50 protein-coding genes, 3 tRNA genes, 1 other RNA gene and 1 riboswitch (1 of these 55 cut by a window edge) are annotated in these 56,419 nt (G+C 73.1%); of the genes, 28 read left to right on the top strand and 26 right to left on the bottom strand.

The window, feature by feature from the left end; genetic code table 11:
* Nucleotides 1–277 precede the first annotated feature (277 nt).
* The 3 genes from CCO02nite_RS06640 (at nucleotide 278) to panB (ending at nucleotide 4,898) form a co-directional block, all read left to right on the top strand.
* Nucleotides 278–1,237: a hypothetical protein gene (locus CCO02nite_RS06640; RefSeq protein WP_146842360.1), complete on the top strand. Its 960-nt coding sequence runs from the start codon at nucleotides 278–280 to the stop codon at nucleotides 1,235–1,237.
* 984 nt (nucleotides 1,238–2,221) lie between these two features.
* Nucleotides 2,222–4,024 carry an NAD+ synthase gene (locus CCO02nite_RS06645; protein WP_281284577.1) on the top strand — a complete coding sequence of 601 codons (1,803 nt, stop codon included), beginning with the start codon at nucleotides 2,222–2,224 and terminating at the stop codon, nucleotides 4,022–4,024.
* 61 nt (nucleotides 4,025–4,085) lie between these two features.
* The gene (panB, locus tag CCO02nite_RS06650) at nucleotides 4,086–4,898 is read left to right on the top strand and encodes a 3-methyl-2-oxobutanoate hydroxymethyltransferase (protein WP_146842361.1); all 813 of its coding nucleotides are present in this window, start codon (nucleotides 4,086–4,088) and stop codon (nucleotides 4,896–4,898) included.
* A gap of 39 nt (nucleotides 4,899–4,937) precedes the next feature.
* Here panB and CCO02nite_RS06655 read toward each other — a convergent pair whose 3' ends face one another.
* Nucleotides 4,938–5,108 (bottom strand): SPOR domain-containing protein, encoded by a 171-nt coding sequence (locus tag CCO02nite_RS06655; protein ID WP_146842362.1) that lies wholly within the window; start codon nucleotides 5,106–5,108, stop codon nucleotides 4,938–4,940.
* A gap of 65 nt (nucleotides 5,109–5,173) precedes the next feature.
* Here CCO02nite_RS06655 and map point away from each other — a divergent pair, with 65 nt between their 5' ends.
* The 5 genes from map (at nucleotide 5,174) to CCO02nite_RS06680 (ending at nucleotide 10,224) form a co-directional block, all read left to right on the top strand.
* Nucleotides 5,174–6,037, top strand: a complete 864-nt coding sequence (map, locus tag CCO02nite_RS06660) for a type I methionyl aminopeptidase (RefSeq protein WP_186812602.1) — start codon at nucleotides 5,174–5,176, stop codon at nucleotides 6,035–6,037.
* Entirely contained in the window at nucleotides 6,034–6,822 is a 789-nt protein-coding gene (ppgK, locus tag CCO02nite_RS06665; protein WP_146842364.1) for a polyphosphate--glucose phosphotransferase, read from the top strand. Before map ends, ppgK begins: the two co-directional genes overlap by 4 nt.
* On the top strand, nucleotides 6,779–7,636 hold the full coding sequence (locus CCO02nite_RS06670; protein ID WP_146842365.1) for an MBL fold metallo-hydrolase: 858 nt from the start codon (nucleotides 6,779–6,781) through the stop codon (nucleotides 7,634–7,636). Before ppgK ends, CCO02nite_RS06670 begins: the two co-directional genes overlap by 44 nt.
* Nucleotides 7,637–7,797: 161 nt before the next feature.
* Nucleotides 7,798–8,706 (top strand): DUF817 domain-containing protein, encoded by a 909-nt coding sequence (locus tag CCO02nite_RS06675; protein ID WP_307724038.1) that lies wholly within the window; start codon nucleotides 7,798–7,800, stop codon nucleotides 8,704–8,706.
* A 45-nt stretch (nucleotides 8,707–8,751) separates the two neighbouring features.
* Nucleotides 8,752–10,224, top strand: coding sequence for an NAD-dependent succinate-semialdehyde dehydrogenase (locus CCO02nite_RS06680; RefSeq protein ID WP_146842366.1), 1,473 nt, complete (start codon nucleotides 8,752–8,754; stop codon nucleotides 10,222–10,224).
* A gap of 61 nt (nucleotides 10,225–10,285) precedes the next feature.
* Here the strand turns inward: CCO02nite_RS06680 and rnpB are convergent.
* Nucleotides 10,286–10,674, bottom strand: an RNA gene (gene rnpB / locus CCO02nite_RS06685) — RNase P RNA component class A.
* Nucleotides 10,675–10,817: 143 nt separating this feature from the next.
* Here rnpB and CCO02nite_RS06690 point away from each other — a divergent pair.
* Together CCO02nite_RS06690 and CCO02nite_RS06695 are read left to right on the top strand one after the other, a co-directional pair.
* Complete coding sequence (locus tag CCO02nite_RS06690; protein ID WP_146842367.1) at nucleotides 10,818–11,597, top strand: YaaA family protein; 780 nt, start codon at nucleotides 10,818–10,820, stop codon at nucleotides 11,595–11,597.
* Entirely contained in the window at nucleotides 11,594–12,769 is a 1,176-nt protein-coding gene (locus CCO02nite_RS06695; protein WP_146842368.1) for an SLC13 family permease, read from the top strand. The genes CCO02nite_RS06690 and CCO02nite_RS06695 overlap by 4 nt, the downstream gene beginning before the upstream one ends.
* Nucleotides 12,770–12,772: 3 nt before the next feature.
* Here CCO02nite_RS06695 and CCO02nite_RS06700 read toward each other — a convergent pair whose 3' ends face one another.
* From CCO02nite_RS06700 to CCO02nite_RS06710, 3 genes are all read right to left on the bottom strand, one after another.
* The gene (locus tag CCO02nite_RS06700; RefSeq protein ID WP_146842369.1) at nucleotides 12,773–13,522 is read right to left on the bottom strand and encodes a histidine phosphatase family protein; all 750 of its coding nucleotides are present in this window, start codon (nucleotides 13,520–13,522) and stop codon (nucleotides 12,773–12,775) included.
* A 42-nt stretch (nucleotides 13,523–13,564) separates the two neighbouring features.
* Nucleotides 13,565–14,302: a zinc ribbon domain-containing protein gene (locus CCO02nite_RS06705; RefSeq protein ID WP_146842370.1), complete on the bottom strand. Its 738-nt coding sequence runs from the start codon at nucleotides 14,300–14,302 to the stop codon at nucleotides 13,565–13,567.
* Between the two features lie 75 nt (nucleotides 14,303–14,377).
* Nucleotides 14,378–15,241, bottom strand: a complete 864-nt coding sequence (locus CCO02nite_RS06710; protein ID WP_246117401.1) for a Nif3-like dinuclear metal center hexameric protein — start codon at nucleotides 15,239–15,241, stop codon at nucleotides 14,378–14,380.
* A gap of 121 nt (nucleotides 15,242–15,362) precedes the next feature.
* On the opposite strand from CCO02nite_RS06710, the gene CCO02nite_RS06715 reads away from it, so the two are divergent.
* Entirely contained in the window at nucleotides 15,363–16,250 is an 888-nt protein-coding gene (locus tag CCO02nite_RS06715) for an NAD(P)-dependent oxidoreductase (RefSeq protein ID WP_146842372.1), read from the top strand.
* 28 nt (nucleotides 16,251–16,278) lie between these two features.
* On the opposite strand, the gene CCO02nite_RS06720 is transcribed toward CCO02nite_RS06715, so the two are convergent.
* From CCO02nite_RS06720 to CCO02nite_RS06740, 5 genes are all read right to left on the bottom strand, one after another.
* On the bottom strand, nucleotides 16,279–17,475 hold the full coding sequence (locus CCO02nite_RS06720; protein ID WP_146842373.1) for a hypothetical protein: 1,197 nt from the start codon (nucleotides 17,473–17,475) through the stop codon (nucleotides 16,279–16,281).
* A gap of 57 nt (nucleotides 17,476–17,532) precedes the next feature.
* Nucleotides 17,533–18,348, bottom strand: a complete 816-nt coding sequence (locus tag CCO02nite_RS06725) for an MOSC domain-containing protein (protein ID WP_146842374.1) — start codon at nucleotides 18,346–18,348, stop codon at nucleotides 17,533–17,535.
* Between the two features lie 47 nt (nucleotides 18,349–18,395).
* Nucleotides 18,396–18,469 (bottom strand) — tRNA-Val (locus CCO02nite_RS06730).
* A 61-nt stretch (nucleotides 18,470–18,530) separates the two neighbouring features.
* On the bottom strand, nucleotides 18,531–18,986 hold the full coding sequence (locus CCO02nite_RS06735; protein ID WP_146842375.1) for a peroxiredoxin: 456 nt from the start codon (nucleotides 18,984–18,986) through the stop codon (nucleotides 18,531–18,533).
* Entirely contained in the window at nucleotides 18,983–19,405 is a 423-nt protein-coding gene (locus CCO02nite_RS06740) for a DUF3052 domain-containing protein (RefSeq protein WP_146842376.1), read from the bottom strand. Before CCO02nite_RS06740 ends, CCO02nite_RS06735 begins: the two co-directional genes overlap by 4 nt.
* 347 nt (nucleotides 19,406–19,752) lie before the next feature.
* Here CCO02nite_RS06740 and aceE point away from each other — a divergent pair, with 347 nt between their 5' ends.
* Entirely contained in the window at nucleotides 19,753–22,500 is a 2,748-nt protein-coding gene (gene aceE / locus CCO02nite_RS06745) for a pyruvate dehydrogenase (acetyl-transferring), homodimeric type (protein WP_146842377.1), read from the top strand.
* 375 nt (nucleotides 22,501–22,875) lie between these two features.
* On the opposite strand, the gene CCO02nite_RS06750 is transcribed toward aceE, so the two are convergent.
* Entirely contained in the window at nucleotides 22,876–23,562 is a 687-nt protein-coding gene (locus CCO02nite_RS06750; protein ID WP_186812603.1) for a hypothetical protein, read from the bottom strand.
* A 125-nt stretch (nucleotides 23,563–23,687) separates the two neighbouring features.
* Here CCO02nite_RS06750 and CCO02nite_RS06755 point away from each other — a divergent pair, with 125 nt between their 5' ends.
* The 5 genes from CCO02nite_RS06755 to fabF all read left to right on the top strand — a co-directional run bounded on the left by CCO02nite_RS06755 (nucleotide 23,688) and on the right by fabF (nucleotide 28,688).
* The gene (locus CCO02nite_RS06755) at nucleotides 23,688–24,962 is read left to right on the top strand and encodes a PucR family transcriptional regulator (RefSeq protein ID WP_371862490.1); all 1,275 of its coding nucleotides are present in this window, start codon (nucleotides 23,688–23,690) and stop codon (nucleotides 24,960–24,962) included.
* Between the two features lie 100 nt (nucleotides 24,963–25,062).
* Nucleotides 25,063–26,031, top strand: a complete 969-nt coding sequence (locus tag CCO02nite_RS06760; protein ID WP_146842378.1) for an ACP S-malonyltransferase — start codon at nucleotides 25,063–25,065, stop codon at nucleotides 26,029–26,031.
* On the top strand, nucleotides 26,028–27,032 hold the full coding sequence (locus tag CCO02nite_RS06765; protein WP_146842379.1) for a beta-ketoacyl-ACP synthase III: 1,005 nt from the start codon (nucleotides 26,028–26,030) through the stop codon (nucleotides 27,030–27,032). Before CCO02nite_RS06760 ends, CCO02nite_RS06765 begins: the two co-directional genes overlap by 4 nt.
* Nucleotides 27,033–27,097: 65 nt before the next feature.
* Nucleotides 27,098–27,346, top strand: coding sequence for an acyl carrier protein (locus CCO02nite_RS06770; protein ID WP_146842380.1), 249 nt, complete (start codon nucleotides 27,098–27,100; stop codon nucleotides 27,344–27,346).
* Nucleotides 27,347–27,443: 97 nt separating this feature from the next.
* Nucleotides 27,444–28,688 (top strand): beta-ketoacyl-ACP synthase II, encoded by a 1,245-nt coding sequence (fabF, locus tag CCO02nite_RS06775; protein ID WP_146842381.1) that lies wholly within the window; start codon nucleotides 27,444–27,446, stop codon nucleotides 28,686–28,688.
* Between the two features lie 36 nt (nucleotides 28,689–28,724).
* Here the strand turns inward: fabF and CCO02nite_RS06780 are convergent, their stop codons facing one another.
* From CCO02nite_RS06780 to CCO02nite_RS06795, 4 genes are all read right to left on the bottom strand, one after another.
* Nucleotides 28,725–29,225, bottom strand: a complete 501-nt coding sequence (locus CCO02nite_RS06780) for a DUF3145 domain-containing protein (RefSeq protein WP_146842382.1) — start codon at nucleotides 29,223–29,225, stop codon at nucleotides 28,725–28,727.
* A gap of 138 nt (nucleotides 29,226–29,363) precedes the next feature.
* Entirely contained in the window at nucleotides 29,364–29,852 is a 489-nt protein-coding gene (gene def, locus CCO02nite_RS06785) for a peptide deformylase (protein ID WP_146842383.1), read from the bottom strand.
* 189 nt (nucleotides 29,853–30,041) lie between these two features.
* A complete protein-coding gene (locus CCO02nite_RS06790) occupies nucleotides 30,042–30,266 on the bottom strand; it encodes a BldC family transcriptional regulator (RefSeq protein WP_146842384.1) in 225 nt (74 codons plus the stop codon).
* 15 nt (nucleotides 30,267–30,281) lie between these two features.
* A riboswitch (cyclic di-GMP riboswitch) is annotated at nucleotides 30,282–30,356 on the bottom strand.
* A gap of 270 nt (nucleotides 30,357–30,626) precedes the next feature.
* A tRNA-Ile gene (locus CCO02nite_RS06795) sits at nucleotides 30,627–30,703 on the bottom strand.
* 75 nt (nucleotides 30,704–30,778) lie between these two features.
* On the opposite strand from CCO02nite_RS06795, the gene CCO02nite_RS06800 reads away from it, so the two are divergent.
* The 5 genes from CCO02nite_RS06800 (at nucleotide 30,779) to CCO02nite_RS06820 (ending at nucleotide 33,385) form a co-directional block, all read left to right on the top strand.
* On the top strand, nucleotides 30,779–31,288 hold the full coding sequence (locus CCO02nite_RS06800; protein WP_146842385.1) for a hypothetical protein: 510 nt from the start codon (nucleotides 30,779–30,781) through the stop codon (nucleotides 31,286–31,288).
* Nucleotides 31,289–31,339: 51 nt separating this feature from the next.
* Nucleotides 31,340–31,412: transfer RNA gene (locus tag CCO02nite_RS06805), tRNA-Asn, on the top strand.
* A gap of 117 nt (nucleotides 31,413–31,529) precedes the next feature.
* Complete coding sequence (locus tag CCO02nite_RS06810; protein WP_146842386.1) at nucleotides 31,530–31,715, top strand: hypothetical protein; 186 nt, start codon at nucleotides 31,530–31,532, stop codon at nucleotides 31,713–31,715.
* Between the two features lie 97 nt (nucleotides 31,716–31,812).
* On the top strand, nucleotides 31,813–32,160 hold the full coding sequence (locus tag CCO02nite_RS06815; RefSeq protein ID WP_146842387.1) for a helix-turn-helix transcriptional regulator: 348 nt from the start codon (nucleotides 31,813–31,815) through the stop codon (nucleotides 32,158–32,160).
* Nucleotides 32,141–33,385, top strand: a complete 1,245-nt coding sequence (locus CCO02nite_RS06820; RefSeq protein WP_146842388.1) for a type II toxin-antitoxin system HipA family toxin — start codon at nucleotides 32,141–32,143, stop codon at nucleotides 33,383–33,385. The genes CCO02nite_RS06815 and CCO02nite_RS06820 overlap by 20 nt, the downstream gene beginning before the upstream one ends.
* Nucleotides 33,386–33,430: 45 nt before the next feature.
* On the opposite strand, the gene CCO02nite_RS06825 is transcribed toward CCO02nite_RS06820, so the two are convergent.
* Entirely contained in the window at nucleotides 33,431–33,664 is a 234-nt protein-coding gene (locus CCO02nite_RS06825; RefSeq protein WP_146842389.1) for a hypothetical protein, read from the bottom strand.
* 169 nt (nucleotides 33,665–33,833) lie between these two features.
* Between CCO02nite_RS06825 and CCO02nite_RS06830 the strand changes: the two genes are divergently transcribed.
* Both CCO02nite_RS06830 and CCO02nite_RS06835 read left to right on the top strand, forming a co-directional pair.
* Nucleotides 33,834–35,225 (top strand): MFS transporter, encoded by a 1,392-nt coding sequence (locus CCO02nite_RS06830; protein WP_146842390.1) that lies wholly within the window; start codon nucleotides 33,834–33,836, stop codon nucleotides 35,223–35,225.
* Nucleotides 35,226–35,429: 204 nt separating this feature from the next.
* The gene (locus tag CCO02nite_RS06835; protein WP_246117402.1) at nucleotides 35,430–36,227 is read left to right on the top strand and encodes a transglutaminase-like domain-containing protein; all 798 of its coding nucleotides are present in this window, start codon (nucleotides 35,430–35,432) and stop codon (nucleotides 36,225–36,227) included.
* Nucleotides 36,228–36,234: 7 nt separating this feature from the next.
* On the opposite strand, the gene CCO02nite_RS06840 is transcribed toward CCO02nite_RS06835, so the two are convergent.
* From CCO02nite_RS06840 to CCO02nite_RS06875, 8 genes are all read right to left on the bottom strand, one after another.
* A complete protein-coding gene (locus CCO02nite_RS06840) occupies nucleotides 36,235–37,611 on the bottom strand; it encodes a hypothetical protein (protein WP_146842392.1) in 1,377 nt (458 codons plus the stop codon).
* A gap of 105 nt (nucleotides 37,612–37,716) precedes the next feature.
* Nucleotides 37,717–39,675, bottom strand: a complete 1,959-nt coding sequence (dnaG, locus tag CCO02nite_RS06845; protein ID WP_146842393.1) for a DNA primase — start codon at nucleotides 39,673–39,675, stop codon at nucleotides 37,717–37,719.
* Nucleotides 39,676–39,726: 51 nt separating this feature from the next.
* Nucleotides 39,727–41,415 (bottom strand): glycosyl hydrolase family 18 protein, encoded by a 1,689-nt coding sequence (locus CCO02nite_RS06850; RefSeq protein ID WP_146842394.1) that lies wholly within the window; start codon nucleotides 41,413–41,415, stop codon nucleotides 39,727–39,729.
* Between the two features lie 124 nt (nucleotides 41,416–41,539).
* Nucleotides 41,540–42,823 (bottom strand): deoxyguanosinetriphosphate triphosphohydrolase, encoded by a 1,284-nt coding sequence (locus tag CCO02nite_RS06855; RefSeq protein WP_146842395.1) that lies wholly within the window; start codon nucleotides 42,821–42,823, stop codon nucleotides 41,540–41,542.
* A 10-nt stretch (nucleotides 42,824–42,833) separates the two neighbouring features.
* Entirely contained in the window at nucleotides 42,834–44,687 is a 1,854-nt protein-coding gene (locus tag CCO02nite_RS06860; protein WP_146842396.1) for a glycoside hydrolase family 13 protein, read from the bottom strand.
* On the bottom strand, nucleotides 44,684–45,592 hold the full coding sequence (locus CCO02nite_RS06865) for a sugar ABC transporter permease (RefSeq protein WP_146842397.1): 909 nt from the start codon (nucleotides 45,590–45,592) through the stop codon (nucleotides 44,684–44,686). The genes CCO02nite_RS06860 and CCO02nite_RS06865 overlap by 4 nt, the downstream gene beginning before the upstream one ends.
* On the bottom strand, nucleotides 45,592–47,208 hold the full coding sequence (locus tag CCO02nite_RS06870) for an ABC transporter permease subunit (RefSeq protein WP_146842398.1): 1,617 nt from the start codon (nucleotides 47,206–47,208) through the stop codon (nucleotides 45,592–45,594). The genes CCO02nite_RS06865 and CCO02nite_RS06870 overlap by 1 nt, the downstream gene beginning before the upstream one ends.
* Nucleotides 47,209–47,382: 174 nt before the next feature.
* The gene (locus tag CCO02nite_RS06875; protein WP_146842399.1) at nucleotides 47,383–48,645 is read right to left on the bottom strand and encodes a sugar ABC transporter substrate-binding protein; all 1,263 of its coding nucleotides are present in this window, start codon (nucleotides 48,643–48,645) and stop codon (nucleotides 47,383–47,385) included.
* Between the two features lie 217 nt (nucleotides 48,646–48,862).
* Between CCO02nite_RS06875 and CCO02nite_RS06880 the strand changes: the two genes are divergently transcribed.
* Entirely contained in the window at nucleotides 48,863–49,936 is a 1,074-nt protein-coding gene (locus CCO02nite_RS06880; RefSeq protein ID WP_146842400.1) for a LacI family DNA-binding transcriptional regulator, read from the top strand.
* Between the two features lie 114 nt (nucleotides 49,937–50,050).
* A complete protein-coding gene (locus CCO02nite_RS06885; RefSeq protein ID WP_146842401.1) occupies nucleotides 50,051–51,766 on the top strand; it encodes a glycoside hydrolase family 13 protein in 1,716 nt (571 codons plus the stop codon).
* 57 nt (nucleotides 51,767–51,823) lie between these two features.
* Here the strand turns inward: CCO02nite_RS06885 and CCO02nite_RS06890 are convergent, their stop codons facing one another.
* Nucleotides 51,824–53,344 carry an alpha-amylase gene (locus CCO02nite_RS06890; RefSeq protein ID WP_146842402.1) on the bottom strand — a complete coding sequence of 507 codons (1,521 nt, stop codon included), beginning with the start codon at nucleotides 53,342–53,344 and terminating at the stop codon, nucleotides 51,824–51,826.
* Between the two features lie 180 nt (nucleotides 53,345–53,524).
* On the opposite strand from CCO02nite_RS06890, the gene CCO02nite_RS06895 reads away from it, so the two are divergent.
* The gene (locus CCO02nite_RS06895; RefSeq protein ID WP_146842403.1) at nucleotides 53,525–54,427 is read left to right on the top strand and encodes a carbohydrate kinase family protein; all 903 of its coding nucleotides are present in this window, start codon (nucleotides 53,525–53,527) and stop codon (nucleotides 54,425–54,427) included.
* A gap of 409 nt (nucleotides 54,428–54,836) precedes the next feature.
* On the top strand, nucleotides 54,837–56,129 hold the full coding sequence (locus CCO02nite_RS06900) for an HNH endonuclease (protein WP_186812604.1): 1,293 nt from the start codon (nucleotides 54,837–54,839) through the stop codon (nucleotides 56,127–56,129).
* Nucleotides 56,130–56,143: 14 nt separating this feature from the next.
* On the opposite strand, the gene dusB is transcribed toward CCO02nite_RS06900, so the two are convergent.
* Nucleotides 56,144–56,419: the end of a tRNA dihydrouridine synthase DusB gene (dusB, locus tag CCO02nite_RS06905; RefSeq protein ID WP_146842405.1), read on the bottom strand. The gene runs 909 nt beyond the window's last position; the window shows 276 of its 1,185 coding nt (coding positions 910–1,185); the start codon falls outside the window, past its right edge; its stop codon occupies nucleotides 56,144–56,146.

Below are 56,419 nucleotides of genomic sequence, written 5' to 3' on the forward strand. Positions count from 1 at the left end.
GCCCGCGTCAGCGAGCGGTCGGTCGTGGCGCCGCTCCCCCACCCATCCCGCCGACCCATCCCCGCCGACCCATCCCCGTCGATGCATCCCCGTAAATGCAGAGATGGGTGCAGGTCTCGGTCGGTGCGGCCGCCCGGAGCTGCACTCATCTCTGCACCCACGGTGTCGTACGTGGGTCCGTCGGGGCGAGCCGACCACAGCCCGCGTCGGCGGGCGGTCGTCCACAGGTGTCGTGTCCGGGCGGTCGCGTGGCGCCGGGGTGGGCCAAGGTCGTCGGATGGTGCGGACGATTCCCGACGAGGTGGTGCGGCTGGCGGACGTGCAGGGCGGGATGCTGACGCGCGCGCAGCTTCGTGCCGCCGGCATGGGCGACGAGGCGGTCCGCAACCGCCTGTGCGACCTCTGGCGACAGGTGCTGCCGGGTGTCGTGCTCCTGTCGCGCGGGCCGCTCGATGCGGTCAGACGAGCCGTCGCCGCCCAGCTGTTCGCCGGTCCGGAGTCGCTGGTGAGCGGAGCGGCGGGTGCCCGGCTGCACGGACTCGGCAACGCCGGCTCGTCGCAGACCGTGACCGTGCTGGTCCCCGCGCACCAGTCGAGCCGCCGGGCCGGCTTCGCGCACGTCCAGCGCACGCATCGGATGCCGTCCGCGAGACGGCAGATCGACGGGGTCCGGGTCGTGCTGCCCGCGAGAGCAGTTGCCGACGCGTGTCGACTCCACCCGGACGTGCGCTACGCCAAGGCGCTCGTGATCGAGGCCGTCCAGCGGAAGGTCACCGGCGTCACCAGGCTGTGCGACGAGCTCTTCAGCGGACCACGTCGCGGCTCGGCGACCTTGCGCGCGGCGATCGCCGTCGCCGCGACCGGGGCGTGGTCCGTCGCCGAGCACGACCTGCTCCGGGTCGTGCAGCGCAGCACCGTGCTCCCGCGCCCGTGGCTCAACCCCGTCGTCACCGCCGCTGACGGCTCGCCGCTGCCGACGCCCGACCTCTGGTTCGACGACGTCGGGCTGGCCGTCCAGGTGCAGTCGCACGCGTACCACGCGGCAGGCGAACGCTGGACCGAGACGATCCGCGCCGACAGCGCGCTCGGCGAGGCAGGGGTGGTCCGCGTCGCCGTGACCCCGTCCGAGATCCGCGACTCTCCCGACGACGTCCTGCGTCGCATCGAGCGCGTGTACCTCCAGCGGTCCCCCGCCACCCGCCCTCCGGTCAAGGCCGTCGAACGCCGCCCGACCTGACCCACCCCTCCGACCGCGCTCCGCGCGCCAGAGCACGCACACGCCGCCGCCCATCCGGGATCAGCGCAGACATGGGTGCAGATCTCGGCGGGCCGACCCGCCCCGACCTGCACCCATCCCTGCACCCACCTGGGTGCCGCGATCGAGGCGGGACGGGACGAACGCGGCCCTCGGAAGCGCGCGTGCCGGATGCAGGGACCGGACGCAGCGATCAGTGCAGAGATGGATGCAGGCCTCAGCGGGTCGACCCGGCCGGACCTGCATCCATCTCTGCACTCACCCGGATGCCCCGAGGGAGCAGAACGGAGCGCGCGCCGCGAGGCTCAGCGGCGAGCTGCGCTCCCGATGCCTGGCGAGCGCCGCGCCGAGCCGCTGGGATCGGTGCAGGGATGGGTGCGGGTCGAGACGGGGGTCGCCGGGACGTGTGGTCCGGTGGGATCAGTGCAGGGATGGGTGCAGGTCTCGGCGGGCCGACCCGGCCGGACCTGCATCCATTTCTGCACTCAGCCAGATGCGACGAGCGAGTGCCGGGCCGGCCGGGAGCGTGCGGGCCCTGAAGCTCGGCGGCGAGTCGGCCGCCGCTCGACGCGGATGACGCACCGTGCAGCGGCTCGGTGCCGAGTCACCGGGATCAGTGCAGGGATGGGTGCAGGTCTCGGCGGGCCGACCCGGCCGGACCTGCATCCATCTCTGCACTCAGCCAGATGTGACGAGCGAGTGCCGGGCCGGCCGGGAGCGTGCGGGCCCTGAAGCTCGACGGCGAGTCCGCCGCCGCTCGACGCGGTTGGCGCACCGCGCGGCGGCTTGGTGCCGAGTCACCAGGATCAGTGCAGGGATGGGTGCAGGTCTCGGCGGGTCGGGCCCGCGAGAGCTGCATCGATTGCTGCCGCCATGGGGCGGGCCATGGGGCGGGCCATGGGGGCGCGCCCCGGGGCGGGCCGCAGGGGTGTGGGTGGCGGGTGGGTGGGTGGGTAGGGTCGGGGGGTGGGTTTGGTGCGGATCGCGGCGGCGCAGGTTGATGCGTGCGTGGGTGACCTCGAGGGGAACGCCCGCGTCGTGCTCGAGTGGACGCGGAGGGCCGCGGATGCGGGCGCGGACCTCGTCGTGTTCCCGGAGATGACGCTCACGGGGTACCCGATCGAGGACCTGGCGCTGCGGGCGTCGTTCCGACGCGCGGCGCAGAGCACGCTCGAGAAGCTCGCCGTCGACCTGGACGCCGCGGGCCTCGGGGAGGTCGCGGTGCTGGTCGGATGCGTCGGCGAGCGCGCGGCGCACCGGCGCCGGCAACCGGAGACGGCAGACGGGGCGGCGACGGACGGGGCCGACGACGCAGCGACCGACGGGGTCGTCGAGGGGGGCGCGGGCAGCGAGCGGTTGCCGGACGCCGAGCTCGTCGGCGACGTCGTCGCAGGACGGCCCGAGGCACGCGATGCGGCGCGACCCACCAACGAGGCGGTGCTGCTGCGCGGGGGGCGCGTCGAGACTCGCTATGCCAAGCACCACCTGCCGAACTACGGGGTGTTCGACGAGTTCCGGATCTTCGCGCCGGGTGACGAGATCTGCGTGCTCGACGTGGCGGGACGCCGGGTCGGGGTCGTGATCTGCGAGGACATCTGGCAGGACGGCGGGCCTGTCTCGTTGATGGACGAGAACGAGGTCGCGTGCCTCGTCGTGCTCAACGGGTCGCCGTTCGAGGAGGGCAAGGGCCATGTGCGGGCGCAGCTCGCGGCGCGGCGGGCCGCGGAGGTCGACGCCCCGGTGGTGTACGTCAACCTCGTCGGCGGGCAGGACGACCTCGTGTTCGACGGGGGCTCGTTCGTCGTGGACCGCGACGGGACGCTGCTCGCGTCGGCGCCGCAGTTCGTTGAGCACCTGCTGGTCTGGGACCTGGCCGCGCAGGGCGAGCCGCAGCGGCCCGGACCGCGCGCGGCGCCGCTGCACCCGGACGAGGAGACCTACCGCGCCATCGTCACGGGCCTGGCGGGGTACGTGCGCAAGAACGGGTTCACGTCGGTCACGCTCGGCCTGTCGGGGGGTATCGACTCGGCGCTCACGGCGGCGATCGCGGCAGACGCGATCGGCGGCGAGCACGTCGTCGGGGTCTCGATGCCGTCGCGGTACTCGTCGGAGCACAGCAAGGACGACGCGGCGGACCTTGCCGCGCGGCTCGGGGCGGACTACCGCGTGCAGCCGATCGGCGCGGTCGTCGAGGCGTTCCAGGGCGAGCTCGCGCTCGACGGGGTCGCCGAGGAGAACCTGCAGGCGCGCGTGCGCGGCGTGATCCTCATGGGCATCTCGAACCGCGAGGGCCACCTGGTGATCGCGCCGGGCAACAAGTCGGAGCTGGCGACCGGCTACGCGACGATCTACGACGCGGGCAGCATCGGCGGGTTCGCGCCGCTCAAGGACGTCGACAAGTCCCGGGTCTGGGCGCTCGCACGGTGGCGCAACGACCACGCACGCGACCGCGGCGAGATCCCACCGATCCCGGAGTCGTCAATCACGAAGCCGCCCAGCGCCGAGCTGCGGCCGGGCCAGACCGACCAGGACTCGCTGCCGCCGTACGCGCTGCTCGACGAGGTGCTGGACTCGTACGTCGAGCACGCCGAGGGGCGCGCGGAGCTGCTCGCCCGCGGGTTCGCACCCGAGGTCGTCGACCGCGTCCTGCAGCTCGTCGACCGGGCGGAGTGGAAGCGGCGGCAGTACCCGCTGGGTCCGAAGGTCACCGCGCTCGCGTTCGGGCGCGATCGTCGCCTACCGGTCACCTCCCGCTGGCGCGAACCGTGACCTGCACGAACGCTGAGCACGACGACAGTTCACTGCACGACGACACAGCCAGGGAGCCCCGATGACCGAGCAGCCCAAGCGGGTGCGCGTGCACCACCTCCTCGCCGCCAAGCAGCGCGGCGAGCGGCTGACCATGCTCACGGCCTACGACGCGGTGACGGCGCGCATCTTCGACGAGGCCGGCGTCGACATGCTGCTGGTCGGCGACTCGATCGGCAACACGATGCACGGCCACGCCACGACGCTGCCGGTGACGGTGGAGGACATGATCCCGGCGGCCCGTGCCGTCGCCGGGGCCGCGCGACGCGCGTTCGTCGTCGTCGACCTGCCGTTCGGCTCGTACGAGGCCTCTGCGCAGCAGGCGCTCGAGACGGGCGTGCGGATCATGAAGACCACGGGCGCGGACGCGGTCAAGCTCGAGGGCGGCCGTCGCAGCGCGGCGCAGATCCGGGCGCTGACCGAGGCGGGCATCCCGGTCGTCGGGCACCTCGGGTACACGCCGCAGTCGGAGAACCTGCTGGGCGGCCCGCGGGTGCAGGGACGCGGGGACAACGAGGCCGAGCGGATCAGCGAGGACGCGATGGCGGTCGCTGAGGCCGGTGCGGTCGCGGTCGTGCTCGAGATGGTGCCGGCGCCCGTCGCGGCGCGCGTGACCGAGATCGTCGCGATCCCGACGATCGGCATCGGCGCGGGCGCAGAGTGTGACGGCCAGGTGCTCGTCTGGGTGGACATGGCCGGCATGGGCGACTGGTCGCCGCGGTTCGCCAAGCGGTTCGGCGAGGTGGGTGCGGCTCTGCGCGCGGCCGCGGTGGCGTACGTCGACGAGGTCCGCGGCGGGACGTTCCCCGACGACGAGCACAGCTTCCTGGCCTGAGCGCCGGGCGGCGGCCGCCGCGCCCAGGGTCGCCCAGGGTCAGCGACGCTCCTCGTCCTCCTTGTCCCATGCCTGCGTGCGCGCGCGGGCCGTGTCGAGCGCGTGCTGCGCGGCCTCGCGTGACGGATAGGGACCCATCACCTTGCTCCAGTCGCTGCGGCGACCTTCCTCGACCTCGTGCGTCTCGGTGTTGAACCAGAACTCAGCCATCGACCCGTCCCTCCGCTGTTCGGCGCGAACGGGGTCGCACCGGTGCGGTCCGTAGAATGCCAGGCATGTCGCCCGTCCGCTCCGCTCTCGTCCCGGGCACCATCAGCCCTCGTCGCGCCGTCCCCGCCACCATCGCGCGGCCTGAGTACGTCGGCAAGCCGGGCCCGGCGGACTACCGCGGCCCGGACGTGTTCGACGACGAGACGATCGAGCGGATCCGGGTCGCCGCGCGGATCGCGGCGCAGGCGCTCGCGGAGGTCGGCCGGCACGTCGCGCCGGGCGTGACGACGGACCGGCTCGACGAGATCGGTCACGAGTTCCTGCTCGAGCACGGCGCGTACCCCTCGACGCTCGGCTACCGCGGCTTCCCGAAGTCGCTGTGCACCAGCGTCAACGAGGTCATCTGCCACGGCATCCCCGACTCGACCGTGGTCGAGGACGGCGACATCGTCAACATCGACATCACGGCGTTCGTCGGCGGCGTGCACGGCGACAACAACGCGACGTTCCTCGCGGGTGACGTCGACGAGGAGTCACGCCTGCTCGTCGAGCGCACGAAGGAGTCGCTGGACCGCGCGATCAAGGCCGTCCGCCCGGGCCGCGAGATCAACGTGATCGGCCGCGTGATCGAGAAGTACGCGGCGCGCTTCGGGTACGGCGTCGTGCGCGACTACACCGGTCACGGCGTGGGGCCGGCGTTCCACACGGGGCTCGTCGTGCCGCACTACGACTCCGCGCCGATGTACGACCGGCTCATCGAGCCCGGGATGGTGTTCACCATCGAGCCGATGCTGAACCTCGGAACTCCTGATTGGATCGTCTGGGACGACGACTGGACCGTCCTGACGGCCGACGGCCGCCGCAGTGCGCAGTTCGAGCACACCCTGCTGGTCACCGACGACGGAGCGGAGATCCTGACACTGCCATGAGCCACCACCAGAAGCACTCCCACAAGCACGACATCGCGTTCGGCATCGACATCGGCGGGTCCGGCATCAAGGGGGCGCCGGTCGACCTGCGCACCGGCGAGTTCGCCGCTGACCGGCGACGCATCCCGACGCCGCAGCCCGCGACGCCCGACGCGGTGGCGGACACGGTCGCCGAGATCGTCGACTCCTTCCACCTCGACAGCCACGCGCCGATCGGTGTCACGTTCCCCGCGGTGATGCTGCACGGCGTCGCGCAGTCGGCCGCGAACGTCGACGACTCGTGGATCGGCACCGACGCGCAACGGCTGTTCTCCGCGAGGACCGGTCGCTCGGTCCTCGCGGTCAACGACGCCGATGCGGCCGGCTACGCCGAGGCGGTGTACGGCGCGGCCAAGGACGTCGACGGGGTCGTGCTCGTCGTGACGCTCGGCACCGGCATCGGCTCGGCGCTGATCGTCGACGGGCGCCTGGTGCCCAACACCGAGCTCGGTCACCTCGAGATCGACGGCTTCGACGCGGAGTCGCGCGCCGCCGACTCCGCCCGGGACCGCGAAGGGCTCGACTGGGAGCAGTGGGCGCAGCGTCTGCAGCGCTACTTCTCGGTCGTCGAGAAGTTGTTTTGGCCCGACCTGATCGTCGTCGGCGGCGGCGTGAGCAAGCACCACGAGAGCTTCCTGCCGCTGCTCGACCTGCGCGCGCGCATCGTCCCGGCCGGGTTGCTCAACGCGGCGGGCATCGTCGGTGCGGCCGCGCTCGCGGCGGACGACGAGGACGACGACGACTGACGTCGCCGGCGCACCGTCGGACGCACGGCGCCGGCTCGACGAGGTCGCGCCGGGCGTGCTCGTCGCGACGAGCGAGGTCTACCGCACCACGAGCACGGTGCTCGTCGGCGACGACGGCGCGTGCCTGCTGGTGGACCCGGGGGTCACGGCGCAGGAGGTCGAGGGTCTGGTCGCCGCCGTCGCCGCGCGCGGTCTACGGCCGCTCGCCGTCTGGTCGACCCACGCGCACTGGGACCACCGGCTCGACTCCCCCGCCCTGTCGCACCTCCCGCGCTGGGGAGCGGTCGAACGCGGCGACGATCTGCGCGCGCTGACGATGCAGCGGGACGCCGACGACGAGCTCGCACGCGTGCTCGCACACCGACCGGACGACGACCCGGCGCCGATCGGTCCCGGCCCGAGCGTGCTCCCGCGCCGGCCGGACGGCCTGCTCGACTGGCCCGGACCCGCCGTGCGCGTGCTGGTCCACCGCGCGCACGCATCCGGTCACACCGCGCTGTTCCTGCCGGGGTGCGGCGCGCTCGTCGCGGGCGACATGCTCTCCGACGACGAGGTGCCGCTGCTCGACCCGGCGGCGACGGACCCCGTCACCGACCACCGAGTGGCGCTCGATGCGTTCGCGGCCCTCGGCGCCCGGCTCGTCGTGCCCGGCCACGGCACGGTCGGGCACGACGTGCCGGCCCGGATCGCGGCGGACCGGCGCTACCTCGACGGCCTCACGGACCCGGCACCCGCACCGGACGTCCGGCTGCGCGCGCCGTGGCTCGTCGCGGCCGACGCCGAGCAACGCGCACTCGTCGCCCGCCACCGCTGAGCACCGCCCGTGACGTCGTCGCGAGGAACGCGGCGGACCGTCGCCGCCTGGTCGGGCCGGCGGCGCCCGCGCGTCGGCACACACACGACCTGCACGAACACCCCGCACGACCGCCCCCGCACGTCGCCCGCGGGACGCGTCCGACGTGCTGGGCTGGGCTCGTGCTTCTGCGCCGACGCCCGACAGGTCCGACGCCTGCCGATCGCGGGCTCACGGTCGTCGAGGAGCGGATCGACCTGTGGGCGCACCGGCGCCTGGCCGGTCCCCCGCGCGGACGGCTGCGAGCGGGCCTCGTCGAGCTCACGGTGTTCGTGCTCAAACAAGGCTGGGCGTGCCTGTTCGGCGGGCTGCTGCTCGGCGCGATCCTCGCGGCGCGACTCTGGTACCCGGACGACGCCGCACTTGCCCGCAACGACCTGCTCACGCTCGTCGCGGTCGCGTTGCAGGTCATGATGATCGCGACCCGCCTCGAGACGCCCGCCGAGCTGCGCGTCGTGCTGCTGTTCCACCTCACGGGCACGGTGATGGAGCTGTTCAAGACCGACGTCGGCTCGTGGACCTACGCGGCCGACGGGGTGCTCCGCGTCGGCGCGGTGCCGCTGTTCTCGGGCTTCATGTACGCCGCCGTCGGCTCCTACCTCGTGCGCGTGATGCGCATCTTCGACCTGCGGTTCGACCGCTACCCGCGGCAGTGGGTGTGCGCGACGCTCGCGGCGGCGATCTACCTGAACTTCTTCGCGCACCACTTCGTGGCGGACCTGCGCTGGGTCCTGCTCGCCGCGGTGGCCGTGGTGTACGGCCGCTGCATGATGCACTTCCGCGTGCACACAGACGTGCGCCGGATGCCCGTGCTGCTCGCGTTCACGCTGGTCGCGGGCGCGATCTGGGTCGCCGAGAACGTCGGCACGCTGACGGGCACCTGGCTCTACCCGGACCAGGCCGACGGCTGGCACCTGGTGTCGGCGCACAAGCTCGTCGCCTGGTTCCTGCTCATCCAGATCTCCGTCGCGCTCGTCACGTGGGTCCACCCGCCCCAGCGCCCGCTGCGCTCGCATCCGGCCGGTGCCTAGGGTTCGCTGGGCGTAGGAACGTCACGACGACGACGAGGACGAGAGATGACGGACACCCGCGAGACCGAGCTGCTGGCCCACGTGCCCGACGGGCTGTTCATCGGCGGGCGGTGGCGCGCCGCGCAGGACGGCGACGAGCTGGCGGTCGAGGACCCCGCGACGGGCGAGGTGGTCAAGCGGATCGCGAGCGCGACCGTCGCCGACGGCGTCGCCGCGCTCGACGCCGCCGTCGAGGCCTTCCCCGCCTGGGCCGTCACCCCCGCCCGGGAGCGTGCCGAGATCCTTCGTCGGGCGTTCGACCTGCTGCAGGAGCGCAAGGAGGACATCGCGCTGCTCATGACGATCGAGATGGGAAAACCGCTGACGGAGGCGCGCGGCGAGGTCGCGTACGGCGGCGAGTTCCTGCGCTGGTTCAGCGAGGCGGCCGCGCACCTGCAGGGCCGCTACGGGCCGAACCCCGAGGGCACCGGCCGCATGATCGTCACGCAGCACCCGGTTGGGCCGTGCTTCCTCATCACGCCGTGGAACTTCCCGCTCGCGATGGCGACGCGCAAGATCGCGCCCGCGCTCGCGGCCGGCTGCACGGTCGTCGTGAAGCCAGCATCCCTCACACCGCTGACGACGCTCGCGTTCGCGCGCATCCTCGAGGACGCCGGCGTTCCCCCGGGTGTCGTCAACGTCGTCACGACGAGCTCGTCGGGTCCGGTGTCCGAGGCGATCATCCGCGACCCGCGGCTGCGCAAGCTGTCGTTCACGGGGTCGACACAGGTGGGCCGGCTGCTGCTCGAGCAGGCCGCGCACGGGGTGCTGCGCACGTCGATGGAGCTGGGCGGCAACGCGCCGTTCGTCGTGTTCGACGACGCGGACCTGGACCGGGCCGTGGACGGCGCGATGGCGGCGAAGTTCCGCAACATCGGCCAGGCGTGCACGGCCGCCAACCGGTTCCTCGTGCATCGCCCCGTGGCCGACGAGTTCGCCCGCCGGGTCACCGAGCGCGTGCGGGCCCTGCGCACCGGCCGCGGGACGCTGGACGGCGTGACGATCGGCCCGCTGATCGACGATCGCGCGGTGCGCAAGACAGGCGAGCTCGTCGACGACGCCGTGCGGCGCGGTGCGACCCTGCGCACCGGCGGCGCGCCGGTGGACGGACCCGGCACCTTCTACGCCGCGACGGTGCTCAGCGACGTGCGGCCCGGCTCCGCGATCCTGGCCGAGGAGATCTTCGGTCCCGTGCTCGCGATCGTGCCGTTCGACGACGAGGACGAGGCCGTGCGCCTCGCGAACGACACCGAGTACGGCCTGGTCTCCTACGTCTACACGCAGTCCCTCGCGCGCGGCCAGCGCATGATCGAGCGGCTCGAGACCGGGATGATGGGCCTCAACGTCGGCGTGGTCTCCAACGCCGCCGCGCCGTTCGGCGGCTGGAAGCTCTCGGGACTCGGCCGCGAGGGTGGCGCCGAGGGCATCCACGAGTACCTCCAGACGAAGTACACGCTCACCGCGGACCCCTTCGCGTAGCGGCCCACGACCGCGGCCGGGCGCGTCCTCGCCGCCGCACCGCGCGCGACAGCCCTGAGGGCGGATGAGTCAGCCGATACGCCGGGTTCTGTTCTCGTGCGCGGTCACCCCCGCACGAGCGACGGCCATCCATCTACGACGTACGTTGCCGCACGCCTCCAGCGGCCTACCCGGGAGCTCGGGCGGGCAGCCCTCGAACGCTCCCTGTCTGGCCTTGCTCCGGGTGGGGTTTACCTAGCCGCACCGGTCACCCGGCACGCTGGTGGTCTCTTGCACCACCGTTTCACCCTTACCCCGCGCCTCGGGCGAACCCGTGACGCGTGGCGGTCTGTTCTCTGTGGCACTTTCCCGCGGGTCACCCCGGGTGGGTGTTACCCACCACCCTGCCCTACGGAGCCCGGACGTTCCTCGGCGGACCCGTGGGTCCGACGCGGCCGCCTGGCTGACTCATCCGCACCCCGGAGTCTAGGCCCGACGCGCACGTCCCCACGAACGACTGCTCCCGACCCGCCGCCCGGCTCGCCGAGGAGCTGGCCGGTCCGTAGGCCGACCGTACGCGGGCCCCGACGCACCCGCGGCTCTACAGTCGTGCGGTGCTCGTCCTGCTGCCCCCGTCCGAGGGGAAGACCGCGCCCCGCCGCGGCACGCCCGTCGATCTCGACGCGCTGTCGTCGCCCGCCCTGAACCCGGTGCGGGCCAAGGTGCTCGACGCGCTCGTCGAGGTCTCGGCACGCCACGACGCGACCGACCTGCTGCACGTGTCGCCGGGCCTGTCCGACGAGGTGGCCCGCAACCTCACGCTGCGTGCGGCGCCTGCCGCCCCGGCGCGGGCGGTCTACACGGGCGTGCTCTACGGCGCGGCGGGCCTGGGCTCGCTGACGCCCGCGGGGCGCCGCCGCGCGCAGGAGTCGGTGCGGATCTTCTCCGCGCTGTGGGGCGTTCTGACGCCGGAGGACGTCGTGCCGGCCTACCGGCTCTCGGGCGGCGTCGACCTGCCCGGCGTCGGCCCGCTCGCGGCCCTGTGGCGCACCGAGCTCGGCGCCGTGCTCGACGAGGCCGCCTCGGGCACGCTCGTCGTGGACGCCCGCTCGGCCGACTACGCGGCGATGTGGCGGCCGCCGGCGGACGCGGACTGGGTCACGGTGCGCGTCGAGCGCGACGTCGACGGCCGGCGCTCGGTGGTCTCGCACCACGCCAAGCACGCCCGCGGCGTCCTCACCCGGCACCTGCTGGCGCGACGCGCCCGGCCCCCGCGCGACGCGCGCGGGCTCGCCGCGGCGGCCGCCGAGCTCGTCGGGGTCGAGCTGATCGGCGTCGAGCTCGGCGCCGTGCCGGCACGCGGGCCGCGCCCGCTCACGCTCGTCGTGGCATGAGCCCGTCGCGGCGTCGACGCCGGCCCTGGTGGCTGCTCGCCGCCGCCGCCGTCGTGGCCGCGCCTGTCACCGGCGCGCTGCCTGCCGACGACGCTCGGGCGCTGCTCGAGCGCACCGGCCCGGTGCTGCTGTTCGTCGCGGGCCTGACGGTCGTCGCGGAGCTGTGCGCCGGGGCGGGACTGTTCGCCACGGCCGCTGCCGCCGCGGCGCGCGCGGCCCGGGGCCACCGCGCGCTCCTGTGGGGCGCCGTGGTGCTCCTGGCCACGGCGTGCACGGCGGTGCTCTCGCTCGACACGACCGCGGTGCTGCTCACGCCCGTCGTGATCGCGCTCGCGCGGCGCACGCACGCCCCGCCGCTGCCCTTCGCGCTCGCCGTCGTCGCGCTGTCCAACACGGCGTCGCTGGTGCTGCCGGTCTCGAACCTCACGAACCTGCTGGCGACCCACGAGCTCGACGCCGCGGGCGTGAGCTACCTGGGCCTCATGTGGGCTCCGGCGCTCGCGGCGATCGTCGTGACGGTCGTCGTGCTCGCGGTGCGCGACCGGCACGCGCTGCGCGGCACGTACACGACCGTTCCCGCGACGGCGGCGCCCGATCCGCTCGTGCTGCGGCTCACCGCGGCGACGGTCGCGGTGATGGCGGTCGCGTTCGTCGTCGGCACGCCGCCCGCGCTCGCCGCCGGCGTGGCCGCGGTGCTGCTCGTCGTCGTGCAGCGCGTGCGACGACGACCGTGGCCCGTACCGCCCGCGGACATGGTGCCGTGGCGCACCCTGCTCGTCGTGGCCGCGCTGTTCGTCACGGTCGCCACGGCGCACGCGCACGGCATGGGCGACGTGCTCGCCGCGGCGGCCGGCGACGGGACCGACCCCCTCGCGCTGCTGCGGCTGGCGGTCGTGGGCGCGCTCGCGTCGAACGCCGTCAACAACCTGCCCGCCTTCCTCGCGCTCGACCCGGCGGCCGGCGGCGACCCGCTGCGGATCGCGGCGCTGCTGATCGGCACGGGCGTCGCGCCGCTCGTGACGCCCTGGGGGTCGCTCGCGACCGTGCTGTGGTGGCAGCGCTGCCGCCAGGTACTCCTGGACGTCCCGGCACGCACGATCGTGCGTCAGGGGCTGCTGCTCGCGCCGCTCGCGCTGCTGGCGGCCGTGGCCGCGCTCGTCGGGACGTCCTGACGGTCAGGACCAGCCCTCGCTGGGGGCTCCCGCCACCGCGATCTCGTGCCGCCGGTCGGCGAACAGACGCACGATGCTCACGGACGCGGGCGCGACGCGCAGCTGGCTCCACGAGCCGGGGTTGGCGCCCATCGCGACGCCGAGCGCCGCCCGGATGGCGACAGCGTGCGACACCACGACGACCGTGCGCCCGCGCTCGGACTCGAGCAGCTCGTCGTACACCCGCGTGAGGCGCACGCCGACGTCGACGATCGACTCGCCGTCCGGCGGCCGCACGTCGGCGCGCGTGTGCCAGGGTTCGAGCTGCCCGGGCCAGCGCGCCTCGATCTGCTCGGCCGTCAGGCCCTGCCACTGCCCGAAGTCGGCCTCCTTGACGAGCTCGTGCGTGCGCACGGGCAGGCCGAGCCGCTCGGCGATGATGGCCGCGGTCTGCTGCGTGCGGACCATGGGCGAGGCCAGCACCTCGCTCGGGTAGGCGATGTCCCCCCACAGGTCGCGGCCCACCCGCTCGACGAGTGCCGCCGCGGCCATCGCCTGCCGGTGGCCGTCGTCGTTGAGCGGCGGGCCGGGCTCGCCGGAGCCGGAGTACCCGCGCGAGACCGTCATCGCGGTCTCGCCGTGCCGCACGAGCACGACGGTGACGGGGTGCTCGTCGTCGAACCGCGGGCCCGTCCCCGACGGTCGCGGCGCGCGACCCGTGCCGGGGTCGGACGCGGACACGGGGGTGGCGGTGCGCGGGTCGGCGTCAGTCACGAGAGCAGCGTGCTCGCCCCGCGCGCGGTCCGCCAGCCGAGGTCACTCGCCCTCGGGCAGCCGCACCAGGATCCGGCCGCACTCCTCGCACCGCACGACCGCGTCCTCGTGCTTGGCCTTGATGCCGTCCAGGTCGAGCGGGTTGAGCTCGAGCCGGCAGCCCTCGCAGCGTCGCCCGCGCAGCGCCGCGGCGCCCGTGCCGAGCTGGCCGCGCAGCTTGTCGTAGAGCGTGACGAGCCCGGCGTCCAGGCCGGCCGCGGCTGCGGCGCGCTCGGCCGCGACCTGCGCCGCCTCGGCGTCGACCTGCGCGAACGTCGCGTCCCGCTGCGCCTCGACCTCGCTGCGCTGCTCGACGAGCGCGGTGTGCGCCGCGGTGACCTCGGTGAGCGCGGCCTCGTGCGCCTCGAGCCGCTCCATGACCTCGAGCTCGACCTCCTCGAGGTCACCCTGCCGCTTGGCCAGGCTCCCGAGCTCGTGCTGCAGCGCCTGCAGGTCCTTGGCGCTGCCCTGGCCGCTGTCGAGCCGGTTCTGGTCGCGCGTCGCACGATCCCGCACCTGCTGCACGTCGGCCTCGGCCTTGGTGAGCTCGCGACGCAGGTCCGCGACCGCGGTCTGGGAGGTCACGAGCGCGGTGTGCAGGTCCACGAGCTGGGTCTCGAGCTCGGCGATCCGCGCGAGCTCCGGCAGCGTGCTACGCCGGTGCGCGAGCTGGGACAGGCGCGTGTCGAGCGCCTGCACGTCGAGGAGTCGTCGCTGGTCCGCAACGGGGGCGTTCGGCACGTGGGTCCTTCCGGCACGCGCCCCGAAGGGCGGTGGCTGCTGGTCGAGCGGCGGTGTTCAGCTGTCGGTCGCGTGTCAGTCGCGGCGCGCGACCCGACCGGTCCACGGGTCGGTACGTCGCACGCTCACGCGCGTCTCCACCGTAGTGCCCTGCGCGCCGAGGTCCGCCTCGAGCGCGCGCGCCGCCGCGTCGAGCCACGGCCACTCGGACGCGAAGTGCGCGAGGTCGACGAGGTAGGGCGTGGCCGGACGGCCGTCGCGGACGCCCTCGAACTCGGCGCGTTCGCGCAGCTCGGAGACCGGGTGGTGGCGCAGGTCGGCCGTGACGTAGGCGTCGACGCCGCTGTCGCGCACCGCGTCGAAGAAGCCGTCGCCCGATCCGCCGACCACGGCGACCCGCTCGACGCGCGCCTCCGGGTCCCCCGCGAACCGCACACCCTGCTCGGTCGCCGGGGTCGCGTCCGCCGCGCGCTGCGCGAGCCCGCGCAACGTCGTCGGCTCCGCAAGCCGCCCCACCCTTCCCGTGCCGGTCGGCGCGCCGGGTACGGCCGGGACCAACGGCGCGAGGTCGACGAGACCGAGCACCTGCGCCAGGGCGTCCGCCACTCCGTCGTTCGCCGCGTCCGCGTTGGTGTGCGCGGCGAACAGCCCGCAGCCGGCGCGCACCAGCCGGTGCACGAGCGCGCCCTTGAAGGTCGTCGCCGCCACCGAGTGCACACCGCGCAGCAGCAGCGGGTGGTGCGTCACGACGAGGTCGGCGTCCCACGCGAGCGCCTCGTCGACCACGTCCGCGACGGGGTCGACCGCGAACAGGACGCGGTGCACCGGCGCCTGCGGGTCGCCCGCGACGAGGCCGACCGCGTCCCAGGACTCGGCGCTCCCCGGCGGGTAGCGGTTCTCGAGGATGCGGACGACGTCGGCCAGGCGGGGTGCGCTCACGGTCCGCACGCTACCGGCGTGTGCCGGGTGCGGGCGCCCGCGTACGGGGGAGACTGTGCCGTCCGGTCCGGCGGCGCACGAGCAGTCCGCCCGACGAGCCGGCGAGACGACAGGAGCAGCCATGGAGCAGGCCGACGAGACGCTCACCGTGACGGTGCTCGGCACAGGGATCATGGGCGCGGCGATGGCCCGCAACCTCGCCCGCGCGGGGCTGCACGTCGTGGCCTGGAACCGCACCCGGGCCACGGCGGAACCGCTCGCGGCCGACGGCGTCACCGTGGCCGACTCCCCCGCAGCGGCGGTCCGGGAGGCCGAGGTCGTCGTGACGATGCTGCACGACGGCGCGGCCGTGCTCGAGACGATGCGCTCGGCGTCCGGGGGCCTGCGCGCCGGGACCGTCTGGCTGCAGTCGACGACCGTCGGCCTCGACGCGCTCGAGCCGATCGCCACGTTCGCCCGCGAGCACGGCCTGGTGCTCGTGGACGCACCGGTGCTCGGCACACGTCAGCCCGCCGAGTCGGGCACGCTGACGGTCCTCGCGGCGGGCCCGGCCCAGGTCCGCGACTTCGTCGGCCCCGTGCTCGCGGCAGTCGGCAGCCGGACCGTGTGGACCGGCGAGGACGCGGAGGCGGGCACGGCCACGCGCCTCAAGCTCGTCGCGAACTCCTGGGTGCTCGCGGTCAACAACGCGGTGGGAGAGACCGTCGCGCTGGCGGCCTCGCTCGGCGTCGCGCCCGCGACCTTCCTGGAGACCGTCGCGGGCGGGCCGCTCGACATGGGCTACCTGCGCGCAAAGGCCGCGCTGATCGTCGAGGACCGGCTCTCCCCGCCGAGCTTCGCCGCGACGACCGCGGCGAAGGACGCCCACCTGATCGTCGCCGCGGGCGCCGCGCACGGCGTGCGGCTGGACGGGCTGGAGGCGGCCGCCGCCCGGCTCGACCGCGTCGCAGCCGAGCACGGTCGCGAGGACATGGCCGCGGCGTTCCACGCGAGCCGCGACACCGACTGACCCCGCAGCCCCAGGCGCTGCGCCAGGGTCAGAGCGTCACCCAGACCGCGGGGCCCGTCGTCCCGACGCTCACGCGGGACCCCTCGACACCTCCTGGCTTGTACGCCCGCACCCAGTACCCGGCGGCCGGCGGCGCGTCCCAGACCACCGTGTACCGGCCGTTGTCCCGGACCCGCCCGGACGCCTCCGTGCGCCAGGTACGTCCGACGAGCCGCTGCAGATGGACCGTGCGGTTGGCCGCCGCGTAGATCGAGGGTGCCGGCCAGGCGCTGCCGGTCAGCTCCACGTCTCCCCCGGACGTGGCGAAGCGAATGCTCGCCTGCCACTTCACGGGTGGCTCGAGTCGGCCCGTCGCGGCGACGGTGTAGTAGCGGCGCGCACCCGATCCCCAGCCCGCCAGCGTGCCGACGTAATGGGTCTCCTGCACGCCGTACGTCGGCAGGGTCAAGGCTCCCGACGACGAGGACCGCAGCCGGAACGCGTCGTCGTAGTCCGGCCACCATTCTGGAAGGACCACCGACAGGCTCCAGATCCACACGGGCACGTCGACGAAGCCGGGGTCCGTCGCGGCGGTCATGGCGCCCGCGACCGGCGTCCCGTCGTCGCGCCGCACGAGCCGCAGCGACGGTGTCCACCTCTCCCTGCCGTTGACGATCTTGACCGGTGCGTTGAGCACGCGGTACTGCCACGGCAGGCTCGGCGACCCGCTGACCACGACGCTCGGTCCGTTCGCGACGGGGATCTGGGTCGTGACGTCCGTCGCGTCGGTGATGGCGACGCTGATCACCCGGATCTTGCCCGTCGAGACGGACGTGACGTCGGCGGTCCCGACCCACGTGCCGGACGTCGCGGTCCCGCTCGTCCGATTGAGCTGGTCCCAGTACAGCTGCTTGCGCACGACGTTCGGCGGCGCGGTGGAGGTCGAGCTCACGACGCTCGCGACGGCGACCGGGTACGGCTGGGTCTCGAAGTTGAGCAGGCGGTCGGGCAGGCCGTCGGGGTCGGACAGCTCGAGCCGCAGCTCGAGGCGCGTCAGACCCCCGGGCATGCCCGGTCGCGTGTCGACGATCTTGATGCCGTCGAGCGTCGTCGGGGTGTCCGCAGCGGCGGCAACCGACGTAGGGGCGGAGGCCGCCCCCGCGGGAGCCCCGGCCCCGAGCGGCACCACGACCAGGAGCGCCGCGCACACGAGCCGGGCGGATCGCATCGTCGCGCGCGTACCCATGGCTGCTCCTCGTCGACGCGGACCTGGCATGCCCACCGTACGCCGTCCCGAGGTACCTCAGCCGAGCGCGACGACCTCGTCGCCGACCGCGATCGACCCGGTCGTCACCGGGATCAGCCGGATGCCGAACCACACCTTGCCGTCCTCGCGTCGGTGCCGTGCGAGCGTGCGCGTCGGCTCCTTCGTCGTGCGCAGCACGTCCAGGTCGACGGTCGTCATGACGCACCGGTCGCACCGCTCGCCGAAGCGCAGCTCGACGTCCCCGATCCGCACGCCGGCCCACGTGTCCTCGACGAACGGCTCGAGGTCGCCGTCGACGACGACGGTCGGCCGGAACCGCTCCATCGGCAGGGGCGGGTGGTCCTGCTCGTCGGCCAGCCAGGTGTTGAGCTGCGCGAGCGACGCGGTGGTGGTCAGGTGCACCGGACCCGCGTCCGCGAGGCTCAACGTGTCCCCCGGCGCGCCGCCGTGGTCCGGCGAGACCGAGCGGCGGCCGGGGTCGTCGAGCCAGACGAGCCGCACGTCGCGCCCGATCGCCTCGGTCAGCCAGGCGTCGGCCGGCGCACCCGCGGGTGTCGCGCTGCCGACGCGGTTCATCGAGACGCGCGTCGTCGGGAGGCCGCGCGGCTCGGGCACCCGCAGCGCGTCGAGCCCGTCGGCCGCCAGCACGAGCCCGTCGGCCTCCAGCGAGACCCGCACGCCGAGCATGCGCGGCACCTCGCGCGCCGTCACGGTGTCGCCGCCGGCGTCGACGACCATCCAGCGCCGGTCGCCCGCGAGCCCCTGCCGCTCGACCTCGACGCGGTCCACGGTGACGCCGCCGAGCGACTTCACCGGGTAGACGCTGAGCTGGGACAGCACGAGCGACGTCACGCGCTTCCCCCCGTCGACGAGCGCAGTCGCGCTCGGTGCACGACGAGTGGGCCCGGCCGGGTTCGAACCGACGACCCCCGCGGTGTAAGCGCGGTGCTCTGACCAGCTGAGCTACAGGCCCCTGCCGACACGCACGACGCCGCCTCGACGGTCGGACAGCCTACCGGCCCGCGCGGTGTCCCTCAGAGGGAGGCCAGCGCCTCGCGGTAGGCCGACAGCGGGCGGGCCTGGCCGCGCGGGTTCACGACGCTCCAGCGCAGCACGCCCTCGGCGTCGACGAGGAATGAGCCGCGCAGTGCGTGGCCGCTCGCCTCGTCGAAGACGCCGTAGGCGCGTGCGGCCTCGCCGTGCGGCCAGAAGTCCGAGAGCAGGTCGAACGCGTAGCCCTCCTTCTCGGCCCACGCGCGCAGCGCGAACTTGGGGTCGCACGAGATGACGGCCAGGTGCACGCCGGCCGCCTGGAACGCCTCGAGGTTGTCGCGCAGCTCGCACAGCTCGCCGGTGCACGTCCCGGAGAACGCGAACGGGACGAACACGAGCACGACGGGAGTCCCCCGGAGCCCGCTCAGCGAGACGGGCGTGCCGTGCGTGTCGTCGAGCGTGAAGTCCGGTGCCGGCTCGCCGACCTGCGGGCTCACTTGCCCCGACCCCGGCTCGCGAGCCGGGTCGCGGACCAGTCCGGGGCGATGGCGTAGGTGCCCATCGCGTGCAGGCCCGAGGTGGTGGCCGCCTCCTCGATGTCCGAGTGCGACACGTGGCCGTCGCGGCCCGCCTTCGGCGTCAGCACCCAGATGGGGCCGACGTCGTCGAGCGCCGACATCGCGTCCACGAGGTAGTCCGTGAGGTCGCCGTCGTCCTCCCGGAACCAGATGATGACCCCGTCCGTCACGTCGTCGTAGTCCTCGTCGACCAGGGACGTGCCCGTGGTCGCCTCGACCGCCGCGCGCAGCGCGTCGTCGACGTCGTCGTCGTAGCCGAACTCCTGGATCACCTGACCCGAGGTGAAACCCAGACGACCAATCGCCTGTCCGGCGGTGTCGTCCGTGCTGGAAGCCACGTCCCGACCGATCCCTTCCTCACGGCCGCCCACGGGCGACCTGCCGATGTCCGCACACCGTAGCCCACCGCACATGGCGCGGCCTGGCAAGACCAGGCCGGCGGACACGCCCGACGATCGCCCGGACGGACGTGCGCGAGCGCTTCGGAGCCGGTGCGCGCCCGGTGTCACGGACGTCACGTGACCCGATACGGCTCCCGGTGTGACTTTATGAGCCCGACAGTCCGAGAATGGGGCCGAACACCCGCATCGTCCGCGCGGCAGCATGCTGCGCTCGACGAGCCGGGCCGACGATGTGCGCCGAGGCCGCCAGGCCTCACGCGCGGACATAGAGCGAAGGAGCACCGGTGGCTTCGATCGAGGAGACGGGCCCGCTGATCGGCGGGCTGCTCAGCCAGGTACCGGACATCGACCCCGCCGAGACCGGTGAGTGGGTCGAGTCCCTCGACGGACTCATCGAGGACAAGGGCGGCCCCCGCGCGCGCTACGTGCTGATGAGCATGTTGCGGCACGCCCGGGAGCGCAACGTCGCGATCCCGGCGTCGCTCAACACGCCGTACGTCAACACCATCGCGGTGCACAACGAGCCGTACTTCCCGGGCGACGAGGTCCTCGAGCGGCGCTACCGCTCGTGGAACCGCTGGAACGCGGCCGTCATGGTGACCCGCGCGCAGCGTCCCGGCATCGGGGTCGGCGGACACATCTCGTCGTACGCGTCCGTGGCGACGCTCTACGAGGTGGGCCTCAACCACTTCTTCCGCGGCAAGGACCACCCCGGCGGCGGCGACCAGGTCTACTTCCAGGGCCACGCCTCCCCCGGCGTGTACTCGCGGGCGTACCTCGAGGGCCGGATGAGCGAGCACCAGCTCGACGGGTTCCGCCAGGAGCTGTCCCACCCCGGCGGCGGCCTGCCGTCCTACCCGCACCCGCGCCTCGCGCCGGGCCTGTGGGAGTTCCCGACCGTGTCGATGGGCCTGGGCCCGTCGGGCGCGATCTACCAGGCGTGGACCAACCGCTACTTGCACAACCGCGGGATCAAGGACACCGACCAGCAGGACGTCTGGGCGTTCCTGGGCGACGGCGAGATGGACGAGCCCGAGTCGCGCGGCCTGATCCACCTCGCGGCGCAGCAGAACCTCGACAACCTCACGTTCGTCGTGAACTGCAACCTGCAGCGCCTCGACGGCCCGGTCCGCGGCAACGGCAAGATCATCCAGGAGCTCGAGGCCGAGTTCCGCGGCGCCGGCTGGAACGTCATCAAGGTCATCTGGGGCCGCGAGTGGGACGTCCTGCTCAACGCCGACAAGGACCGCGCACTCGTCCACCTCATGAACGTCACGCCCGACGGCGACTACCAGACGTACCGCGCCGAGAACGGCGCGTTCATCCGCGAGCACTTCTTCGGGCGCGACCCGCGTACCAAGAAGCTCGTGGAGAACATGACCGACGACGAGATCTGGGCGCTCAAGCGCGGCGGCCACGACTACCGCAAGATCTACGCGGCCTACAAGTCCGCGCGCGAGCACACCGGCGCGCCGACGGTCATCCTGGCGCACACGATCAAGGGCTACGGCCTGGGCTCGGGCTTCGCGGGCCGCAACGCGACCCACCAGATGAAGAAGCTCAAGATCGACGACCTCAAGACGCTGCGCGACACGTTGCACATCCCGTTCACGGACGCGCAGCTCGAGGAGAACCCGTACCTGCCGCCGTACTACCACCCGGGCTTCGAGGACGAGTCGATCCAGTACATGCTCGAGCGCCGACGCCAGCTCGGCGGGTTCGTCCCCGAGCGCCGCACCGCGCACCGCGAGCTCGTCCTGCCCGAGGCGAAGTACTACGAAGGCCTCGCGAAGGGTTCGGGCCACCAGGAGGTCGCCACGACGATGGCGCTCGTGCGCCTCTTCAAGGACCTCCTCAAGGACAAGGAGTTCGGCCACCGCCTGGTGCCGATCATCCCCGACGAGGCGCGCACGTTCGGCCTGGACGCGATCTTCCCGAGCGCGAAGATCTTCAACACCGTGGGCCAGCACTACCTCGCGGTCGACCGCGAGCTCATGCTGAGCTACAAGGAGTCCGAGACCGGGCAGATCATGCACACCGGCATCAACGAGGCCGGTTCCGCGTCCGCGTTCCAGGCCGTCGGCACGTCGTACGCGACGCACGGCGAACCCCTGGTGCCGTTCTACTTCTACTACTCGATGTTCGGCTTCCAGCGCACGGGCGACCAGTTCTGGGCGGCCGGCGACCAGATGGCGCGCGGCTTCCTCATCGGCGCGACCGCGGGCCGCACGACGCTGACCGGCGAGGGCCTGCAGCACGCCGACGGTCACTCGCCGCTGCTCGCTCAGACGATGCCGCACGTCGTGCACTACGACCCGGCGTACGGCTACGAGATCCGGCACATCGTCAAGGACGGCATCGAGCGCATGTACGCGCCCGACAACGGCGGCCGCGACCGTGACGTCATCTACTACCTCACGGTCTACAACGAGCCGATCGTGCAGCCGGCCGAGCCCGAGGGCGTCGACGTCGAGGGCATCCTGCGCGGCATCCACCTGCTCGCCCCCGCGGAGGGCGACGGGCCGCGCGCCCAGATCCTCGCGTCGGGTGTCGCGGTGGCGTGGGCGCTCGAGGCCCGTCAGCTGCTGGCCGACGACTGGGGCGTCCGCGCCGCGGTCTGGTCCGTCACGTCCTGGAACGAGCTGCGCCGGGACGGTCTCGCGGCCGACGAGCAGGCGTTCCTGCACCCCGGCGAGCCCGAGCGCGTGGCGTACCTGACGAGCAAGCTCGCGGGCGCCGAGGGTCCGTTCGTCGCGACGACGGACTACAACCACCTGGTGGCCGATCAGGTCCGCCAGTGGGTGCCCGGCCAGTACGCGACGCTCGGTGCCGACGGCTTCGGGTTCTCCGACACCCGCGCCGCCGCCCGCCGGCACTTCAAGATCGACGGCCCGTCGACCGCGGTGCGCGTGCTGCAGCAGCTCGCGCGCGCTGGTGCGGTCGCGCCCGACGTGCCCGCTCAGGCGATCGAGCGCTACCGGCTCCACGACGTCAACGCCGGCACCTCCGGCAACACAGGCGGCGACAGCTAACCCCACCTCCCCCCTTCCGCCCCGTGCACCCGTCGGTGCAGGGATGGATGCAGAGTCCAGCGGGTGCACCCGCCGGCACCTGCACCCATGCCTGCACCGACGGGCCCGCCCGGCGTGGATGGGCCTGCCCGGCGTGGATGGGCCTGCCCGGCGTGGATGGGCCTGCCCGGCGTGGACGGGCCTGCCCGGTGTGGGTGCGCCCGGTGCGGGTCAGCGGTGTGGGTGGTTGGCGGTGCGTCGCAGCTCACCTTCCGGGCCGTGGCTGCAGGGATGGATGCAGAGTCCGGCGGGTGCACCCGCCGACACCTGCACCCATGCCTGCACCGACGGGAGCTGACGGGAGCTGCGGGGGCGGGTGGGGCGGCGGGGGGTCGGTCAGGTGCCGGGGATCGACTGTTCGGCCTCGGCGAGCGTGCGCACCAGTTCCTCGCGCAGCGGGGCGACCGCCTTGCGGTCGGGGTGCAGGTCGAGAGCGGCGATGTGCTGCTTGGCCTCGAGCGGCCGGCCGGCCTCGATCGAGGCGAGCACGAGCTCGCGCGCGACCTCCGGCACGTGCTCGCGCGGGCGCCAGTGGCCGACGCCGAGCCCGAGCGCCTCGACCGGCTGACCCGCCGACCGCAGCAGCGCGAGCCCCGCGACGAGAGCCTGGCCCGACGGGTCGCGCTCGGCCGCGGTCGTCAGACGACGCAGCGTGCCCTCGTGGTCGTCGCGCACCGAGAGCCGAGCGACCTCGATGAGCGGGTACCACGCGCGCGGGTTGCCCGCGAGCTCCTCGCCGAGCGCCCAGACCGCGAGGTCAGCAGCCCTCTGGCGCTCGACCTCGTCCTGGGGGGCGGTGAGCGGGTCGCCGTCCGGACCGGTCTCGGCGGCGCGCCTGCGCACGATCTCGGCGAGCGCCATGAACGCGCGTTCGTTGTTCGGATCGTCGCTCAGCATCGAGCGCAAGGCGTCCTCGTGGAGCGTGTCGCCGCGGCGCGCCGACGAGGTGGGACGCCGTGCGCCGACGGTCGACGCCGAGGACGGTCGGCGCATGAGCTGGCGTAGTCGTGGCAGAAGAGCCATGCAGCGACCCTAGCCTCTGCACGCCGCACCTACAGGCCGGACGGTCGTCCGACAGCCCGCCGGGACGCTCGCGAGCCAGGCTCCGGATTGTCGACTTCCCACAACTGCCGTCCTATGCTCGCCCCATGGCGACCACGTCGGGGACGACCCCCGCCCCCGCGTCCGGGATGACCGTCGGACGCGCCGAGGCCCAGTCGTCGACGGCACGGTCCACCTCACGTCCGACCGCACGTTCGGCCGAGCGAGGCGCCTCGTCCGAGACCCAGCGTCGGGTGCGTGAGGGCGCGGGCCTGCTCGCCGCGGCTGCCATGCGCCGCCTCGACGCCGACCTGGAGTGGTACCGCGCGCTGCCGGCGGAGGAGCGCTCGTGGGTCGGCATGGTCGCCCAGGCCGGCATCTCGGCCTTCATCGCCTGGTTCGCGGACTCGACGCGCCCGCCGCACGGTGTGGGCGACATCTTCGCGGGCGCGCCGCCCGAGCTGACGCGCTCGATCTCGTTGCAGCACACGCTTCACCTGGTGCGCGTCGTCGTCGACGTCGTCGAGTCCAACGCGGACCGGCTGGCCGCGCCGGGCGACGAGCGCGAGCTGCGCGAGGCGGTCCTGCTGTACTCGCGTGAGGTGGCGTTCTCCGCGGCTGAGGTCTACGCACGTGCCGCGGAGGTCCGCGGCGCCTGGGACGCCCGGCTCGAGGCGCTCGTCGTGGACGCGCTGGTCCGCGGCGACGTCGACGACTCGATGCGCTCGCGCGTCGCGGCGCTGGGCTGGAGCGGTCGCGGCTCCGCGCTCGTGCTCGTCGGGACGTCGAGCGCGCCGTACGACGAGGTCCGGGCGGCCGAGCTGCGGCGCGCCACGCGCCGGGCCTCCGACGACGCGCTCGTCGGGATCCACGGCGAGCGCCTCGTCGTGTTCCTCGGCGGCGTCGGCGACCTCACGGCGGCCGCGCACACCCTGGTCCCCCGCTTCGGGCCCGGTCCGGTGGTCATCGGGCCGGTCGTCTCCGGGATCGCGGAGACCGCCCGATCGGTGCGCGCCGCGATCGCGGGTCTGCAGGCCTGCGCGGCCTGGCCGCAGGCGCCGCGACCGGTGCTGGCCGACGACCTGCTCCCCGAGCGTGTGCTCGTCGGCGACGCGCTGGCCCGCCGCACGCTCGTCGCCCAGGCGTACGAGCCGCTCGCCGCGAGCCAGGGGGCACTGCTCGACACGCTGTCCGCCTACCTGGGCGCGGGCCGTTCGCTCGAGGCCGCCGCACGCGGGCTGTTCGTGCACCCGAACACCGTGCGGTACCGCCTCAAGCGCGTCGCGGACGTGACCGGCTGGGACCCGCTCGACCCGCGCGAGTCCTACGTGCTGCAGACGGCGCTGGCTGTCGGACGCCTGGACGCCCGTCCGCGGGCCTGAGATCGGGCGCGCGTCTTTGTAGGACACGCACAAGGTGCCTGACGAACCTTGGTACCCGGCGCGACCGGGTCGCGTGGCGCCCGGCGGGCAGAGTTGACGCGTGCTCGTCGTCGTCTGCCCCGGTCAGGGTGCCCAGTCCCCCGGCATGCTCGCCCCCTGGCTCGAGCTGCCCGCCGTCGCGGCGAGCCTCGAGCGCGCGGCCGCTGTCACCGGCATCGACCTGGTGGCGCACGGCACCACGTCGGACGCCGACACGATCCGGGACACCGCGGTCGCCCAGCCGCTGCTCGTCGCGTCCGCGCTCGCAAGCCTGCGCGCGGTCCTGGGCACCGACGGCCCGCTCGACGTCACCGGCCAGACGGACGCGGTCGCAGGCCACTCCGTCGGCGAGCTCGCCGCGGCCGCGATCGCCGGCGTCCTGACCGAGGACGACGCGCTGCGCCTCGTCGCGGTGCGCGGTGCGGCGATGGCCCGGGCCGCGGCCACCACACCGACCGGCATGTGCGCCGTGCTCGGCGGCGACCCCGACGAGGTCGCGACGACGCTCGCCGCGCACCGGCTCGTCGCCGCGAACGTCAACGGCGGCGGCCAGGTCGTCGCCGCCGGCACGCTCGAGGCGATCGCGGCGTTCGCCGCCGCACCGCCGGCGCGGGCCCGCGTCGTGCCGCTGCAGGTCGCCGGGGCGTTCCACACCGAGCACATGGCGCCCGCGGTCGCCGAGCTGCGCGCAGCCGCCGCGGCTGTCGCACCGGTCGACCCGGCCGTCGCGCTCCTGACGAACTCCGACGGCTCCGTCGTGCAGTCCGGCGCCCGTGCGCTCGAGCTGATCGTCGCGCAGGTGGCGCACCCGGTTCGCTGGGACCTGTGCCAGGCCACCCTCGTCGGACTCGGTGTGACGGGTCTGCTCGAGCTCGCCCCCGGAGGTGTGCTCACGGGACTCGCCCGGCGTACGCTGCCCGGGGTCGAGACGGTCGCCGTCAAGACCCCCGCCGACCTGGACGCGGCCCGCGACCTCGTGAGCCGCCACGCCGGTACCCGCACCCCGAGCCAGCAGGAGCAGCCCTCGTGACGCGTCCAACCCTCGCGCAGTCCACCGGCCCCGCGTTCACGCGGATCCTCGGCCTCGGCGCCGTCCGCGGCGAGAACCTCGTCCCGAACGACGACCTCGTCGGCCCGATCGAGTCCTCCGACGAGTGGATCCGCCAGCGCACCGGCATCGTCACGCGCACGCGCGCCGGCGCCGGGACGGACGTGCTCGACCTGGCCGAGGTCGCCGCGAAGCGAGCGCTCGAGTCGGCGGGGCTCACGGGTGCCGACATCGACGCGGTGATCCTCTCGACGGTCACCTACTTCCACCAGACGCCCGCCGGGGCCGCGATCATCGCGGACCGCATCGGCGCGACGCCCGCCGCGGCGTTCGACATCTCGGCCGCGTGCGCGGGCTACTGCTACGGGATCGGCCAGGCGGACGCGCTAGTGCGCGCCGGCACCGCCCGCAACGTCCTGGTCATCGGCGCGGAGAAGATGAGCGACTTCGTCGACCCGACGGACCGCAGCATCTCGTTCCTGCTCGGCGACGGCGCGGGCGCGGTCGTCGTCGGACCGTCGGACACGCCCGGCATCGGCCCGACGGTCTGGGGCTCGGACGGCGGTCAGTCGCAGGCGATCCGCCAGACGCACTCGTGGCAGGCCGCCACCGACGAGGGCCTCGGCTGGCCGACGCTGCGCCAGGAGGGCCAGTCGGTCTTCAAGTGGGCCGTCTGGCAGATGGCCCCCGTCGCGCAGAAGGCGCTCGACGCCGCGGGGATCACGGCCGACCAGCTCGACGCGTTCATCCCCCACCAGGCGAACATGCGGATCATCGACCAGATGATCAAGCAGCTCAAGCTGCCCGAGTCGGTGGTGGTCGCACGCGACATCGCCGACACCGGCAACACCTCTGCCGCGTCGATCCCGCTCGCCACCGAGCGTCTGATCCGCGAGGGTCAGGTCTCCTCCGGGGCGCTCGCGCTGCAGATCGGCTTCGGCGCCGGCCTCGTGTACGCCGCGCAGGTCGTCGTCCTGCCCTGAGTCCCGGTCAGCCGCCCGGGCTGTACCGTTCCGTCCGACCCGTTCCCAACCCAAGGAGCAACCCGATGGCTTACACCGAGCAGGAGATCCTCTCCGGCCTGGCCGAGATCGTCGCCGAGGAGACCGGCCTGCCGGCCGACGCCGTGCAGCTCGACAAGTCCTTCACGGACGACCTCGACATCGACTCGCTGTCGATGATGACGATCGTCACCCTCGCCGAGGAGAAGTTCGACGTGCGCATCCCCGACGACGAGGTCAAGAACCTCGCGACCGTCGGCGACGCCGTGACCTTCATCGCCGGTTCGCAGGCCTGAGCACCACCCGCCGCCGGCCGGTCCGTCCGCAGCGCCCAGCGCTCGACGGACCAGCCGGCGGAACACCGTCGCACCACCTCACGACCAGGAGCATCAGATGAGCCACCCCACGGACGTCGTCGTCACCGGACTTGGTGCCACCACGCCGCTCGGTGGCGACGTCCGCAGCACCTGGGCCGCAGCGCTCGCCGGCGAGTCCGGCGCGCGCCGGTTCGAGAACGACTGGGTCGAGAAGCACGGGCTGCCCGTCGAGTTCGCAGCCATGCTCAAGGTCAAGGCGGAAGACGTCCTGACCCGACCCGAGCTCAAGCGCATGGACCCGTCCGCGCAGTACGCGATCATCGCGGCGCGCGAGGCCTGGGCCGACGCGGGCTCCCCGGAGGTGGACGGCGACCGGCTCGGCACCGTCGTCTCGTCGGGCATCGGCGGCATCATCACCACGCTCGACTCCTGGGACACCATGCACGAGAAGGGCGCGCGTCGCGTCCTGCCGATGACCGTCCCCATGCTCATGCCGAACTCCCCCGTGGCGTACGTGTCGCTCGAGTTCGGTGCCCGCGCCGGCGCCCACGCGCTGGTCTCGGCGTGCGCGTCCGGCGCCGAGGCGATCGGCTACGCGGTCGACATGATCCGCGCGGGCCGCGCCGACATCGTCATCGCGGGCGGCAGCGAGGCGACCATCCACCCGATGCCGATCGGCGCGTTCGCGGCGTCGCGCACCCTCTCGCTGCGCAACGACGACCCCGAGCACGCCTCGCGGCCCTACGACGTCGACCGCGACGGCTTCGTCATCGGCGAGGGCTCGGGGATCGTCGTGCTCGAGAGCGCCGAGCACGCCGCAGCGCGCGGCGCCCGCGTGTACGCCCGGATCGCCGGCCTCGGCCTGTCCGCGGACGGCTACCACATCACGTCCCCCGAGCCGAGCGGCGACGGCCAGATCCGCGCGATGCGCTCGGCCCTGAAGGACTCCGGGATCGCGGCCGAGGAGATCGTGCACGTCAACGCGCACGCGACGTCGACCGTCGTCGGCGACCTCATCGAGGCCCGCTCGATCCGTGGCGTCCTCGGCGACGACGCGGACCACGTCGCGCTCTCGGCGACGAAGTCGATGACCGGTCACCTGCTCGGTGGCGCGGGCGCGCTCGAGACGATCTTCACGGTGCTCGCGCTGCACGACCGGCTCGCACCGCCGACGATCAACGTCGAGACCCCCGACCCGGAGCTCGTCCTCGACCTCGTGCGCGACACCCCGCGTGCGCTGCCGGGTGGCGAGATCGCCGCCATCAACAACTCGTTCGGCTTCGGCGGGCACAACGTCGCTCTGGTCGTCACCTCGGTCTGAGGCGTCGAGCCCGCTGAGCCGACGCCCGGCGAACGCTCAGCCGACGCGGTGCAACCACCGCACGGGTGCGCCGGCGCCCGCGTAGCGGAACGGTTCGAGCTCGTCGTCCCACGCCTGCCCGAGCGCAAGGTCCAACTCGGTGCGCAGCCGCTCGGGGTCGCCCGCGTGCACCAGCGCCGCGCGGATGCGGTCCTCGGGCACCACGACGTTGCCGTGCACGTCCGTGGCGGCGTGGAAGATGCCGAGCTCGGGCGTGTGGCTCCAGCGCGAGCCGTCCGTACCGTGGCTCGCCTCCTCGGTGACCTCGTAGCGCAGGTGCGCCCAGCCGCGCAGGGCCGATGCGAGCCGCGCACCGGTCCCCGGCACGCCCTGCCAGGAGTACTCGGCGCGGAAGAACGCCGGGCCGGCCGGCTGCTCGGTCCAGTCCATGGCGACGCGCTGACCCGTCACGTTGCCGGCCGCCCACTCGACGTGGGGGCACAGCGCCCGGGGTGCTGAGTGCACGAAAAGCACACCGCGGGTGATCGCACCTGACATGGGGTCCTCCGTAGCGGCTCGAGGTTCGTCTTCCCCAACGTCCTCGGCCCGCCCGCGAACAACTCCCGGTACACGCGGCGTACGCGCCCAGCATGCCCGACGAGGGGCCGCCGCGCCAAGCCCCGACCGGCGTGCCGCCTACAGCTGTTCGCGGATCGCGCGCATCGCCTTCTTGCGCACGGACCGCTCGAGGCGGTCGAGGTAGAGCATGCCGTCGAGATGATCCACCTCGTGCTGCAGGCACCGCGCCATCAGCTCGGTGCCTTCCACGACGACCTCGTTGCCGTCGAGGTCCGTGCCGACCACCCGCGCGTACCAGGCGCGCCGCGTCGGGTACCACAGTCCCGGCACCGACAAGCAGCCCTCGTCACCGTCCTGGTACTCGTCCTCGGACAGCTCGACGATGCGGGGGTTGAGCACGTAGCCGATCTCGTCGTCGATGTTCCACGAGAACGCCCGCAGCCCGACGCCGATCTGGTTCGCGGCGAGCCCTGCCCGACCGTCGTGGTCGACCGTTTCCACAAGGTCGTCGACGAGGGAACGCACCCGGTCGTCGATCGTCGTGATCGGGTCGCACGGGGTCCGCAGCACGGGGTCGCCGACGGTCCGGATCTCTCGCATCGCCATGCGTGAATCCTCGCACGTGCGTCACTCGCGCCTCGTGCACCGTCCGCCTGATGTGCAGGCCGACGATGCCGCCCGACCTGCCTCCAGACAGCAGAAGAGCCGGCGACGGTTGCTCGTCGCCGGCTCCTCCGAAGCCTTGCTCGCGGGCCGTGGCCCGCGGTGTCACTGTGCGGGCCGTGGCCCGCGGTGTCACTCCCCGACGCGCTGCTGCGGAACGCCCTGCAGAAGCTGCCGGACCTCTGCCTCGTGGAAGCGGCGGTGCCCGCCGAGCGTCCGGACGGCCGAGAGCTTGCCGGCCTGGGCCCAACGCGTCACCGTCTTGGGGTCGACGCGGAAGAGCACCGCGACCTCGCCGGGGGTGAGGAGAGCGCCCTGCGAGAGCGGGGACTCGGTGTTGCTGGTGGTGATCGCCATGATCGGCTCCTGTCGTTCGGTAGCTCGGCTGACCGCGTGGGTCCCGTGGCTTTGCGTCCCCCCCTTGCAGGGGGTTTGCCGTTGTCGCTGACAACAGGAACTATGCCCGAAACTGGACACCTGTGCAAGACCGATTCGTCCGAGATTCACGCGCATTCGGGTGAAACTTCTCCGGGCGAAGCCGGACGGATCGGGCACGAAACCCCGTGGATCCGGACATCGGTCCAGTTCACACGGCTGGACGCTTCTCCGAATCAACCGTCACCCCGACGGGTGACGGTGACCGCGAGTGACGACGAAGCGACGGACATCACACGCCCGGGGCGCTCCGGACGGGTACCGACACCGTCCGCGCAAGGGTGGTGGGGCAGGTGGGGCTTGAACCCACGACCCACGGATTATGAGTCCGCTGCTCTGACCGGCTGAGCTACTGCCCCGAGGCGTCGCCCAGGCTACCGGGCGCACCTCGCCCGGGACGTCTGGCACGCTCGTCGGGCCGGTACCGTGGACCGGTGCCCGTGCTCTTCGGCGACCGCCGCCTCCCCGCTGCCGACCGCCGCCTGCTCGAACTGCGGCCCGGCGACCGTGTCCTGGTCGCCACCGCCCTGACCGACGGCCGTCGCGCGGTCGCCTCCCGACTCGCGCTGCACGTGCTCGTGCACGACACGGTCGTCCGGACGCCGTGGGCTGACATCGACCGCGGCTCGCTCGACCCGGAGACGCGCACGCTCACCGTGCGCTGGGTGTGGGGCGACAGCGATCGGCTGGTCTTCCCCAGCCAGCGCGTCTCGGTCACGTTCACGCAGACGTTCCGCGAGCGCGTCCAGCAGTCGGTGGTGCACGCCGTGACCGTCACGGTCCCCGGCGGGGTCGCCCGGGTCGCTCTGCGGCGAGACGAGGACGGTGCGCTGTTCACCCAGGTCCTCGCCGACGGCGACGTCGACCTGGCGGTCCCCGAGGTCGCAGCGGCGGTCGACGCGGCCGAGTCCCAGCTCCGCGCGGCGGCGGGCCTGCGGGCCTGATCACCGCGTCCGGAGCACCCGCACACGGCTGCTAGAGTTCTCTGCGCACGATCCCCCGTAGCTCAATTGGCAGAGCATTCGACTGTTAATCGAAGGGTTACTGGTTCGAGTCCAGTCGGGGGAGCACAGCAGAAACGGCCTCTCACCTGCAGGTATGCAGGATGGGGGGCCGTTGTGTTTCCCGGTCGTGCGATATGCGTGCGATCCGCTCCGACCCCTTTCGACACGAGTGCGCGCAATCATGGGCAGCACCACCACCGAGCACCGGCTCGGCCCGATCTACCGCGCCCTGTCCGAGCTGGACCACGACATGGCGATGCGCCTCAAGTCGCTGGTCTCCGACTTCGAGACGCTGGACGTCGAGCGGATCGCCAGCGCGCTTGACGTGGACCCGTTCGCCCTGATGCTCGAGGCGGCGGACCGATGAGCGTGCAGCCCGGGTGAGCGGCTGGCGCTACGGCAACCGAGATCATTTACTTTTGATCTTATGTGCCCTTCGCTCGTAAGTATGTGAGACTGCTGGGATGGGGCGACAGAGGGTCGGGCCGAGCCGTGGGGTGATCGAAGCCCTCGGTCTGCTCGGCGTGCAGATCCGTCAGGCACGCATCGACCGTGAGTGGACCCGCGTGGAACTTGCGGACCGGATCGGGGTCTCGGCGCCGACCGTCGACCGGATCGAGTCGGGCTACCCCGGCGTCTCGATCGGGAACGCGCTCATGGCCGCCGCGGCCGTGGGTGTCCCGCTGTACGGCACGGACGACCCCGACGAGCTGGCCAGGATGCGTCGCCGCGGCGAGGAGCGCCTGGCGCTGCTCCCCAAGGCCGTCCGGCACCGCGTGACGGAGGACGAGGATGTCGACCTCGACTTCTGACACCGCCTACGTCTGGGTCTGGCTGCCGGGCGAGCTCGAGCCGGTCCCCGCGGGCGTGATCCAGCGCCGTGGGGGGCGTTACGTCTTCCAGTACGGTCGCCGGTACCTGGCCCGGACGGACGCGATCAGCCTCTACAGCCCCGCCCTGCCGTTGCGTGAGGGTTGGATCGAGCCGCCGACGGGCTGGGACATCGCACCGAACCTCCGCGACGCGTCGCCCGACGCCTGGGGTCGACGCGTCATCCTCGACCGGCTTGCGGGCGAGCGTGGCCGCGACGCCGACGTCGACCAGCTCGACGAGCTGACCTATCTGCTCGCCTCGGGCTCCAACCGCATCGGCGGCATCGACTTCCAGCACTCGTCGTCCACGTACGTGCCGCGCGACGAGACGTCCGACCTCGACGAGCTGCACGACGCCGCCACCGCGCTGGACGAGGGCCGCCCGCTGTCCGACGAGCTGCGCCGGGCGCTGCAGTCGGGCACCGGGATCGGTGGCGCGCGCCCGAAGGCGTACCTGCACGAGGGCCGCCGCGAGGTCATCGCGAAGTTCTCGGCGAGCACCGACACCCTCCCCCTGGTCCAGGCCGAGGGTGCCGCCATCGTGATGGCCGCCGCGGCGGGGATCGACGTGCCGCCCATGGACGTCACGCGCTCCCGTGGCCGGTACGCGCTCGTGATGGACCGTTTCGACCGCACCGAGACGGGCGCCCGCCGGCTCGTCGTCAGCGGCCTGACCATGAGCGGCCGCCCCGAGACGCTGGTCCCCGGCGGCAGCTACCCCGAGCTCCTCGACACGCTCCGGGAGCACGGAGCCGGCCCGGGCACCGCCGAGCAGCTCTTCCGTCGCGTCGCATTCAACATCGCGATCACCAACACCGACGACCACCTGCGCAACCACGCCGCGTTCTGGGACGGGCACCGGCTCGAGCTCACACCCGCCTACGACCTGAGCCCCTCGAGCCGGTCCGGCGACACCGCACTCCTCACGCTCGCCTACGACCGCGACGGGAACCGCGCAGCCAGCTTCGCGACGCTCGCCGCCGCCGCGCACGTCTACGGGCTGACCACGGCGACCGCCCACGCGATCATCGACGGCGTCGTGGACGCCATGCACCGCTCCTGGGCCACCGCCGCCGACCAGGCACGCCTCACCGCATCCCAGCGGGGCCAGCTCTGGGGCACCCAGTTCCTGCACCGCTCCGTCTTCTACGACTACGACCGGTGACGAGCCGCCGGTGCCCCGGTGATCGGCGGGTCACCAGCGCTCGGCTCAGATGACGGGGTCGTGCGAGTCCGGGGTGTCGTGGTGCTCGGCGTGGCGCGGGTCCGCCTGCGACCAGGCGCGACCGGCGGCCTTCGCGGTGCCGACCAGCTCCCTGCCGGCGCCCACGAGGTCCTTGCCGACGCGGCCCAGCGACTGACGCACGTCGTCGCTGCGCACGACCTCGGTCCCCCGGTCCATCGCGTCCTTGGCCATCCGCTTGATGCCGTCCAGGTCTGCCATGGTGCGGTCCTCCGTCTCTCGCGCCGCCGGTCGGCGTCCTCTTCGAACCCTACGGTCCGCACGCGGGCACGGCGACGGCAGCACGTCCCGACGAGCGCCGGACGCGCGCGACGTAGGCTGGTTCGCGCGGCGCGAGTCGCGACGCGCCGCCAGGACGGAGCCCTGCAGCATGACAGTCGAGCCGCACCCCGTGCGGCCGTCGGCGCACCATGCGTCGCGCGTCGCGATCGTCGTGTACCTCTCGGCGGTGTTCGCCTACTTCGTGGCGGTGCTGCAGCGGACCGCACTGGGTGTGGCCGGCGTCGAGGCGATCGAGCGGTTCTCGCTCGGCGCGACCGGACTCGCGCTGTTCTCGGTCGTCCAGCTCACGACGTACGCCGTGATGCAGATCCCCGCCGGGCGGCTGCTGGACCGGTTCGGCGCACGGTGGGTCATCGGCGGCGGGTCCGCGGTGATGGCGGTCGGCCAGCTCGTCCTCGCGCTCGCGCACGACGTCCCGATGGCGCTGCTGGCCCGGCTGCTCATCGGCGCGGGCGACGCCGGGATCTTCATCAGCGCGATCCGCCTCGTCGCCCAGTGGTTCCCCGGGCCGCGCGCACCCGTCCTGGTGCAGGTGACCGGGCTGATCGGGCAGAGCGGCCAGCTCGCCTCGGCGATCCCGCTCGCGTGGCTGCTGCACGCGCGCGGCTGGACGCCGGCGTTCGGCGTGCTCGCCGTCGTCGGCGCCGTGGCCGCGACCGTCGCGTTCGTCGGGGTGCGTGAACCGCGTCCGCACGCGCACAACGCGCCCGACGAACACGCACGGCCCGACGAACAGGCACAGCCCGACGAGCAGGCACGGCCCGAACCCGTCGCGCCGCGACGCTCGTTCGTGCGGTCGGTGCGGATCGCGATCGACCCGCCCGGGACCCGGCTCGGCTACTGGAGCCACTTCGCGACCCCGTTCAGCGCCAACGTCGTCTCGCTGCTGTGGGGCGTGCCGTTCTTCGTCACCGCACAGGGCCGCACCAAGGCCGAGGCGGGGCTCCTGCTCACGGTGCTGACGCTGACCGCGATGGTCGCGGGCCCGCTGATCGGCCGGGCCGCCGGACGGCACCCGCTGCGCCGCACCTGGCTGGTGCTCGGCTCGTGCGCGGCGACGCTGGCCGCGTGGGTCGTGCTGCTCTCGTTCTCGACGCCGCGGCCGCTGTGGCAGCTCGCGGTGTTCTGCGCGGTGGTCGGCGCCGGCGGGCCGGTCTCCCTGGTCGGGATGGACTTCGCGCGGACGTTCACGCCCACCGAGCGGCTCGGTACGGCGTCGGGCTTCGTCAACACCGGCGGCTTCACCTCGACGATCGGATCGGTGCTCGCGGTGGGCATCGTGCTGCAGGTGCTGGCCCCGCCGGGGGCGTCGACGTACACGCTCGACCAGTACCGCGTGGCGTTCGCGGTGCTGCTCGTGCCGTGGCTGGTCGGGGTGTGGGGAGTCGTGCGCAACCGCAACCGCACGCGCGCCGCGATGGCCCGCGACGGGGTCGTCGTACCGCCGTTCCGCGAGGCCCTGCGGCGCGGCCGTCACTGACCCGGCGCTACGGACGCCGGCGCCCCTGGACGACCGTCCAGCCCGGCCCGGCGACGCGACCACGACGTCTCGTCGGAACACCGCGCTGACCTGCGGGTTCGTCGGCCGGTCCCGAGCGACTGGACGGCGAGCCCCGCGAGCCTCACACTGACGCTGCCCTCCTGCGATTTCCGGTCATCGACGGCCGGGGAAATGGACTGCCCGGTGCTGCGCACGGTCACCTCTCACCTCTCGCTCGACGTGCACCAGCCGCTCGAGCTGATCGTCGCCGTCGCCGTCGCGGACGGCTCGTACGACCGCTCCGACGTCCTCACCGTGCGGTCCGACGACGGGCCCCTCGACGTCGTCGAGGTCAAGTCCGCGCACGGCGGCCGCGTGCACCGCGTGTGGACCCCTGAGGGTCGCGTCGTGGTGGACTACCAGGCGACCGTCACCGGCGTCGCGGACGTGCCGCCGGTCGACGACGTCGACCTGATCGAGTACCGCCGGCCCAGCCGCTACGCCGACTCGGACCGCCTGCTGGCATTCGCGCGCGACCAGTTCGGGAGCCTGACGGGCATCGCGCTGGTGGAGGCGGTCGTCGGCTGGGTCTCCGGTCACGTCACGTACCTGACCGGCTCGAGCGTGCCGACCGACGGCGCCACCGACACGCTGCTCAAGCGCCGGGGCGTGTGCCGGGACTTCGCGCACCTCGTCGTCGCCCTGCTGCGGGCGCGCGACACGCCGGCGCGGCTCGCGTCGGTGTACGCGCCCGGGCTCAAGCCGATGGACTTCCACGCGGTCGCAGAGGCGTACGTCGACGGCGGCTGGCACGTCGTGGACGCGACCGGCCTCGCACCGCGGGACGCGATGCTGCGGATCGCGACCGGGCGGGACGCGACCGACACCGCGTTCCTGTCCTACTACGGCGGCTCGCTGACGATGCGCGCGATGACCGTCACGGCCGCGGTTCGCGGCGCGCTCGAGCTCGCCGAGGTGGGCGACCTGCGCGCGCTGCGCTGAGTCGCGGTCAGTCCCCCGCCGGGACGTCGTCCACGACGTCCGTCCGCACCGGATCGGGAGCGACCGGCGTCCTGCGCCGGCGCGCCGCACGCGCGCGCGGCTTGGTCGTGGTCGGCACCACCTGCGCGGTCTCCTCGGAGTCGTCCGGGTCGTCGGCCGCGGCCGCCGCCGGCGCGACGACGTCGACCTCGACCCCCTGGTCGTCGAGCGGCCCGGCGTCCAGGTCCCCGCCGAGGTCATCGGCGCGCTCCTCGTCGCGCTCTTCGTCGACCGACTCGTCGACCGGCTCGTCGACCGACTCGTCCGCCTCGAGCTCGCCGGTCTCGTCCTGGCCGTCGGCTCCCCCACCCCCGAGGACGTCGCCGAGATCCTCGTCGGGCAGGACGAGCGAGCCGTTCGGCGCGCTCTGGGTCGCCGCCTGCGGCGCGGCAGTGCCCGTGTCGACGTCACGCGCCCGGTTCTCGAGCAGGCGCGTCACCGTCTCCTGGGCGAAGCCGAAGATGACGGCGTAGACGGCCATCTGGCTGATCGTCGCGAGCCCGACGATCCCCGGCACCGCACCGCTCTGCAGCAGCAGGATCCCGATCAGCGCCGTGAGCCCGCCGAACGGGATGCGCAACGCGCTCAGCGCGGGCGTGAGGCTGTAGGGCGAGGTCGACGGCTGCGAGCGGCGCACCGCGGCGATCACCACGAGGCAGGCGCCGAGCGCGCCGAGGAACGCGATCGTGAGGGCGTCGTCGCCCGTCGGCGCCGTGCCGCCCGACGGGCAGACGGCCGTCGCGGCATCCGACGCCGAACCGCCGTCGGCCACCGCCTGCGCGGCCATCGCCGCATGCGGCGCGCACAGCGGCATCGTCACCGGGAACAGGTAGGCGAACCCGACGGCCGCACCGAGCGCGACGACGGCCACGACGAACATGAACCAGATCCGCCGGACCCAGGACCGCTGCTGGGCGTGGTCGGAGTCGCCGACCTCGAACGCGTCGCTCATCGCGCGGTGCAGCACGAGCCGGTCGGCGGTGGTGGCCTTGCCCTTCGCGACGCGGGCAGCCAGACGCGGGCTCTCGACCGCGCGGCGCACAGGGCTGCCCGCGGGCAGTCGCCGGCCGGCGCGACGCTGCGCGTCGACGAGGTGCAGCGGCAGCGCGTCCTGCGGCACGACGAGCGGCAGGAGCGCCTGGCCGTCGTGCAGTGCCTTCCAGGCGGCCTCGGCGGGTGCGCCGTCGCCGCCCTGGTCGCTCAGGATCACCTCGACCGCATCCAGGTGTCCCCGCACGAGGTCCGGGTCGGCCGGGGCCCCCGGCGGCATGCGCGGCGGGACCTCGAGCCGCACCGCGGCGGCCTGCCGGCGCAGCTCCAGCCGCCAGGCGTTCGTCTCCGCCATCGTGACCCCCCTCGCGCCACCGTGCGCCGTCCTTCGCACCATGGCACCGTGGCGCCGGGGCGGGAAGACAGGACGAGGGTGACTTTTCGGGCGGTTGCCCGCAGCTCAGGCGCTGTCGCGCAGCAGCCGACGGCGGCCCTCGAGCGAGACCAGGTCGGCGAAGGCCGCCTGGTACGCGGCGGGGTCCGCGGCGGCGTCCATGCGTTGCAGGCGTCCGCGCAGCTCGGCGATGTGCCGGGTGAAGCCGATCTCGACGAGTCGCAGCACGACGCCGCGCACGTAGTCGGCGACGGCGTCCGGGCGGTCCTCGGGCAGCGGCGCGACCGCGAGCGCGGTCACGAACGGCTGGACCGTGTCCCCAGCCTGCTCGAGCACCGCACCGACCCACGCGGTCGCGTCGCCCGCGACGACGAGGTCGCGCGCGGTGGCCAGGCCGCCGGCCGCCCGGACCGCCTCGTGCACGGCCCGGTGGGCGGGCGCGACGAACGCGTCGGCGGCCAGGTCGTCGAACTCGACCGGGACCAGCAGCGGCTCCTGCAGCACGACCTCGAGCGCCGTCCGCTCGACCTGGGCGACGGGGTCGCGTCCCCCCGGCGCGGCCGGGCCGGGCCGCGTGCCGTTCTGGGCTCGTCCGTCGCCGGGGCCGCCGAAGCGGCGCGCGTTCTCGTCGGACCCGACGGACGCGCCCGGACGGCCCGTCGCACGACCGGCCGACGAGACCGCCCGCCGAACCGTCTCGAGGTCCTCGATGCCGAGCCAGCCCGCGAGCAGCCGCGTGTACTCGGGTCGCAGCGCGGTGTCCCGGATGCCCGCGACGACGGGCGCGGCCGCCCGCAGCGCCGCGATACGACCCTCGGCGGTGCCCAGGTCGTATGCGGCCAGCGTCGAGCGCAGGACGAACTCGAACAGCGGCTGGCGCGAGCCGACGAGTGCGCGCACGGCGTCGGGGCCACGGTGCTGACGCAGCTCGCACGGGTCCATGCCGCCCGGCTCGACCGCGACGAACGTCTGCGCCGCGAACGACTGGTCCTCGCCGAACGCGCGCAGGGCCGCCTTCTGCCCGGCGGCGTCGCCGTCGAACGTGAAGATCACCTCGCCGCCCACGGACTCGCCCGTCGCGAGCTGCACGCCGGCGCTGCCCCCGCCGTCACCGATCAGGCGTCGCACGATGCGCGCGTGGTCCGGCCCGAACGCGGTGCCGCACGTCGCGACGGCCGTCCCGACGCCGGACAGGTGCATCGCCATGACGTCGGTGTAGCCCTCGACGACCACGACCTTGTGCTCGCGCTGCATCTCCTTCTTCGCGAGGTCGAGCCCGTAGAGCACCTGCGACTTGCGGTACAGCGTCGTCTCGGGGGTGTTCAGGTACTTGGGACCGGTGTCCTCGTCGAACAGGCGACGCGCGCCGAAGCCGACCGTCTCGCCTGTGACCTCACGGATCGGCCACACCAGGCGTCCGCGGAACCGGTCGTACACGCCGCGCTGCCCCTGGCTCACCAGACCCGACGCGACGAGCTCGGCCTCGGTGAACCCGCGCCCGCGCAGGTGGCGCAGCAGGCCGTCCCAGCCCTGCGGGGCGAACCCGACGCCGAACTGCTCCGCTGCGGACCGGTCGAAGCCCCGCTCGGCGAGGAACTGCCGTCCGGCGGCCGCCGCCGGTGCGGCGAGCTGTTCGCGGTAGAACTCCTCGGCGACCTTGTGCGCGTCGAGCAGCCGACGACGACGACCCGGCTCCTCCCCCGGCCGAGGGGCGCCGCCGTCCTCGTAGCGCAGCTGCACGCCGACGCGGTCCGCCAGGTACTCGACCGCCTCGGCGAACCCGAGCCCGTCGATCTTCTGCACGAATGCGATGACATCGCCGCCCTCACCGCAGCCGAAGCAGTGGTAGCGACCGACCGTCGGACGGACGTGGAACGACGGCGAACGCTCGTCGTGGAACGGGCACAGGCCCTTGAGCGAGCCGACGCCGGCGCTCTTGAGCTGGACGTGCGCGCCGACGACCTCCTCGATCCGGGCGCGTTCGCGGACCGCCTCCACGTCCTCCCGCCGGATGCGTCCCGCCACGGCCCGAGTGTAGGTCGTGGCGGGACGCGTCCGAGCCGGGATCGGCGCGGATCAGCTCAGCCCGGACCTCATGGCCGAGATCAGCTCACCGTTGCTCGTGTCGCCGGACAGCTCCCAGAAGAACGCGCCGCCCAGGCCCTTGTTCTTGGCCCAGGACATCTTCCCGGCGATCGTCGAGGGGGTGTCGTAGCTCCACCACTCGTTGCCGCACTTCGCGTACGCGGTGCCGCCGACCGTGCCCGTGGCCGGGCACCTGGTCTTCAGCACCTTGTAGTCGTCGATGCCCTGCTCGTAGGTCCCGGGTGCGGCGCCGGTGGCCGAGCCACCGGGCGCGCTCTGCGTGACGCCGGTCCAGCCGCGTCCGTAGAAGCCCACGCCCAGCAGGATCTTGTTCGCCGGGACGCCCTTGCCGATGAGCTTGTTGATCGCGTCCTCGGCGTTGAAGCCCGCCTGCGGGATGCCCGCGTACGACGTCAGCGGCGAGTGCGGGGCCGTCGGGCCCTGCGGGTTGAACGCGCCGAAGTAGTCGTACGTCATCGGCATGATCCAGCTCAGCTTGGTCGCCGCCGACGCGTAGTCGGTCGCGTCGATCTTCCCGCCGTTGCTGCCGTCGGCCGTGATGGCCGCCGTCACCAGGAAGCTCGAGCCGAACTTGTTCCGCAGCGCCGTGATGACGTTGTTGAACGCCTGCGGACCGCTCGAGTCGCACGACAGACCGCACGCGTTCGGGTACTCCCAGTCGATGTCGATGCCGTCGAACAGGCCCGCCCAGCGGGAGTCGTTGAGCAGCGTGTAGCACGAGTCCGCGAACGCCGTCGGGTTCTGCGCGGCCTGGGTGAAGCCGCTCGACCAGGTCCAGCCGCCGAACGACCAGATGATCTTCAGGCCCGGGTTCGCGGCCTTGAGCTTGCGCAGCTGGTTGAAGTTGCCGCGCAGCGGCTGGTCCCAGGTGTCCGCCACGCCGTCGACGCTCTGGTCGGCCGTGTAGGCCTTGTCGTACGCGGCGTACGAGTCACCGATCGAGCAGCGGCCGCCCGTCGTGTTGCCGAACGCGTACAGGATGTGGGTGAGCTTGCTCGCGCTGCCCGAGGTCTTGACGTTGTTCACGTGGTAGTTGCGTCCGTAGACGCCCCACTCGGCGAAGTACCCGACGAGCTTGCGCGCCGACGGGTCGACCGTCGTCGTCGGGCTCGGCGTCGGGGTCGGGCTGGTGGTCGGGCTGGTCGTCGGTGACGGGCTCGTCGTCGGGCTCGTCGTGGGCGTCGGGGACGTGGTGGGCAGGACCCCGCCCGAACAGGTGGCGCCGTTGATGGTGCACGACGTCGGCTGCGCGAACGGACCGGAGCCGACGTAGCCCCAGGTCTGGCTCGCGCCAGGCGCGAACGGTCCGGCCCAGCTCTTGGACCGGACGGTGTAGTGGTTGCCGGAGCGGGTCACGTCCGCGTCCCAGGCGCTGGTGATGGCCGAGCCCGCGGGCAGGTCCATCTCGATCGTCCACGACGCCGTGGACACGCCGGTGCCGTTCACGACCTTGACGGAGGTCTGGTGGCCGGTGCCCCAGTCCCCCGCCGACGTGAACGTGGCGGTGAACGTCCCGGCCGCGGTCGCGGCCGGCATCGCCACGAGGAGGCCCGCGGCGACGAGGGCCGCCGAGGCGGCCAGGGCGATCGACGCGGTGCGGCGTCGACGACGAACGGTCTTCTCGCCGGCTTCGTCGCCGGCGCGGGTGTGGTGCTGCATGCGGTGCCTCCAAGAGCGATTTGGAAGTGCCTATTTGTAAGGGATATGGACTAATCCCTCGCTAGTGAGATTAGTCACCCGGGTGAAATCGGTCAATGGCTGATCTGCCGGACGAATGTCCTGCTCAGTGCCGGGACGGGCGCACCAGTCGCGTGTGCAGCTCCACGGCAGACACGTCGGTCAGCGACGCGACCTGGTCCACCACGACCCGAAGGCGGGCGCCGTCGTCGGCCGCGAGCGCCCAGTCCGCCGCGAACGGCGGCTCGAGTGCGAGCGGCGCGCGCTCGCTCAGGACGCGCACGAGGTCGGTCAGCACCTCGCGCTGACGCAGGTACAGCGGCTCGAGCTCGCGCGGGGCCATGACGTACGCCACGGCAAGACCCTTGAGCACCAGGATCTCCGCCTGCGTGCCGATCGGGACGACGAGGTCGGCCGCGTACCGCGTGAGCGGGCCGTGACCGTACCGCTCGCGCGTGGCCCGCTGCGACGCCTTGGCGAACCGTCCGATGAGCTGGCTCGTCGCGTCCTTGAGCATCGCGAGCGCGCCGCGTGAGCCGTCGAAGCCCGCGTCCCACAGCCGCGCCGCGACGAGCCGGTCCATCGCGGCGAGCAGACCCGCGTCGTCGACCGCGTCGCCGTACCAGGTCTGCACCGCGTCGACGACGCGCGCGCGCTCGTCGGGCTGCGTGAGGACCGCGAGGTCGAGGCGCCCGCCGACCACGGCGTCCTCGACGTCGTGCACCGAGTACGAGATGTCGTCGGCCAGGTCCATCACCTGCGCCTCGAGGCACTTGCGGCCCTCGGGCGCGTCGCGGCGCAGCCACTCGAAGACCGGCAGGTCGTCCTCGTACACGCCGAACTTGTGCGTGGGCCGTCCGCTCGCCGCGCTCACCGGCCCCTGCAGGTAACGCCACGGGTACTTCACGGACGCGTCGAGCGACGCACGCGTGAGGTTGAGCCCGACGGACCGCCCGTCCGGTGCGACCACCTTGGGCTCGAGCCGCGTGAGCAGCCGCAGCGTCTGCGCGTTGCCCTCGAACCCGCCGATGCCCTTGGACAGCTGCGCGAGCGCCCGCTCGCCGTTGTGCCCGAACGGCGGGTGACCGAGATCGTGCGCGAGGCACGCGGTGTCCACGACGTCGGGGTCGCAGCCCAGCGCCTTGCCGATCTCGCGGCCCACCTGCGCGACCTCGAGCGTGTGCGTCAGGCGTGTGCGCACGAAGTCGTCCGACGAGGGACCGAGCACCTGCGTCTTGGCGCCGAGCCTGCGCAGCGCGGAGGAGTGCACCAGTCGCGCACGGTCCCGCTCGAACGGCGAGCGCTCGCGCGACTTGGGCGCCTCGGCGACCCAGCGCTCCCGGTCGACGTCGACGTACCCGTCGACGTCGAGGTGCTCGAGCGCGGTCACGGGCGACAGCCTAGGCGAGCCGCCACACCCCGGCCGCCGGCCCGTCCGCACCGGGCACGTGCAGCCCGTCGCGGTCCACGACGAGGTCCGCGCCGCCGTGCAGCGTCGTGGGCGCCGCGTGCGCGAGATGACCCGGCAGCACGGTGCCCCGCCAGGCGTCACGCGCGAGCACGACGAGCACGCGTTCGTCGGCGCTCTCACGCAGGAAGCCGACCGCGTCCGGCTCGACGAACGCCCACCGCAGCCCGCCCTCGCGCAGCGCACGCGACGAGCGGCGCAGCGCGATCAGCGAGCGGTAGGCGTCGAACGTCGTGGCGTCCCAGCCCGGACCCCCGCCCGCGTCGATCTGCTCCCAGGGCATCGGCACACGCGCGTGCTCGCCCGTGGAACCCGTCAGGCCACCCTCGTCGCCCGCGAACACCACCGGCGTGCCCGGGTAGGTGAACAGGAGCGCGGCGGCGACGAGCGCGCGGTCCCGGCCGCCGGTCACCGTCCGCATCCGCGCGGTGTCGTGCGAGCCGAGCATGTTCCACTGGTGGCGCGTGACCGACCAGGGGACGGCCGAGTCGAACTCGCGCATCGTGGCGACCATCGCCGAGCCGTCCCGCCGCGGAACGGGCACCGGCATCCCCATGAACGGGAGCGTCGAGCCGGGCTCCACGAGCCACGTCCAGGCCGGTCGGGTGAACGCCGAGTAGTTCATGTTGACGTGCCAGCCGCCCACCACCAGGTCGGCCGCGGCGTCGTGGAAGTGCTCCGAGACCAGCGCGGCCTGCGGGTTGATCCCGGTCATCGTCGCGCGGATCGCGCGTGCGACCTCGTGCGCATGGTCGTCGGCCCCGTAGCGGCCCGTCATGTTGGCGACGTCGATGCGCCAGCCGTCGAGCGCGACGGGCGGCTCGAGGTAACGGGCGACCACCGAGTCCGGGCCGCTCACCATGCGCTGCGCGAGGCCGGCGGCGCCGTAGTTCAGCTTGGGCAGCGACGCGTGCTCGAGCCAGCCGACGTACCCCGGCTCCCCCGGCGTCCAGTAGTAGAACTGCGCCTCCGGGCTCGTCGCGTCCTGCCGGGCACGGCGAAACCAGTCGTGGCCCGCACCCGTGTGGTTGGTCGTCAGGTCACCGACCAGCCGCAGGCCGCGGGCGTGCAGCGCGCCGGACAGCGACGCGAGCGCGGCGTCGCCGCCGAGCAGCGGGTCCACGTGGTCGAACGTCGTCGCGTCGTACCGGTGGTTCGACCGGCCCGGGAACACCGGCGTCAGGTACAGCGTGTCGACGCCTAGCCGCTGCAGGTGGTCCAGCCGCGCCTCGATCCCCCCGAGGTCGCCGCCGTAGAGCTGCTGCGCGACGCCCCGGCCGGCCGCGATCGGCTCGTCGGACCACGACGCGGGCAGCGCCCAGTCCGGCAGCGGTCCGACGGGCGGACCCTCGTGACCCGACGAGCGCGCGAACCGGTCCGGGAAGACCTGGTAGACCACCGCGTCGTCGAGCCAGCGCGGCGCCGGGTCGTGCACCGTGAGGCGGAAGTCGCCCGCGTCGGAGACGTCCCGGGCGTGCACGCCCCGCCCGTCGAGCCAGCGGTAGCCGCCGGGCTCGTCGAGCAGGAAGCGGTAGGAGGTGACGGGGTTGTGCACGGGCACGTCGGCGACGTACCAGCGCTCGACCTCGTCGGAGCGCTCGAGACGCGCGGGCGCCAGCCGCGGCTCGCCGTCCCGCACGGTGCGGACCCACACGGCGCGCTCGGGGCGCGCCGCGGGGATCCGCACCCGCACGGGGACGACGTCGCCGAGCCGCGGGGTGGCACGGTCGACGTACTGCTCGGACCCGTCGTGGTGCGGCAGGCCGAGCAGGTCGTCTGCGCTCATCCCTTGACCGAGCCGGCCGTCAGGCCGCCGACGATGTACTTCTGCAGGGCCATGAACAGCGCCACGATCGGGACGGCGGCCACGACCGCGCCGGCGGCGAACACGCCCCAGGGCGCCGTGCGCTCGTCGGCCGCGAGCGTGTAGAGCCCGACCGCGACCGTCCAGTTCTCCTGGTGCTGCAGCACGACCTTGGCGATGAGGAAGTCGCTGAAGGCCGAGATGAACGACAGCAGCCCCACCACCGCGAGGATCGGCGTGACCAGGCGCAGGATGATGCCCCAATAGATCTGGGCGTGCGTGGCGCCGTCGATCTTCGCGGCCTCGTCGAGCTCGCGCGGGACGCTGTTGAAGAACCCGTACATGAGGAACGTGTTCACGCCGAGCGCCCCGCCGAGGTACACGCAGATCAGCCCGAGCAGGTGGTCGAGGCCGAGCGACGGGAACACGTCGGAGATCGACAGCAGCAGCAGGAAGATCGCGACGAACGCCAGCGTCTGCGGGAACATCTGCGCCAGCAGCAGGCCGGTCAGGCTCTTCTCGCGGCCCTTGAACCGGAACCGCGAGAACGCGTACGCCGCGGCGGCACCCATGAGCACGGTGCCGATCGCCGTCACGGTGCACACGATGAGCGAGTTCTGCAGCCACTGCCAGAAGCCGCGCTCGTCGAGGTTCGCGTAGTTGTCGAAGGAGAACTCCTGGAACAGGTGCGTCGTGCCGGTCAGCGTGCTGCCAGGCTTCAGCGACGCGGAGATCGCGTACAGCAGCGGGAACACGCAGATCACGATCATCACGAGCGCGACGAGGTAGCGCCACGACACCTCGCGCCACCACCGGCCGCCGGTCGTGCCGCTGCGGCGCAGGTGGGTCGATGCGGCCTTCTCGGGCCGGACCTCGGTCAGGGACATCACAGCTCCTCCAGACGACGGGCACGGCGGAAGCCCAGCCAGGAGATCACGCCGACGATGAGGAAGATGAGGATCGACAGCGCGCTGGCGAACCCGTACTGCTTGAGGCCGCTCTCGAAGGCCACGGAGTAGACCATCGAGATGAGGATGTCGGTGTGCCCGATGATGATCGGCGTGCCGACGAAGTTGGGTCCGCCGCCCGTCAGCATGTAGATGAGCTGGAAGTTGTTGAAGTTGAACGCGAACGACGCGACCAGCAGCGGCGCCACCGAGACCATCAGCAACGGCAGGATGATCGAGCGGTGCGTGCGCCACGCGCCCGCGCCGTCCATGCGTGCCGACTCCAGCACGTCGGTCGGGATCGACTGCAGCGCGCCCGTGCACACGATGAACATGTACGGGAAGCCGAGCCAGAGGTTCACGCCGAGGACGGAGAGCTTCGCGAGCGTCGGATCGGTCAGCCACCCGATGTCGGCACCGCCGAGCAGGACCTGGTTGATCCAGCCGAAGCTGGAGTTCAGCAGGCCCTTCCAGACGATCGCCGAGAGGAACGCCGGCACGGCGTACGGCAGGATCAGCAACGCGCGCAGCAGTCGGCGGGCCCGCACGCGCGGGTCGTTGAACACGACCGCGAGGAACAGGCCGAGCGCGAACGACAGCAGCACCGAGAAGAACGCGAACACGAAGGTCCAGACGAAGATCTCGACGAACGGCCCGCGCAGGCGCGGGTCGTCGAACGCCTTCGTGAAGTTCTCGAAACCGACGGTGACCTTCCAGCCCGGCGTGAGCGCCGTGCCGTCCTCGGCGACGAAGCTGCCGTGGTCGTTGGGCGTGTAGACCACACCCGTCTGGGTGTTCGTCATGGTGTCCGCGACGGGGTCGTACTCGAGGATCGACTCGTAGACGTACCCCGTCGAGGCGTCCTGCGTCCGGATGGAGCCGTCCGCCGCCTCGTCGGAGACGGGCACGCGCAGCGCGACGACCTCCGCCTGCTGCTGCGCGACGTCGGCGAAGCCCAGCACGTCCCAGCCCGGCACCGCGGTCACCTTGCCGCCGTCCACGGTCGCACCCTCGACCGGCTCGAGCGGCTGCTCCGCGGTGCCGACGACGGCCTCGCCGTCGCGCACGATCGCGAAGCCGAGCTCGCCGTCCTGCTGCACCACGGTCAGGGGGTAGGCCTCGGAGCCCTCCACGCGCTGCTCGTTCTGCGCGAGGATCTGCTCGATCGCGTCGTCCTTCGTCGAGTTGTGGCCGTCGCCGTAGTTCGTGAACGCGACGTAGCCGGTGTAGCACGCGGTGTAGATCACGTAGACGAGCAGGAAGACCAGACCCGGAAGGAGGTACTTGGCCGGCAGCGCGCGCTTCGAGAAGTAGACGTAGTTCGTCACGACGAGCGCGAGCGCCAGGAACCCGGCGATCCCCCAGGACTGCTGGGAGATCGCGGTCAGGAGTCCGAACACGCCGATCGCGTCGATGACCCCGACGAGCACGAGCTTGACGAGGAAGCCGCGCGAGAAGTTGTTGGCGTGGGGCACGCCGTCACCACGCCTCGGGCGTGGCTCCGGGGGGGAACCCGGGGGCGCTTGTTCGCCCCGGGTCACGGTCTGCTGGGACATGGTCTTCCTCCGCTGGGCGCATCGTTACGCTGACCTTGGTCGCAGTCTGCCCGCTGGCACGCGCGCACGCTCGGGGGCGCGGCACGGCCAGGGCACGGGGTGCGGGCGGACCCGCCGGGATGTGCGACGGCCGCCCGCACCACCGAGGGACGGTGGTGCGGGCGGCCGCTGCGATCAGGAGGACGGGTTGTCGATCGCGTCCTGCATGTTCGCGACCATCGTGTTCCACGCCGCGACCGGGTCAGCGGCCTGGCCGGAGATGATCTGCACCTCGGTGGTGCCCCAGAACTGCCACATGGCGCCCATCTCGGGGATCGACGGCATCGGCGCGCCGGTCGCACCGGCGGCGTTGAAGCCGGCGAGCACCGGGTCGTCGACCAGCTCGGCCGAGGCGGTCAGCGCCGGGAGGCGGCCACCGGCCTGGTAGAGCTCGGTCTGGACCTTCTCGGTGGAGAGGAAGTTGACGACGAACTCGTTCGCGAGCACCGGGTTGGCCGACTTCGCGGAGATGAACGCGCCCTGCACGCCGACGAACGGCTGCGCCTCGGAGCCACCGGCGCTCGGCACCGGCAGGACCGTGATGTCCATGCCCTTGCTCGTGAACTCGGTGGTGTACCAGGGGCCGGTCACGATGTACGGCGACTCACCGTTCTCGAAGGCCTCCTTGGCCTGGTCGCCGCCGATGGCGGGGTCGAGGACCTTGTCCTGGCCGAGCTTCTGCAGGTACTTGGCGAAGTTCTCGCCGTTCGTGCCGCCGAGGCCGAGCTGGTTCGTGTACGAGCCGTCCGCCTCCTGCGTGAAGATCGGGGCGCCGAACGACGTCTGCAGCGGGTACAGGTGGTACGCGTCGCCCGCGTCGCCCTGCTGGATGAGGACCGGGTACTTGGTGCCGGCAGCCTTGCCCTCGGCGATGAGCTCGTCGAACGTGGTCGCCTTCGTCTCGGGGACGAGCGCGTTGTTGCGGACCAGCGCGATGTTCTCGATCGCGTACGGCGTGCCGTAGAGGTTGCCGTCGAACGTGAAGGCCTGGATCGCGGAGGTCGCGAAGCCCGCGGCCTTGTCACCGAGCTGCACGGGGGCGACGACGCCGTTGTTGACGAACTCGCCGGTCCAGTCGTGCGCGCCGATGATGACGTCCGGGCCCTGGCCCGTCGGGACCTGCGCGACGAAGTCGGTGCGGATGTCGCCCGACGCCTTCTGCACCAGGTCGACCTTGACGCCGGTCTCGGTGGTGAACTCCTCGACGATGGGCTTCATCACGTCGATGCGGGTCTCGTCGACCCACATCGTCAGCGTGCCGGTCAGCGCCGGCGCCTCGGTCGTCGCGGCCGCGGTGGGCTCGGTCGTCTCGTTGTCGGAAGGGCTGTCGCTCGAGCAGGCGCTCATCGTGAGCGCCAGGCCGAGGGCGGCCGCAAGGGCCGGGATGCTCCGTCGCATCGTCGTCGTCTCCTGGGTCGGTGGAGGTCTGCCATCCTCGGCGTCTCCGCGCCGACTCTGGCCTGATGCCGCAGACGCTAGCCTCGTTGCAACACGTGCTGCAAGTCGTTACGGTAACTTTCAGGCAACGGTTTCAGACGCCCGTCCGACTTCCAGGACGGGCGCGGCCGGTCTATCTGATCGGATCTACCTGATCGGCCGAGGACGAGGAGGTCCTGTGTCCCCTACGCTGCCACCCGTGCGCACCCGCCTAACGGATCTCGCAGAGCAGGCCGGCGTCAGCACGGCCACCGTCTCGCGAGTCCTCAACGGCAAGCACGGCGTATCCGCCCAGGCGCGGCAGGCCGTGCTGGCCGCCCTCGACGTGCTCGGCTACGAGCGCCCGGAGAAGCTGCGCACCCGCTCCGCGGGCCTCGTCGGACTGGTGGTCCCCGAGCTCGCGAACCCGGTGTTCCCGGCGTTCGCGCAGGTCATCGAGTCGATGCTGACCGAGCGCGGCTACACGCCGCTGCTGTGCACGCAGTCGCCCGGCGGCACCACCGAGGACCAGTACGTCGAGATGCTCCTCGAGCACGCCGTCGCCGGCATCGTCTTCGTCTCCGGCCTGCACGCCGACACGTCCGCGAGCAAGGACCGCTACCACCGGCTGCGCAGCCGCGGGATGCCGATCGTCCTGGTCAACGGCTTCGCCGAGGGTGTCGACGCGCCGTTCGTGTCGACCGACGACGCCGCGGCGCTCGACCTCGCGTTCCGCCACCTCGTCTCGCTCGGGCACCGCAACATCGGCCTCGCGATCGGCCCGGACCGGTTCGTGCCCGCGGCCCGCAAGCGCCAGGAGTTCGCCGCCAACCTCGAGCGCCATCTCGGCGTGACGAAGCCCGACGGGCACGTCGTCTCGACGCTGTTCACCGTCGAGGGCGGTCAGGCCGCGGCACTCGAGCTCATCGAGTCGGGGCACACCGCGATCGTCTGCGGCTCGGACCTCATGGCCCTCGGCGCGATCCGGGCCGCCCGCTCGCGCGGGCTCGAGGTGCCGACGGACCTGTCGGTCGTCGGGTTCGACGACTCGCCGTTGATCGCGTTCACCGACCCGCCGCTGACCACCGTGCGCCAGCCCGTCCTCGCGATGGGACACGCCGCCGTCTCGGCGCTCGTCGCCGAGATCAACGGCACGCCGGCCTCCCGCATCGAGCTCAAGTTCCACCCCGAGCTCATCGTGCGCGGCTCGACGGGTGCCGCCCCCGGCGCCCGGACCGACCTCTCGGCGATCGCCACGCCCGTCCTGCGCTGACCCGGCGCGGCCGGTCCCCGGCCACGCCCCGAGGCGCCCGGACCAGGTGCCCCGGCGCCCGTCCGCACCCTCGTCGTACCCACGCTCCCGCCCCCACCCGAGAGGCACCGTTCCGTGACCCAGCTCGACACCCGTCCCTCGTACGTCCACGCGCCGGGCGAACCCGACGCCTCGTGGTGGCGGCACGCGGTCATCTACCAGGTCTACCCGCGCTCGTTCGCGGACGGCTCCGGCGACGGCGTCGGCGACCTGCCCGGCATCACCGCACGCCTGGACCACCTCGCCGAGCTGGGCGTCGACGCGGTCTGGCTCTCGCCGTTCTACCGCTCGCCGCAGGCCGACGCGGGCTACGACGTCGCCGACTACCGCGACGTCGACCCGCTGTTCGGCACGCTCGACGACTTCGACGCGCTCCTGGCGCGTGCGCACGGCCTCGGGCTGCGCGTGATCGTCGACCTGGTGCCCAACCACACGTCCGACGAGCACGCGTGGTTCGTCGAGGCGCTCGCCGCCGGTCCCGGCTCCGCCGCGCGCGAGCGGTACCTGTTCCGCGAGGGCCGGGGCGAGCACGGCGAGCTGCCGCCCAACAACTGGGAGTCGATCTTCGGCGGCCCCGCCTGGACCCGCGTGCCCGACGGCCAGTGGTACCTGCACCTGTTCGACACGCGCCAGCCCGACCTGAACTGGGAGCACCCGCAGGTGCACACCGAGTTCGAGGACGTGCTGCGGTTCTGGCTCGACCGCGGCGTCGACGGGTTCCGCGTGGACGTCGCGCACGGCATGGTCAAGGAGTCGGGTCTGCCCGACTGGCACGGCCACGTCTCGATGATCGAGGGCACCGAGGACGATCCGGCGGACGAGCCGGCGGACGAGACGCCCGAGCACCGGCCCGCGCCGATGTTCGACCAGGACGACGTGCACGACGTGTACCGCGCGTGGCACGAGGTGCTCGCGGAGTACGACGGCGACCGCGCGCTCGTCGTGGAGGCGTGGGTCGAGCCGCTGACCCGCCTCGCGCGCTACGTCCGCCCGGACGAGGCGCAGCAGGCCTTCAACTTCGCGTTCCTCGCGACGCACTGGGACGCGGCCGCGCTGCGCGCGGTCGTCGAGGAGTCCTACGCGACGCTGGACGCGGTCGGCGCGCCGACGACGTGGGTGCTGTCCAACCACGACGTCGTGCGGCACGCCTCCCGGCTCGGGCTGTCCGTTCCGGGCTCGCGGCCCAACGGCATCGGCCCGGACGACGAGCAGCCCGACGAGGAGCTGGGCCTGCGGCGCGCCCGGGCGGCCTCGCTGCTGATGCTCGCGCTGCCCGGTTCGGCGTACCTCTACCAGGGCGAGGAGCTCGGGCTGCCCGACCACACCGCACTGCCCGACGACGTGCGTCAGGACCCCGCCTTCTTCCGCACCCGGGGCGCCGAGCGTGGCCGTGACGGCTGCCGGGTCCCGCTGCCGTGGGCGTCCGACGAACCTGCCTTCGGGTTCTCGGCGTCGGGCGCGACCTGGCTGCCGCAGCCCTCGTCGTGGGCGCGTTACGCGCTCGATGCGCAGCGCGGCGTGCCGGGCTCGACGTACGAGACCTACCGCGCGGCCCTTGCGCTGCGCAGGGACCAGAGCCTCGGCTCGGGTGGGCTGGCGTGGCTGGCGTCCGGCGCGGACGTGCTCGACCTCGTGAACCGGTCGGTGCGTGTCGTCGCGAACCTCGGAGCCGATCCCGTGGCGCTGCCGGCCGGCGCCCGCGTGCTGCTGGCGTCCGACGAGCTGGCCGGCTCGTCGGGAACGGGCCTCCTCCTGCCGTCCGACACGACCGTCTGGCTGCGCGCGGACTGAGGCTTGTGTCCCGTCGTCCGCTCGGGCCACCCCGACCCCGGCCCGAGCGGACGACCGTCAGACTCGGTCCGCGACGTCCCAGGCCAGCGCGGCGCCGGCCGGCACCACGACGTCCACCCGACCGTCCTCGACGGTGACCTTCGTGCAGTCCTCGCCGCCGGCCAGGACGTCGCAGTAGGAGCCGTCGGGCAGGCTCGTCGTGAGCGTGGTGCGCAGCTCGTCGTCCCCGAAGTTCACGACGACGAACCCGCGCTGCCCGCGGCCCAGCGCCACCGCGTCGCCCTCGCTCCACGTGTCGACCACAGGCGCGTCGCCGACGACGCCGCGCCAGCCGACCATCCCGGCGACCTGCGGCCAGCGGTGCTGGCACACCCACGCGCCGTCCTTCAGGTCGGCGCCGGGCCGCGGGTCGCCGCCGCAGGTCGCGTCGACCACCTCGCCGTCGTCGAGCTGCTGCGGCCCGGCGTCGGTGTCCGTGAACGAGTATCCGGAGTACACCTGCGGCGTGCCGTACGCGCCCGCGAGCATGAGCACGGTCGCGAGCGCGTCGTCGGTGCCGTCCTGGTAGCTCAGCGTCGACCCGTTGCGCTCGGTGTCGTGGTTCTCGACGAACACCACGGCGTCGTCGGACGGCACGTAGCGCGCGGTCGCGTCGCCCAGCTCGAGCGCCAGGCCGGGGCTGCCCGCGATGACTCCCTTGAGCTCCTTGCCGTACGTGAACTCGTAGACCTGGCCGTTGCCGAGGTACTCGTCGGGCGAGATCGGCTCCGCGGAGCCGCGGATGACCTCCTGCATGATCGCCAGGTCGGCCCCGTCGTCGGCGTCGCCCTTCGTCAGCGGCGCGAGGATCGCGGCGATGTCGTCGGCGGCCATGTGCTTGGCCGCGTCGATGCGCAGCCCGTCGACGCCGAGGCTGACGAGGTCCTGCAGGTACGCGCTCAGCCGCTCGCGCACGGGGGCGGTCTCGGTGGCAAGGTCGGCGAGGTTGACCAGCTCACAGGTCTGCACCTGGGCCCGGTCGAAGTAGCTGACGATGTCGTCCGACGTCGACAGGCCGCAGTGGTGGAAGTCGTCGTACGTCCAGATCCCGGGGTACTCGTAGTGCTCGTACGACGAGCCCGCCCAGCCCGTGCCCGGCTCGTCCTGGCCGGTCATGTGGTTGACGACCGCGTCGACCCGCACGTCCACACCCGCGTCGTGGCACGTGGCCACCATCGCGGCGAACTGCTCGCGCGTGCCGAGCCGCGACTCGAGCAGGTAGCTCACCGGCTGGTACGCGGTCCACCACTGCCCGCCCAGCACGTGCTCCTGCGGCGGCGACGTGAGCACCCAGGCGTAGCCCGCGGGGCCCAGGTCGTCGGTGCACTCGGCCGCGATCGCGTCCCAGGTCCACTGGAAGAGCTGGACGCCGACGTCGTGACCGGAGCCGTCCGTCGCGGGCTGGGTCGCCGGGTCGGCCGGCTCGCTCGAGCACGCCCCGAGCGCGGCGACCGCGACCGCGACCGCCGTCGCGACGAGCACGCCGCGGCGTCTGCGGGGGGCGCGCGGCGTGGGTTCCGCGAAGGGGGTCGGCGTCATCGTCATCTCCGGCTCGGTGCGGGGCGTCGTCGCTCAGGCGTCTGCAAGCGGTTGCACGCGTTTCGCAAGGCACCCTAACCACCCCGCCTGTGAGTCACGCCCGTCGTCACCGACTCGTGACCACACCGTCGCGCAACCGCCGCCCGCGCGTGGCGCAGGCGACCCGCTACGGTCTCGACCATGCCTGCACCCGAGTACGTTCTCGTCAACGGCGCCGCCTCGTGGAACACCGTGGTCCGCGTCGCAGCGCTGCCGGAGCCGCGCGCGCAGACCCTGTTCGCCGGCGGTCACACCGACGGCCTCGGCGGGACGTCCGCGGGCAAGGCCGTCACGCTCACCGCGCTCGGCGTGCCGACGGTCCTGGTCACGACGACGGCCGACGACGAACGCGGCGCGGCGGTGCGCACGGCGCTGGTCCGTCCCGGCCTGCGTCTCGTCGACCGGCGCGCGGTGGCCGGCGGCACCGAACGGCATGTCAACCTCGTCTCCGACGACGGCTCGCGAGTCTCTGTCTACCTCGACCTGCCTACCGCCCCGCCGGCCGACGACGAGGTTCGCGGACTCGTCGCGGGCGCCCGCGTGGCCGTGCTCGACCTCGCGGAGTCGTCGCGCGAGCTGCTGTCGGTCGCGCGCGAGGCGGGTGTCCCCGTCTGGTGCGACGTGCACGACGACGACGGCGTCGCCGACTACCCCCGCGCGTTCGCCGCCGCGGCCGACGTGCTCGTCGTGTCCGGTGCGCGGCTCGCCGATCCTGAGGCGTACCTGCGGGCCGCGGTCGGGCGCGGCTGCGGGCTCGCGGTGTGCACGCTCGGTGCCGACGGCGCGCTCGCGCTGGACGGCGACGGCTGGTGGCACGTCGCTCCGGCGGCCGTGACCGCCCTCGCCGACGCGGAGGGTGCGGGTGACGCGTTCGTCGCGGGCCTGCTGCGGGCGACGCTCGACGGTCTGCCGCGCGAGCGGGCACTCGCGGAGGCGTCCGCGGCCGGCGCGCTGGCGGTGTCGCAGCCGGGGCTGGGCGCCCCGCACGCGTCCGTCCCGGCGCTGCGGGCGCTCGCCGACACGGTCACGGTCACGCGCGGCTGACCTCCGGCGAGACGCCCGCGGCGCACCGCGTGCACGCCGGTCCGGCCGACCGTCTGGCGCCCCGACGACTCCGCCACCCGCCCCCAGAGACTTGCCTGTGGATATGTTTGCCCAGGTCAGAAGCTTGACAGCATGTCGCATTCGTCTACTATAGAACACATGTTCGAATGTGGTCGGGACGCAGTCGGTGACGCATCCCTGCTGCCCGGTGCCCTGGAGGACTCGTCATGGGGTCGCCCCGTGGCCGGGTCCGCGAGCGGCGGGTGGTCGACCGAACCTGACCGGCTCCTCGCCGACGTCCGCAGGGTCGTCGCCGAACTGGCCTCCGCAGCCCTCGGGTGTGCGGCGTGGACGAGTGCCGAACGGGCGGCGGCGCTGCGGGTGCTCGACGCCGCGGAGGGCGCGCTGCGTGCCGCGCGCGCCGCTGCTCGTCGCACGGGCGCTCGAGGGTGCCGGCGCGACGGCCTCGGACCGGTCGTACGCGGACACACGGGCGCGCGAGACGCGCTCCTCGTCCTTCCAGGCCGCCCGGGAGCTCGCCGGTGCGCAGGCGCTGGCCTCGATGCCGGGCTTCGCGGCCGCGGTCGCGGACGGTCGTGTGCACGTCGGCTTCGCGGACCAGCTCGCTCGCGTGGTCGCGGACGCGTCTGTGCGCGTGCGGACCGCGCTGGCGTCCCCGGAGGGGGAGGTCGCGGTGCTCGCGATCGCGGCGCGGTCGGCGACGTCGACGCAGTTCGGTCGCGAGCTGGCGGTTCTCGCGGCCGAGCTGGACCCGGAGTCGCTGGACGACGACCGCAAGGACACCCGGCGCGCGCGGTTCTTCCGGATGAGTCACTCGGGCGACTCGACGCTGCTGCGCGGCCGGGTCGACGCGGTCACCGGCCGCAGGCTCCAGCTCGCCCTGGAGTCCACCGGGCACCGTCCCGACGAGGACCGCGACCGCGGCCAGGCGAACGCCGACGCCCTCGCGTCGCTCGCCGAGCACACGCTGGCCTGCCACGGCACGGTCGTCGGGGCGACGGGGGCGGATGCGCCCGACGCGGGAGCCGCACCGTCAGGCGTGTCGGGCGGGCGGCTCACGAGCGCGCAGAACAGACCCAACGTCACGGTCCTCATGGACCTCGAGACCCTCGCCGCGCTCCGCGCCCGCCGTACCGGCGCCGGCGCCGACGCCGACCGAACTCCCCCGGCCACCACGCTGGACGGTGTGCCGCTGTCCGCCACCGAGCTGGCGCGAGTGCTGTGCGACTGCGAGCTCACGCGGCTGGTGGTCGACGCCGAGGGCATGCCGCTCGACGTCGGCCGCACCCAGCGCCTGGATACGGCGGCCCAACGGCGCGCGGTGATCGCGCGCGACCGCCACTGCGGGTGGAACGGCTGCGACGCCCCCGCGCACTGGTGCGAGGTGCACCACATCACGTGGTGGAGTCGCGGCGGCACCACCGACGTCGACGGAGCGGTGCTCCTGTGCTCGCACCACCATCACGTCGTCCACGAGCTCGACCTGCGGGTGACCCGCCTCACGCCGACTGTCGCACCGCCGCGCGACCGACCACACCACGACCGACCAACGCGCGACCGGCCACCCCGCGACCGGCCACGCGGCGAGCGGGTGCGCGCGGGCGCGACCTACACGTTCGCGCATGCGGACGGACGCCTCGAGAACGCGCCACCGGACGCGCCGGGGCGGCCGCCGTGGTGACCGGTGTGGCGCGTTCAGCCGCCGGAGATGCCGATCTCGGCTTCCTGGAGCTCGGCGCGGAACTCGTCGGACAGCTCGCGCGAGTCGAGCCATCCGTACGGCAGGTGCGGTCGCTTGGGCGAGCCGGCGCGGCCGCGCTGCCCCTCGGCGGGGGTGCCCGGGTAGCCCTGCGTCAGGTCCAGCTCGGCGAGCAGGTCGTCGAGCTCGGCCAGGCTCGAGACGAGCCCGAGACGCGCGCGCAGGTCGCCGCCCACGACGTAGCCCTTGAAGTACCACGCCATGTGCTTGCG

The organism is Cellulomonas composti (assembly GCF_007990245.1).
Lineage (GTDB): Bacteria > Actinomycetota > Actinomycetes > Actinomycetales > Cellulomonadaceae > Cellulomonas > Cellulomonas composti.

What these genes read in the sequence shown, in the direction of transcription:
- CCO02nite_RS06640 (WP_146842360.1), top strand. Translation starts at nt 278, where the DNA reads ATGGTGCGGACGATTCCCGACGAGGTGGTGCGGCTGGCGGACGTGCAG.
- panB (WP_146842361.1), top strand. Translation starts at nt 4,086, where the DNA reads ATGACCGAGCAGCCCAAGCGGGTGCGCGTGCACCACCTCCTCGCCGCC.
- CCO02nite_RS06655 (WP_146842362.1), bottom strand. Translation starts at nt 5,108, where the DNA reads ATGGCTGAGTTCTGGTTCAACACCGAGACGCACGAGGTCGAGGAAGGT.
- map (WP_186812602.1), top strand. Translation starts at nt 5,174, where the DNA reads ATGTCGCCCGTCCGCTCCGCTCTCGTCCCGGGCACCATCAGCCCTCGT.
- ppgK (WP_146842364.1), top strand. Translation starts at nt 6,034, where the DNA reads ATGAGCCACCACCAGAAGCACTCCCACAAGCACGACATCGCGTTCGGC.
- CCO02nite_RS06680 (WP_146842366.1), top strand. Translation starts at nt 8,752, where the DNA reads ATGACGGACACCCGCGAGACCGAGCTGCTGGCCCACGTGCCCGACGGG.
- CCO02nite_RS06695 (WP_146842368.1), top strand. Translation starts at nt 11,594, where the DNA reads ATGAGCCCGTCGCGGCGTCGACGCCGGCCCTGGTGGCTGCTCGCCGCC.
- CCO02nite_RS06715 (WP_146842372.1), top strand. Translation starts at nt 15,363, where the DNA reads ATGGAGCAGGCCGACGAGACGCTCACCGTGACGGTGCTCGGCACAGGG.
- CCO02nite_RS06720 (WP_146842373.1), bottom strand. Translation starts at nt 17,475, where the DNA reads ATGGGTACGCGCGCGACGATGCGATCCGCCCGGCTCGTGTGCGCGGCG.
- CCO02nite_RS06750 (WP_186812603.1), bottom strand. Translation starts at nt 23,562, where the DNA reads ATGGCTCTTCTGCCACGACTACGCCAGCTCATGCGCCGACCGTCCTCG.
- CCO02nite_RS06755 (WP_371862490.1), top strand. Translation starts at nt 23,688, where the DNA reads ATGGCGACCACGTCGGGGACGACCCCCGCCCCCGCGTCCGGGATGACC.
- CCO02nite_RS06770 (WP_146842380.1), top strand. Translation starts at nt 27,098, where the DNA reads ATGGCTTACACCGAGCAGGAGATCCTCTCCGGCCTGGCCGAGATCGTC.
- fabF (WP_146842381.1), top strand. Translation starts at nt 27,444, where the DNA reads ATGAGCCACCCCACGGACGTCGTCGTCACCGGACTTGGTGCCACCACG.
- CCO02nite_RS06780 (WP_146842382.1), bottom strand. Translation starts at nt 29,225, where the DNA reads ATGTCAGGTGCGATCACCCGCGGTGTGCTTTTCGTGCACTCAGCACCC.
- def (WP_146842383.1), bottom strand. Translation starts at nt 29,852, where the DNA reads ATGGCGATGCGAGAGATCCGGACCGTCGGCGACCCCGTGCTGCGGACC.
- CCO02nite_RS06790 (WP_146842384.1), bottom strand. Translation starts at nt 30,266, where the DNA reads ATGGCGATCACCACCAGCAACACCGAGTCCCCGCTCTCGCAGGGCGCT.
- CCO02nite_RS06810 (WP_146842386.1), top strand. Translation starts at nt 31,530, where the DNA reads ATGGGCAGCACCACCACCGAGCACCGGCTCGGCCCGATCTACCGCGCC.
- CCO02nite_RS06815 (WP_146842387.1), top strand. Translation starts at nt 31,813, where the DNA reads ATGGGGCGACAGAGGGTCGGGCCGAGCCGTGGGGTGATCGAAGCCCTC.
- CCO02nite_RS06820 (WP_146842388.1), top strand. Translation starts at nt 32,141, where the DNA reads ATGTCGACCTCGACTTCTGACACCGCCTACGTCTGGGTCTGGCTGCCG.
- CCO02nite_RS06825 (WP_146842389.1), bottom strand. Translation starts at nt 33,664, where the DNA reads ATGGCAGACCTGGACGGCATCAAGCGGATGGCCAAGGACGCGATGGAC.
- CCO02nite_RS06830 (WP_146842390.1), top strand. Translation starts at nt 33,834, where the DNA reads ATGACAGTCGAGCCGCACCCCGTGCGGCCGTCGGCGCACCATGCGTCG.
- CCO02nite_RS06840 (WP_146842392.1), bottom strand. Translation starts at nt 37,611, where the DNA reads ATGGCGGAGACGAACGCCTGGCGGCTGGAGCTGCGCCGGCAGGCCGCC.
- CCO02nite_RS06850 (WP_146842394.1), bottom strand. Translation starts at nt 41,415, where the DNA reads ATGCAGCACCACACCCGCGCCGGCGACGAAGCCGGCGAGAAGACCGTT.
- CCO02nite_RS06860 (WP_146842396.1), bottom strand. Translation starts at nt 44,687, where the DNA reads ATGAGCGCAGACGACCTGCTCGGCCTGCCGCACCACGACGGGTCCGAG.
- CCO02nite_RS06865 (WP_146842397.1), bottom strand. Translation starts at nt 45,592, where the DNA reads ATGTCCCTGACCGAGGTCCGGCCCGAGAAGGCCGCATCGACCCACCTG.
- CCO02nite_RS06870 (WP_146842398.1), bottom strand. Translation starts at nt 47,208, where the DNA reads ATGTCCCAGCAGACCGTGACCCGGGGCGAACAAGCGCCCCCGGGTTCC.
- CCO02nite_RS06875 (WP_146842399.1), bottom strand. Translation starts at nt 48,645, where the DNA reads ATGCGACGGAGCATCCCGGCCCTTGCGGCCGCCCTCGGCCTGGCGCTC.
- CCO02nite_RS06890 (WP_146842402.1), bottom strand. Translation starts at nt 53,344, where the DNA reads ATGACGCCGACCCCCTTCGCGGAACCCACGCCGCGCGCCCCCCGCAGA.
- CCO02nite_RS06895 (WP_146842403.1), top strand. Translation starts at nt 53,525, where the DNA reads ATGCCTGCACCCGAGTACGTTCTCGTCAACGGCGCCGCCTCGTGGAAC.